Here is a 54,219-nt window from a genome sequence, read left to right as displayed (position 1 = left end):
AGTCCTTCACGCACGGGGCCGAGCAGCGCGCGGCCCACTTCGGCAGCACGGCCTCTTCGGTGACCTTCTTCAGCAGCGCGCGGTCAGCGTCCGAGGGCTGGACCAGGACCATCTTGCCCTTGACCGGGAACGGGCAAGCGGCGGCGCCCGTGTTGCAGTCATAGCCTTCCTGGGTCTGGCGCGCGGCGGCGTCCCAGATGTTGTCGACCAGCGTCTTCACATTGGTCTGCAGGAAAGTGCGCACGTTGGGGTCCAGCTTGTCCCAGGCCTTCTGGTTGACGGCGTGGATCTGCTGGTTCCAGTTGATCGGCAGCGCGACCAGGTGGGTCGACACTTCGTACCACTTGGCCGAATAGCCGGACAGCGAACCCGTGATGGCGCAATCCACCACCTTGTTCTGCAGCGCCGGCACCACTTCGCCGAAGGCCATGGTCACGCTGGAACCGCCCAGCGCTTCGACGAACTCGGCGGTGGTGCGGCTGCTGGTGCGGACTTTCTTGCCCTTGATGTCGGCCAGGCTCTTGATTTCGGCGTTGCAGAACAGCACCTGCGCGGGATACGTGGAAATGCCCAGCAGCTTGACGTTGCTGCCTTCGCCATAGAGCTTGGCGTAGACCGGTTCGAACGCGTCGGTGACGGCGCGCGCGGTCTTGACGTCGGGCGCCAGGCCGGCCAGGTCGATCGCTTCGTTGATGGGGTTGTCGCTGGCGAAGTAGGCGAGCGTGGCGGTGCCGAATTCGACCACGCCCTGAGACATCAGGCGCAGCAATTCGGGGCCCTTCAAGCCCATTTCGTTGAAGCCCTTGATGTCGGCCGTGACCTGGCCCTTGGACAGCTCGGGGATGGTCTTGGTCCAGAACGGCTTTTCGTAATCGTTGTAAGCAGTCAGGTTGCTCAGGCCGCCCACGACTTTCAACTGGGTCTTGGGGAGGTCCTGTGCCTGGACGGCGCCGGCCAACAGGCTGGCGGCGACGGCGGCGAAAACTAGCGACTTCTTCATGGACAAAACTCCTGGCTGGCGGGATGGTATGCCGCGCGCCGGATCCCGTTATCCTGGCGGCGCGCGGTGGCAATCAATGAGTCTGGAGATCAGCCGCGCAGCGGCGCGCATCGCGCCTGCGCGGCATGGCTTGCCGCCCGGTTCCGGGAATGGGACATACGCTGGTTCATGCTTTCCCCCCGCTCTAGGCATCCAGGCGATCGTTATTGATGTGGCGCCATTGCAGCGTCAGGGGCGCGGAGCGTCCAATCGTATGTTGCGATACGGGGGTATAAATTTTTCTTTGGTCTCGTGCGCCACGCCCCCCGCGTTTCGCGCAAACGACGCAATGGCGGGGCTTAGCGGGCAGCCGGGCGCGCCGCAACGCGGCCGCGTCGCAAGGCCGCCACGGCCGGCGGCGCAGCCCCTGCTGGGGTAAACACCTAGAGCGGAGTCCCGTCCGCGGCCTGCTCGGCCACCTTCTGCGCCATCTGCGCGATAACGCGGACCGCGTGGCTATCCGGCCCCTGCACCCAGGTGGCCGTGAAGCTCAGTTCCGGCAAGGGATCGGCCTCCACCCGCAAGATGCGCAATTCGCCGCGCGCCAGCTCCTTGCCCAGGAACACCGGCGCGATGACGCTGGTGCCGATGGCGTCCTGCGTCATCCGCACCACCATCGACATCGACGCGCTGCCGTACATGCGCGGCGAACTCACGCCGGCGCGCGTCAACATATCGCGCACCACGCGGTAAGGCGCGCTATTGGAGGGATAGGTGATGATGGGCAGCTTGCCTATCCGCTCCAGCGTCAGCGGTTCCGGCCCCAGGTCCAGCACCGGGCTCGCCACCCAGGCCAGCGGATAGGTGCATAGCGGCAGGTTCTCGACCCGCGCTTCCAGCACCGGCCCCATCAGGAAGGCCAGATCGATCTGCCGCGACATCAGATGCGAGCGCAGCACGTGGGTCGTGTCGACCTCGATTTCCAGCACCAGCGCCGGATAGTTGGAATGGATCAGTTCGATCAGCGTGGGCAGCCAGGTCTGCACGATGGTCTCGGCCACGCCGATGCGCACCGTGCCGCTCATGACGTTTTGCTCGCGCGCGGCTTCGAACATGTCGCGCCGCACCTGCAACATGCGCTCCGCATGCGACAGCAGTTCATGCCCCTTGGCGGTCAGCTTCACGCCGCGCGCTTCGCGCTCGAACAGGAGCACGCCCAGGTCGGCTTCCAGCGAGGCGATGCGCTGCGATACCGCTGGCTGCGTGGTGTTGAGTTTCTCCGACGCGGCGCGAAAACTGCCCAGCGTGGCCACCCAGAAAAAAGTTTCGATGTTGCGTAGTTCTATCATGAGCCTGTTCCCCCGGCGCGATGAGCGTATCATGGCAGCCGCCCGGTACCTGCAAACCGGCGTTTCAGCCACCAAAGGAGTTTGTCGATGACCCCGGCCGATGACGGTCGCACGCGCCGCGCAGCGCCCGCTTCCAGCGGCCCGATGATGGGGGTGCTGTTGCTGGTGCTGTCGATGTGGACGCTGTCGTGCCTGGATGCCAGCGGCAAGTGGGTGATGAATGCGGGCGTGCCGCTGCTGGTGCTGTCGTGGTTCCGCTATGCCGTGCACCTGGCGCTGGTGCTGGCCCTGGTGCTGCCCGCGCGCGGCCTGGGCGTATTCCGCAGCAAGAAGCCGCGCGAACAGATCCTGCGCGGCGGCTCGATGTTCCTGGCCACGCTGATGTTCTTCACCACGCTGAGCTACATCCCGCAGGCCGAGGCCACCGCCATCAACTTCCTGGCGCCGCTGCTGGTGCTGTCGGCAGCGCCCTGGGTCCTGAAGGAACCCGCCCGCCTGTCTCGATTCGTGGCCGCGGGCATCGCCTTCATCGGCGTCATCATCGTGATCCGGCCGGGCGGCGGCCTGGATCCGGTGGGCACGGTGTTCGGCCTGCTCACGGCCTGTTGCTTCGCCGTGCAGTTCATCGCGACGCGGCGCGTGGCAGGCGACGATCCGTTCACCTCGCTGATCTGGAGCGGCGCGGTCGGCACGATATGCCTGACCCTGGCCCTGCCCTTCATCCTGCCGCCCGCCCTGCCCGTCCTCAAGGCGCTGGCGCCGCTGGATTGGGTCGTGCTGATCTCCACCGGCATCACCGGCGGGCTGGGCCATCTGTTCCAGATCGCCGCCTACCGCCGCGCGCCCGCTTCCACCCTGGCGCCCTTTGTCTACCTGCAGATCATCAGCGCCACCTCGGTCGGCTGGCTGGTCTGGGGCCACTTCCCCGACCCGTTGACCTGGCTGGGCATCGCCATCATCTGCGCCAGCGGCATCGGCATCGGTTTGATCGAATGGCGCCGCAGCCGCGCCCAGGCCGCGCCGCTGGCCCGGGCCGACGCGCGCTGAGCCGGCAGCGCGCCGGCGCCTCCTCCCGTACAATGCGGGTCGCTTTTTGCGCTTTCGCGCATGGGCGATCCAGGCATTTCCCCGAATCGAGGCTCCCATGATCATCAAGCCCCGCGTGCGCGGTTTCATCTGCGTCACCACCCATCCGGCCGGCTGCGCCGCCAACGTCCGCAACCAGATCGCCTACACCCGCGCCCAGGGGCCGATAGCTGGCGGGCCGAAACGCGTGCTGGTGCTGGGCGCATCGACCGGCTATGGCCTCGCGGCGCGGATCAGCGCGGCCTTCGGCTGCGGCGCGCAGACGCTGGGCGTGTTCTTCGAGCGGCCGGGCGACGCGGCCAAGGCCGGCACGCCGGGCTGGTACAACACGGCGGAATTCCACGAGCAGGCCCATGCCGCCGGCCTTTATGCCAAGAGCATCAACGGCGACGCCTTCTCCGACGAGATCAAGCGCAAGACCATAGACCTCATCAAGCAGGACCTGGGCCAGGTCGACCAGGTGATTTACAGCCTGGCCGCCCCGCGCCGCACGCACCCGAAGACCGGGGAAGTGTTCAATTCGACCCTCAAGCCCATCGGCCAGGCGGTCAACCTGCGCGGCCTGGACACCGACCGCGAAGTGGTCAAGGAATCCGTGCTGGAGCCCGCCACCCAGGCCGAGATCGACGCGACTGTCGCCGTCATGGGCGGCGAAGACTGGCAGATGTGGATCGACGCGCTGCTGGAAGCCGGCGTGCTGGCCGAAGGCGCCAGCACCACGGCGTTCACCTATCTGGGCGAGAAGATCACCCACGACATCTACTGGAACGGTTCCATCGGTGCAGCCAAGAAGGATCTGGACCAGAAGGTGCTGGAGATCCGCGCCAAGCTGGCCGCGCGCGGCGGCGACGCCCGCGTGTCGGTGCTGAAGGCGGTGGTGACGCAGGCCAGCTCGGCGATCCCCATGATGCCGCTGTACCTGTCGCTGCTGTTCAAGACCATGAAGGAAGCCGGCACGCACGAAGGCTGCATCGAACAGGTCTACGGCCTGTACCGCGACAGCCTCTGCGGCCAGACGCCCATCCTGGACCAGGACGGCCGCCTGCGCGCCGACTACAAGGAACTGGATCCCGAGGTGCAGGCCCGCGTGCAGGCGCTGTGGGGCCAGGTCACCAACGACAACATCTACCAGCTGACCGATTTCGCGGGCTACAAGCAGGACTTCCTGCGCCTGTTCGGCTTCGAGATCGACGGCGTCGACTATGAAGCCGACACCGATCCGGCCGTGGCAATCCGCGGCCTGGCGTAAGCCCCGGCGCTAGCGCGCCATCAGCTCCAGCAGGCGGTCCAGGCCGCCTGCGTCGATTGCGACATTGACCTCCTCGCGCACGGCCGGCTTGGCGCGGTAGCCCACCGACAGGCCCGCCGCGCGCATCATCGGCAGGTCGTTGGCGCCGTCGCCCACGGCGATGGCGCGTTCCGGCCCCACACCCAGCGCCGCGCACACTTCCAGCAGCTTGCGGCGCTTTTCCTCGCCGTCGCAGATATCGCCCCACGCTTGCGGCAGCAGCCTGCCGGTCAAGCGGCCGTCAACGATTTCCAGCACGTTGGCGCGCACGTCGTCCAGCCCCAGGCGCACCCGCAGCCGGTCGGTGAAGCAGGTGAAGCCGCCGGTCACCAGCAGGCAGGTCAGGCCCGCGTCCTTGCACGCCGCGATCAGCGTTTGCGCGCCTGGATTGATGCGCACACGCTGCTCATAGACCTCGTCCAGCGCCGCTTCCGGCATCCCCGCCAGCAGCGCCACGCGCTCGCGCAGGCTCTGCTTGTAGTCCTTGATCTCGCCGCGCATGGCGGCTTCCGTCAGCGCCGCCACCTCGGCCTTCTTGCCCATCAGGTCCGCCATTTCGTCCAGCGTCTCGATCGAGATCAGCGTGGAATCCATGTCGAAGGCGATGAGCTTGTAGTCCGCGAGCGCAAGGGGAGGCGCAATGCCGCGCCAAAAGAGGCCGGGTATCGTGGAGCTGGAATGCATGAGGAATCCTTGGTCTATGCGGTATGTGAGGGGTCGCGCCTTTGCTCGCGCAACCACTCGATGAACAATAGCGCCGACGCGGCGGCCGGGCCATCCTGGCGGTATAGCGCGTGGATGCCGGCGTTCGGCAGCTGCGGGCCGTCGAACAGCGGGCGCAAGCGATCGGCGCGGATGTCGTCTTCCAGCAGGCACCAGGGCGCCAAGGCGATGCCGAGGTCGTTCATGGCGGCCTGCATGCACAGGAACTGGTGGTCGAACACCGGTCCCGGCAATTGCGCGGGCACGTCCACCTTGGCCAGCGCGAACCAACGCGGCCAGTGGTCCATGCCGCCCGCGATCTTCAGCAGCGGATGCCCCAGGCAATCCGCGGGCGCAGCCAGTCGGTTGCGCTCGATGAAGCGCGGCGACGCCACCGGCACGTGGAAATCGTCCAGGCAGTGCACACAGGCCAGGTCGGAGTGCGCCATGTAGCCATGGCGGATCAGCACGTCGCTGCCGGTGTCGCCGCCGCGGTCCAGGAACGACCGCCCTTGCGTGGTGAGCTGCACGTCCACGCCCGGATGCCGGGCCTGGAACGCCGACAGGCGCGGAATCAGCCACTTCATGGTCAGGGACGGCGTGGCGCAGACGCGCAGCACGCCGCCGTAGGCGGGCGATTTCAGCTTGGCGGTCGCGGCCGCGATGCGCTCCAGGCTGGCCTGGATTTCCGGAAAGTAGGCCTGGGCGCAAGGCAGCAGCGCCACGCCGCGCGCCTCGCGCGCGAACAGAGGCTGCCCCACGTACTCTTCGAGTATGCGGATCTGCTGGCTGACCGCGCTGTGCGTAATGCTCAGTTCGTCGGCGGCCGCGGTGAAGCTGCGCAGACGCGCCGCGGCTTCGAACACGCGCAAGGCCTTGAGCGGCGGCAGGCTCTGCCCCGCCATTTCAGTTGCGGTCCGCCCGCGCGCCGGCCTGGCGCCGCGTAGTGCTGCTCTTTCCCACGGTTTCCCTTGTCGTCTATTTTTCATTGGCGCGGCTTGCGCGCGCCTGTGTCATCCAGCCGCATTCTAGGTGATAGCCCGCGCGCCGACCTCTTAGAAAAACTAACGACTACCCTTAAAAAACACCGCTGGTCGGGCGCGCAGCGCGTTTCTATGATGCCGGCAACCTCAGGCAGGAAGCGAAACATGGCATCAATCACCGTAGACGGCATCGTCAAGACTTTCGGCGGGCAGCAAGTGCTGCACAATCTGTCGCTGCACATCCCCGACGGCGCGTTCTACACGCTGCTGGGACCCAGCGGCTGCGGCAAGACCACGCTGCTGCGCTGCATTGCGGGCTTCTATGCCCCCGACGGCGGCCGCCTGTTGTTTGACCAGGACGACGTGACCCACGTGTCCGCGCACCGCCGCGACATCGGCATGGTGTTCCAGGACTATGCGCTGTTCCCGGACAAGACGGCTTTCGACAATGTGGCTTACGGCCTGCGCGCCCGCGGCGTGGCGCGCGCCGAGATCACGCGGCGCGTCAACGAAGCGCTGGACAAGGTCGGCCTGCTGGCGCTGGCCGACCGCTATCCCGCGCAGATGAGCGGCGGGCAGCGCCAGCGCGTGGCGCTGGCGCGCGCGCTGGTGATCCGGCCGCGCGTGCTGTTGATGGACGAACCGCTGTCCAACCTGGACGCCAAGATGCGCCTGCAGATGCGCGACGTGATCCTGGACCTGGTGCGCGAGGCCGGCATCACCACCGTATTCGTGACGCACGATCAGGAAGAAGCGCTGGCGATGTCCGACCGCATCGCCATCATGGACCGCGGCGACATCGCCCAGCTGGGCACCCCGGAAGAACTCTACGGCACGCCGGTAAACGCCTACGTGGCGGACTTCATCGGTTCGGCCAACGTGATCCCGGTGCCGGCCCGCAACGGCCAGGCCGGCGCCCCCGCCGGCCATGTGCGCTACGAGATCTGCGGGCTGGGCTTTGACGGCGTGCAAGGCAGCGACCAGCTGGACGGCAAAGGCGTGCTCATCGCCCGCCCTGAAGAGCTGGCCTTGATGGCGCCCGCCCCTTACGTGCCCAATACCTTGCCTGGCAAGGTGCTGCGCCGGCAATACCTGGGCTTCAAGACCGCCTACCGCATCGCGCTGGACAACGGCTCCGAGATCCGCGTCGAGCTGCATGCCGGCAACATGGTGGCGCAGTTCCAGCCCGGCGAAGCCGTACAGGTGCTGATTCCCGCCGACAGCCGCGTCGTCAACGCCTGAGGACGCGCCGACCATGAAAATCAAATGGTGGCCCTGGGGCATCCTGACGGCAATCAGCCTGGCTCTGCTGCTGTTCTTCGTGCTCTATCCGCTGGCCGTGCTGTTCAGCAACAGCGTCACCGGGCAGGATGGCGGCTTCACGCTGGAGGGCTTCAAGGCCCTGCTGGCCGACTCTCAATACATCGAGGCCTTCGGCAATACGCTGATCCTGGGCCTGGCGGTCACGGCCTGCACCGTGCTGGTGGGCGTGCCCTTCGCCTACATGGTGGCGCGCTTCGACTTTCCGTTGAAGAACCTGGTGGCGATCCTGCCGGTGCTGACCATCGTGATCCCCGAGATCATCGTGGGCCAGTCCTGGCTGCTGATCCTGGGCAACAACGGCATCCTGACCAACCTGCTGGGCGACGCCGGCATTTCGCTGCCCTCGTTCTACGGCTGGACCGGCATGGTGTTCTCCATGACGCTGGTCTACTACACCTACATCTACCTGGGCGTGCTGGCGGCGCTGCGTGGCTTCGACGGCCAGCTCGAAGAAGCGGGCCTGAGCCTGGGTACGCCGCCGCTCCTGACCAAGCTGCGCGTGCTGGTGCCGGTGCTGCTGCCCGCGGTGCTGGTCAACGCGCTGGTGGTGTTCACGCTGGTGGTGGGCAACTTCGCGCTGGCCATGCTGCTGGGCAGCCGCGTGCCGCTGCTGTCGGTCATGACTTACAACACCTTCGTCAGCGAAATGGGCGGCAGCCCGACGCTGCAGAGCGCGATGTCGGTCGTGTCCATCGCCATCGTCGCCATCGTGCTGTTCTTCCAGAAGCGCGTGGTCGAACGCAAGGTCTACACCATGACGCAGGGACGCGCGCCGGCCGCTACCCGCGTGCGCTCGTGGACCGCCCTGCTCTATACCAGCGGCGTGGGCCTGATCATCTTCATTTCGCTACTGCCGCTGATCGTGGTCTTCATCGCCGCCTTCACCAAGACCAGCGGCCCGGTCATGCAATGGGGCCAATGGTCGTTGGCCAGCATGCAGCGCGCGCTGCATGGCGCGCCGGAGCCCATCCTGAACTCGCTCAAGTTCGCCTCGCTGGCCACGGTGCTGGGCGTGGCCTTCGCGGTGCTGGTCAGCTACCTGACGATCAAGAAGCGCAGCGCGTCCACCCAGGTGCTGGACTACATCGTGGTGCTGCCCCTGACCATTTCGGGCACGGTGCTGGGCATCGCGCTGGTGCAGACCTTCAACACCGGCTGGCTGGTGCTGGCGGGTACGTCGGGAATCATGGTGCTGTGCTACACGGTGCGGCGCCTGCCCTTCGCGGTGCGCAACGCCTCGTCGGTGCTGTTCAACATTCCCGAGTCGATCGAGGAAGCCTCGATCAGCCTGGGCGTGTCGCCGCTCATGACCTTCTTCAAGGTGATCCTGCCCGCCATGAAGGCGTCCATCATCTCGGCTGCCATCCTGATGTGGCTCACCACCATTTCCGAGCTATCGGCTTCCATCGTCGCCTACAGCGGCGGCCTGGAGACCATGCCCATCGCCATCTTCCGCCAGGTCGACGGCGGCAGGCTGGGCATGGCGTCGGCCTACGGCGCGGCGCTGGTCACGGTCATCGTGCTGCCCATCATCGTGTCGGTCAAGGCGTTCCGCATCAAGCTGTTCTCCGGTAAATAACCCACTCGCACAGAGGCTAACCATGCAATTCAAGCACCTACTTCAGTACAGCGTCCTGGCCGCCGCCCTGACCGCCGGCGCCGCCCAGGCCCAGAATGTCGTGCTCTATTCGTCCAACAACACGGAGACGATCGAAACCGCCCTGGACGCGGTGAAGCAGAAGTCGCCGAAATTGAACGTGCAGCCCGTCACCGGCGGCACCGGCACGATGATGAAGCGCATCGAGGCCGAAGCGCAGAACCCGCGCGGCGACCTGTTCTGGAGCGGCGGCTTCGGCACGCTGGGCGCTTACCGCCAGCACCTGCAGCCCTACCGTCCGGCCGACCTGGACAAGATCCCCACCGAATTCCGCGGTCCGGACGATCTGTGGGTGGGCACCAACGTGCACGTCATGGTGATGATGGTCAACGAGCGCCAGCTCAAGGGCCTGCCCGCGCCGGCCACCTGGTCCGACTTGATGCAGCCGCAATGGAAGAACAAGTTCGCCATCACCGACCCGTCCAAGAGCGGTACGGCCTACATGCTGGTGTACGGCCTCTTCAAGCAATTCGGCCAGGAAGGGCTGGACAAGATCGCCGCCAACGCGGTGGTCACCGCATCCTCCGGCACCACCTACAAGGGCGTGGCCGCGGGCGAGTATGCCGTGGGCATGACGCTCGAGTACGCCGCCCAGGAATACGTGGCCGGCGGCCAGAAGGAGATCAAGCTGGTCTACCCGACCGAGGGCAGCTACCTGGCGCCGGAAGGCATGTTCATCATCAAGGGCGCGAAGAACATGGATGCCGCCAAGGCACTGTACGACGGCCTCTTGAGCAAGGAGTCGCAGGAAGCCCAGCTGGTGAAGAACTTCCGCCGCCCGACGCGCACGGACGTGGCCGTGGCCAGCCTGACCACCCTGCCCGACCTGAAGACCATCAAGATCTTCCCGGTCAGTCAGGATGCGGCCGCGAAGGAGTATGAAGCGGTGGTGGCGGCCTGGAACCAGGCCGTAGCCAAGGCGAAATAGATAGGCCCCCATGCCGCGCCCCTTCGGGGCTAGCTGCCCCCCGAGGGGGCTGGCCCACCTTGGGGCGGCCCGGCGGTGGGCCGGCGGCATCAGGCGCCGTTGACCATCCGCCCCGCGGCTAACACCAGCTGACGCCCGCAACGGGCGGCCAGCTGCGGATCGTGGGTCACCAGCACCAGCGTGGTGCCGTGCTCGCGATGCAGGTCGAACATCAGATCGATGACCGTCACGCCAGTGGCAGCGTCCAGACTGCCGGTGGGCTCGTCCGCGAACAGCAGGTCCGGCTGCACCACGAAGGCCCGCGCGAGCGATACGCGCTGCTGCTCGCCGCCCGACAAGGTGCGCGGATAGTGATGCAGGCGCTTGCCCAGCCCCACCCGTTCCAGCATGGCCTGCGCCGCGTCGCGGGCGGATTGCCCGGCCAGTTCCAGCGGCAGCATCACGTTTTCCAGGGCCGTCAGGTTGGGCAGCAGCTGGAATGACTGGAACACGAAACCCACATGATTGGCGCGCAGGCGGGCGCGGCCATCCTCGTCCAGCGAGAACAGGTCCTGCCCGGCCAGGCGCACGCTGCCCGCGCTGGGAACATCCAGGCCCGCCAGCAGTCCCAACAGGGTGGACTTGCCCGACCCCGAACTGCCAGTGATGGCCACGGCGCTGCCCGCCTCGACCGTAAAATCGATACCTTCCAGGATGGAGAGCGTGCCGCCGGCATCGGCCACCTGCTTGCCCAGCCCTTTCACCTCGATCGAATTCTTGTTATCCATGCGCCTATTTTCCCGTCTGCTACTCATGACCGCCATGGCGACCGCCGTCGTGGCGCCCGCCCACGCTCAGACCGCCGCCGCGGCCCAGGGTTCCGCGCCCCGCACGGTGTTGGTCCTGGGCGACAGCCTGTCGGCCGAATACGGCATCAAGCGCGGCACCGGCTGGGTGCCGCTGCTTTCCGCCCGCGTAGCGGAACAATACCCCAAGTACCAGGTCGTCAATGCCAGCATCAGCGGCGACACCACCAGCGGCGGCGTGGCCCGCCTGCCTGCGTTGCTGCGCCAGCACGCGCCGGCCGTGGTGGTGCTGGAGCTGGGTTCGAACGACGCGCTGCGGGGCCTGCCCCTGAACATGACCGAGCAGAACCTGCGCACCATGGCCCAGGCCGCCCGCAAGGCCGACGCGCAGGTCCTGATCGTCGGCATGCAGATCCCGCCGAATTACGGCCGGGACTACACCCAGCGCTTCGCGCAGGTCTTCCCCACGGTCGCCAAAGACGAAAACGCCCGGCTCGTGCCCTTCCTGATGGAAGGTATCGCAACGAACCGGGCGATGTTCCAGGCTGACGGCATCCATCCAAACGAGGATGCCCAACCCTTGCTACTGGACAACGTGTGGCCGACGCTGCGGCCACTGTTGAACTGACGCTGTTGAGCCGAGTCTGGCTGATCAGCCGGCTGCCGGCTGATCGCCGCGGATGACCGCGGCAGCGGCGGGCAGCACCTGCACCTTGTACTCTTCGCGCAGCATGCGCAGCATGGCTTCGTTTTCAGCCTGGCCCCAAGCGCCGGACAACTGCTGCGCCAGGCGCTCCTTGTCGGCCGGATCGACCGTGCCGGCCTCGACCTTTTCCAGGCGCGCCAGCGTGTAGTCCGAACCCGATTGCACACCGGCGTAGGCCGGCAGCGTGGCGGCGGGCAGGCGCATGACGGCGTCCAGCACCGGACGCGGCAGATCCTTGGGATCCTGGCGCGACACGACCACCGGCGCGCCGAAACCTTCCGGCGCGGCCGCGGGGTTGGCGCGGTCGGCGGCCAGCGCGGCTTCGCCCGCCTTCTTGGCGGCTTCGGCCGAACGCTCGTCCAGCAGCTTGGTGCGGATGGTGTCCGAGACCTTGTCCAGCGGCGGCACGTGGGCCGGCTCGACGGCGGCCACGCGCAGGGCCAGCATGGTGTCGGGCGAGAGTTCGATCACGCCGGAGTTCTGCTTTTCACGCAGCACGTCGGGCGAGAACAGCACCTGGCGCACGCGCGGGTTGTCCAGCAGCGCGGCGTCGGGGCCGGCTGCGGCCGAGCCCGGGCCGGCCTTGTCGGCGGGCAGCAGGCCTTCGCGGGTCACGCCGGAAGCGGTGCGCAGCTTCAGGCCGACGGTGTCGGCGGCGGGCTGCAGGCTGTCGCGCTGGTCATAGACCTGCTTGTTCAGCTGGCTGGCCATTTCCGAGAAACGCACGGCGGCGAGCTGCTTGCGGACTTCGGCGGTGATCTGGTCCTTGACCTCGGCCAGCGGCTTGATGGCGGCGGGCTGGATTTCGGTGACCTTGACCACGTGCAGGCCGGACGGGGTTTCGATCACGCCAGACACCTGGTCCTTGGCTTGGCCGAAGATTGCCTTTTCCAGCGGACCGGTCAGCATGCCGGGCGCGAGCCAGCCCAGGTCGCCGCCATTGGAAGCCGAGCCCGCGTCCTGCGAGTTCTTGCGCGCGAGTTCGGCGAACTGCGCCGGATCGGCAGCGGCCTGCTTGGCGAGGTCTTCGGCCTTGGCACGGGCAGCCTTGCGGGCGTCTTCCGACGCGCCGGGAGCCAGGTTGATCATGATGTGGCTGGCGCGGCGGCGTTCAGGCTGGCCGAAGCGGTTCTTGTTCTGCTCGTAGTAGGACGCGAGATCCTCGTCCTTGACCTGCACGCCTTGCGTGGCGGCGGCCTCGTCCAGCACCAGGTACTGGACCTGGACCTGTTCGGGAATCTGCAGCTGCTGCTTGTTGGCGTCGTACCAGGCCTGGATATCGGCCGGGCTGACGGTGACTTGCGAGCGGTAGTCGGCGGCGGCGAAGCGGCGCAGTTGCACCGTGCGCTGCTGCGTCAACGCCGTTTCCAGCGCGGCCACGACCTCGCCGGGCGCGCGGGCCGACTGGCCAACGGGCTCCAGCACGCGCGCGACCGCCAGGTCGCGGCGCAGGCCGGCTTCGAACGAGGTCGGCGACATGCCTTGCGCAGCCAGCACCTGGCGATAGCGCTCGGGCGAGAAGCGGCCGTTGTCCTGGACTTCCGGAATCGCGGCAATGGTGTTGCGCAGCGTTTCGTCGGACACCGAGAAACGGTTGTCGACCGCGACGTTGGCCAGCAGACGCTGATTGATCAGCTGGTTGAGCAGGCCTTCGCGCAGTGCCGGCGTGTCGATGACGGCCGGATCGAACTGGGCGCCCAGGCGCTGGCGGAACTGCTCCAGCTGGTTGCGGTGCGCTTGATCGAACTCGGCCCGCGACACGGGCTGGCCATTGACCGTGGCCAATTCAGGCTCGGCGCGCATGAAGCTGTCATAGCCTTGAATACCGACCAGGAAGAAGGACGGCACAATCAGAAGCAGCAGGATGAACTGCATCCAGCGCCGATGGCTGCGAATAAATTCGAACATGGAATCCCTGTTGCCGCACCCCAGGCGCACGCCCGAAGCCGCAAGAAAACGCATAAAAAAAGGCGAACCAGATTCGCCCTGTTCCCATACCGGTCAATACCGGATCAGCGGGCGGATTTTACCATTTCTCATTCGCCGCGCAGCCTAGGGATCTTTCGAATGCCATCCATGGCTGCCCTCCGGGTTCGGCGGCACGAAACCGGGGACCGAGTCAACCCGGGGAACCACCATTTCCAGCCCCTTGCGTCCCTCGTATCGTGGCCTGTCAGGGTAAGCCCGCATTACCGCTGACGCCGCGTCCCCAAAGGATGTGGCCCCTTCCACGCACGCTCAGAGGTACACACTGATGCCGTACACATCTCCCCGCCTGCAACTCCTGCGCACCTGCATCGCCCTGGCCTTCGTCGGCGCCGCCCCCGCCGCGCTGGCCGCGCCCGTCGCCGCTGTCCACGAAGCCGCCCAAGCCCAGCAGCAAGGCATGCTGGACACCATGCGCGACCTGGTCGGCATCGAGTCGGGCAGCAAGGACGTCGAAGGCGTTGAGCGCATCGCCGTCCTGATCCGCGACCGGCTCAAGGCGCTGGGCGGGACCGTCGAGATCATCCAGCCCGCCGACGTGTTTCGCCTGGACGACACGCCGGAAAAGGTCGGCCCCATGGTCCATGCGGAATTCAAGGGCAAAGGCCAGAAGAAGATCATGCTGATCGCCCACATGGACACCGTCTACCGCAACGGCATGCTCAAGGACCAGCCCTTCCGCATCGACGGCGACAAGGCCTACGGCCTGGGCATCGCCGACGACAAGCATGGCGTGGCCGCCATCATCCATACCCTGACCCTGCTGCAGAAGCTGGGCTTCGAAGACTACGGCACCATTACCGTGCTGATCAACGGCGACGAGGAAATCAGCTCGCCCGGCGCGCGCAGCACCATCACCCGCCTGGGCGCCGACCAGGACGCGGTGTTCTCGTTCGAAGGCGGCGGCGCGGAAGCGCGCCTGACGCTGGCCACCAGCGGCATCGGCGCGGCCTACCTGACCGTACAGGGCAAGACCTCGCATGCGGGCGCGCGCCCCGAAGGCGGCGTCAACGCCCTGTATGAATTGGCCCATCAGCTGCTGCAGCTGGACAAGCTGTCCAAGCCCGAGGAAGGCTTGAAGCTGAACTGGACCGTGGCCCAGGCCGGCACCAACCGCAACGTCATTCCGGGCCAGGCCACCGCCCAGGCCGACGCCCGCGCGCTGCGCGTCTCCGACTTCGACGCGCTGTCGCGCACCCTGGAAGAGCGCATACAGAAGAAGCTGTTGCCCGAATCCAAGGTCAGCGTGAAATTCGAGGTGCGCCGTCCACCCCTGGAAGCCACGCCCGCCTCGCGCGCCCTGGCCCAGCACGGCGTGCAGATCTATAAGGAAATGGACCTGCCCATGAAGGTCGTGGACCGCGCCAGCGGCGGCGGCACCGACGCCGCCTTTGCAGCGCTGAAGGCGCGCGGCCCGGTGATCGAAGGCATGGGCCTGAGCGGCTTCGGCGCGCATTCCAACGACGCCGAGTACATCCAGATCAACAGCATCGTGCCGCGCCTGTACCTCGCGGCGCGGATGATCATGGACGTGTCGCAGGACAAGGCGCCCATGAAATAGGCCTATGGACCCGCCGCGGCGTTCTCGCGCGCCGCGGCATGGCCGAAACCGGCGTGTAGAAGGAGTATCCTTGCAACCCTGACCAAAAGAACCCGAAGCAACACCCAAATGAGCGCAAAACTCCCCTCCTGGCCCTACTCCCGTTACATCGCGCACCGCGGCGGCGGCCGTCTGGCCCCGGAGAACACCCTGGCCGCCATGCGCGTGGGCGCCGAGCACGGCTTCACGATGTTCGAATACGACGTCAAGCTAAGCAGCGACAACGTGCTGGTGCTGATGCACGACGACGACGTCGACCGCACCTCCAACGGCCGGGGCCCCGCTGCCGCCAAGACCTACGCCGAGCTTGCCCAGCTGGATTTCGGCAGTTGGCATTCAGCCGCCTACGCTGGCGAGCCGCTGCCCACCTTCGCCGCCGTCGCCCGCTACACGGTGGCCAACGGCATCGCCAGCAATGTCGAGATCAAGCCCTGCCCGGGCCGCGAAGCCGAGACCGGCCGCGCCGTGGCGCTGGCTGCGCGCCAGCTGTGGCAAGGCGCGGCCGAACCGCCGCTCCTGTCCTCGTTCGCGGAAGAAGCGCTGCAGGCCGCCCTGGAGACCGCGCCCGAATTGCCGCGCGCGCTGCTGGTGGAGAAGGTGCCCGCTGACTGGCGCGAACGCCTGGCCAAGTACGAGTGCGTGGCCCTGAACATCAATCAGAAGGACGCCACCCCTGAGCTGATCGATGCCGTGCATGCCGCCGGCTACCGTATCGCCGCCTGGACCGTCAACGACCCGGAGCGCGCCCGCCTGCTGCTCGACTGGGGCATCGACGGCATTTTCACCGACGAGCTGGCCGCGATCCGGCCCGCCGCCTGAGGCAGAACGCCCGTGTTCAGTTACCGCCACGCCTTTCACGCCGGCAACCACGCCGACGTGCTCAAGCACGCCATCCTGATCCACACCCTGGATTACTTCAATAAAAAGGACGCGCCCTACTGGGTCATCGATACCCACGCCGGCGCCGGGCTCTACAGCCTGGATAGCGATTGGGCCGCCAAGACCTCCGAGTTCGCCGACGGCATCGGCCGCCTCTGGGAAGCCGAAGACCTGCCTCCCATCCTGGCCGAGTACGTCGCCCGGATCCGCGGCTACAACACCAACGGCCGCCTCAGGCGCTATCCCGGCTCGCCCTGGCTGGCGCTGGACGCAATGCGTCCGTCCGATCGCCTGCGCCTGTTCGAGATGCACCCGACCGAGATCGACACGCTGGTCGGCAACCTGGAGCACCAGGGGCGCGCCGCGCAGCGCCAGACCACGATCTACGGCGACGACGGTTTCGAAGGCGTCAAGGCGCTGCTGCCGCCGCCCACGCGCCGCGGCATGGTGCTGATCGATCCTTCGTACGAAGACAAGAACGACTACCGCCGCACGTTCGTCACCATCAAGGAATGCATCAAGCGCTTCGCCACCGGCACCTATGCCGTCTGGTACCCGCTGGTGCAACGCCGTGAGGCCGGCGAAATGGCCCGCCACCTGGAAAACCTCAAGGTCAAGAGCTGGCTGCATGCCACGCTGACCGTCAAGAAGGCGACCATCGACGGCTACGGCCTGCATGGCAGCGGCATGTTCCTGATCAATCCGCCCTGGACGCTGCACGACGCATTGAAGCAGGCCATGCCGTATCTGGCCCGCACGCTGGGGCAGGACGAGCGGGCTGGATTCACGCTGCAGTTCCGCGAGAATCCGTTCCCGGTGCCGAAGAAGCAGTCGGACGACTGATCCGGCGCACAAGCAAAAAGGCCACGATGTTTCGTGGCCTTTTTGTTGGGGTCGCGCAGGATGCCTCGGGCGTTCAGGCGGTCTCGCTCTGCGGCTCTTCGCGCCGCAGCGCTTCCTGCGCTCGGGCCAGCTTGGCCGCCGCATCGCGCAGCGCGGTGCGCAGGCCTTCCTCGATCACGGGATGATAGAACGGCATTTCCAGCATGCGCGCCACGGTCAGCTCCTGCTGCACGGCCCAGGCCAGCAGGTGGCCGATGTGCTCGGCGCTGGGACCGACCATTTCGGCGCCCAGGAAGCGGCCCGTTTCGATGTCGGCATAGACGTGCAGCATGCCGCGGTTCTTCAGCATGACGCGCGAGCGGCCCTGGTCGCTGAAGTCCACTTCGCCGATCACGAAGGTGCCCGGCACCAGCCGTGCGTGGCCCTGCCCGGCCATGGCGATCTGCGGGTCCGAGAACACCACCGCCAGCGGCGCGCGGCGCAGGCCCTTGCGCACTTCGGGGTAGCGGGCCGCGTTTTCGCCGGCGATGCGGCCTTCGTCGGCGGCTTCGTGCAGCAGCGGCGCGTCGGCGTTGGCGTCGCCCGCGATGAAGATGGGCGCATTGCCCGCCTGCATGGTTTCGCGGTCGAATACCGGCACGCCATGCTTATCCAGTTGCAGCGAGGTGTTTTCCAGGCCCAGTCCGTCGACGTTGGCGCGGCGGCCGGTAGCCACCAGCGCGTAGTCGAAGCGTTCGGTGCGTTCGGTATTGTCCAGCGCCACGTAGCGCACTTCCACTTCGTCGCCGACCCGGGTCGTTTCCAGCACGCGGGCGTCCGGATCCAGATAGAACTCGCGCTGGAAGATCTTGCGCGCCGTATTGCGCACCTGCGGATCGCTGATGCCGGCCAGGCTGCCGCTGACACCGAACACGCGCACCTCCACGCCCAGGCGCGCCAGCGCCTGGCCCAGCTCCAGGCCAATCACGCCGGGACCGAACACGGCGACGCGGCCTGGCAGATCATCCCAGGCGAACACGTCGTCGTTCAGCACCAGCCGGTCGCCCAGCGCACGGAACGGCGGCGGCACCGAGGGCCGCGACCCGGTGGCGATCACCACGCGGGATGCATGCACCTCGGTATGCTCGTCCACCTGCAGCACCGTGTCCGACACGAAGCGCGCATAGCCGCGCAGCTTGTCTTCGGCGGGAATGCTCTCCACGCCTTCCAGCACAAAGCCGACAAAGCGGTCGCGCTCGCGCTTGACGCGGTCCATCACTTCGACGCCATCGACCGTGATCTCACCGCCCACGTGCACGCCGAACGGCTCGGTGTGAGCCGCGTTGTGGGCCGCTTCGGCGGCGGCGATCAGCAGCTTGGACGGCATGCAGCCGACGCGGGCGCAGGTCGTGCCGTACGGGCCGCCTTCGATCAGCAGCGCGCGCAGCCCCGCGGCGCGGGCGGCGCGGTAGGCGGCCAGGCCGGCCGTGCCGGCGCCGATGACGGCAATATCGGTATGCAGAGTTTTCATGACTGGGTATCCCCCGATGTGGCGTGGAGCAGGAATTCAAAGGCTGGTTCCGCCTTTTTTCGCACCCTCTGGACGTGGGCAGTCCCGCAGCGCCCGAGGGGCCGCGCGCAAAGGTGCGTAAAAAGGGAAACTTGTGACGGGAGCAGTAGGCGGCGGACCGCCGCTGCGCCCTGCCCGGCCCCAGGGCAGACCCGGGGCCGGTGGCGTTGCAGACGCTTAGGCGAAGTGCGCCTTCAGGTCTTCCAGGCCGCCGATCAGCGCGCCATTGATGAACACCTGCGGGGCGGTGCCCTTGCCCGAGACGGCGCCGATCACGCGGCCACGGACCTTGTTTTCCAGCGGGATCTCGATCGGGGCGTAACCCTTGGCATCCAGCAGCGCCTTGGCTTCCACGCAGAACGGGCAGCCCGGCTTGGAGAACACGACCACCTGGTCGGGCTTCTTGGCCGACGGGGCGAAGTGCGCCAGCATGGTGTCGGCGTCCGACACTTCAAACGGGTCGCCTTCCTTTTCCGGCTCGATGAACATCTTCTGGACCACGCCGTCCTTGACCAGCATGGAGTAGCGCCAGCTGCGCTTGCCGAAGCCCAGGTCGCTCTTGTCGACCAGCATGCCCATGCCTTCGGTGAACTCGCCGTTGCCGTCGGGCAGCAGCGTGATGTTGGCCGATTCCTGATCCTTGGCCCATTCGTTCATGACGAAGGTGTCGTTGACCGACACGCAGACGATGCTGTCCACGCCGGCGGCGAAGAAGGCGGGAGCCAGTTCGTTGTAGCGCGGCAGGTGGGTCGACGAGCAGGTCGGCGTGAAGGCGCCGGGCAGGGAAAAGACCACGACGGTCTTGTTCTTGAACAGGTCGTCGGACGTGACCTTCTTCCAGGTGTTGTCCTCACGGACCGGGAACGTTACGTTCGGAACACGTTGGCCTTCGCGGTTTTGCAGCATTCAAATCTCTCCTTGGGGTAGCGGGGTTGTTTGATTAACCACCATGGAAAGAATGATAAATCCTTACTATCAATTATTCAAATTTAATAAATTCAATGAATCAATAGATTTTGGCAATGAACAAATAGCTGGCGCGAGGTCGAACCTATCATAGCCCGGCCTCGCGCCTGGAGGCATTACACCGGCAGCGGCTGGTAGCCGGCGTCGCGGATCGCGTCCTCGATCTTGCCGGCGTCATCGGCCCCGGTCACGGTCACGCGGTGGGTGGGCAAATCGATTGTGACAGTCGCGCCCGGCGCCGCCTGGTTCACCGCCGCCGTGATGGTCTTGGCGCAATGGCCGCAGGTCATGTCAGCCACTTGGAACTCGATGCTCATAGTTATCTCCATAGGATTCAAGGGTGATGGACTGCGTTTCGTCCACCATGGAAAACAGCTTAAACCTTCCTATGATGGCAAGGTCAAGCGTAGAATCGCACTCAGGCCACACAGGAGCAGAGCAATGAATATCGGAGAGGCATCCAAGAGTTCGGGCATTTCCGCCAAGATGATCCGTTACTACGAAAGCATCGGCCTGATCAGCCCTGCCGGACGCACGGATTCCGGCTACCGCGTGTACAGCGAACACGATCTGCATACGCTGCACTTCGTGCGCCGCGCGCGCGACCTGGGTTTCTCGGTGGAACAGATGAACGAGCTGCTGGCGCTGTGGAAGGACCGCAGCCGCGCCAGCGCCGACGTCAAGCGCATCGCGCTGGAACACGTGCAGGAACTGGAGCGCAAGGCCGAGGCGCTGCGCGACATGGCGGCGACCCTGAAGCATCTGGCCGAGCACTGCCAGGGCAATGATCGGCCGGACTGCCCGATACTGGAAGGCCTGGGCTGCAAGCACTGAAGCGGCCCAGGCCTCGCGGCCATCAGTCCTGGGCTTCGGCCGCGACCTTGGCGTGATAGGCGTCGGTGGCCGCCTGCTTGGCGGCCGCCTTCTCGGCGGCGGCCGCGGCCTTGGCCTCTTCCGCGGCGGCCGCTTCCGCCGCCGCCTGGATGGCGCGCTGGCGGGCCCGTTCCCTCACCACCTGGATGCCCTCGGCGTCCAGCGATTCGAACACCGCGATGGACTCCACATGGCCCGTGTGCGGGAACATGTTGATCACGCCTGCGCTCTTCAACACGTAGCCGCCTTCATGCACCATGATGGCCGCGTCGCGCGCCAGCGTGGCCGGGTTACAGGACACGTAGACGATGCGCACGGGGCGTTCGTGCGCCTCCAGCTGCGACAGGGCCTGCGCCACGGCATGCGCGCCTTCGCGCGGCGGATCGATCAGCATGCGGTCGAAATAGCCCAGGCCGCGCAGCCATTCCACGTCCACCTCGAACAGGTTCAGGGTGGCGAAGCTGGTGCGATCGCCCAGGCCATGGCGCGATGCCGCGTCGAAAGCGCGGTCGGTCAGCGCCTTGCTGCCTTCCACGCCCACGGCTTCCCTGCCCTGCGTCGCCAGCGGCAGCGTGAAGTTGCCCAGCCCGCAGAACAGATCCGCCACGCGGTCGGTCGGCTGCACTTCAAGCAGCTTCAGGGCGCGCGACACCATGGCGCGGTTGATGGCGTGGTTGACCTGAGTGAAATCGGTGGGCCGGTACGGCATGCGCAGGCCGAATTCCGGCATGGTGTAGGCCAGCGTGTCGCCGTGCTCGCGCTCCAGCGGGTGCACGGTTTCCGGACCCTTGGACTGCAGCCACCATTGCACGTTGTGCTTGGCGGCGAAGGCGCGCAGGATGGCGATGTCGCCGTCGGTCAACGGCAGCAAATGGCGCAGGACCAGCGCGGTCACGCCCTCGCCCAGCGACACTTCGATCTGCGGCATGCGGTCCGGCGCGGACATGGAACCGATCATTTCGCGCAGGGGGATCAGCAGGTCGCTCACGTGGCGCGGCAGCACATGGCATTCCCGCATGTCGGCCACGTAGCTGCTCTTGCGCTCATGGAAGCCGACCAGCACGCCGCCCTTCTTGGGCACCACGCGCACCGACAGGCGGGCGCGGTAACGGTAGCCCCAGGTCGGGCCTTGCAGCGGCGCCAGGATGCGCGCCGGACGCAATTTGCCGACGTGCCAGAAAGTATCTTCCAGCGAACGCTGCTTGATCGCCACCTGCGTACTGGGCTCCAGATGCTGCATGGCGCAGCCGCCACAGACGCCGAAATGCGGGCAACGCGGCGTTACCCGCTGCGACGAGGGCCGCAGCACCTCGTCCACGCGCGCGATCTCGTAGGACGGCTTGCGGCGCAGCGTAACCGTGGTGACCCGTTCGCCCGGCAAGGCGCCTTCCACGAAGACGACTTTCCCGTCGCGGCGGGCGATACCCCTGGCTTCCAGGTCCAGGGATTCAATACTCAAAACGTCAGACATCTCACGCAGTCCAGAAGAATTACACGCAACCCGCTATTGTAAAAGGACTGCGGCCATTCCTGGAAATGGCCATGCGGGGCCGGAACGGCCTTCCGATGAAAAAAGGGCTTGCCGCGGACGGCGGACGCCGCCAATCCTTGGCAAGCCCGAAAGCCGGCGCCGCCAGGCGCCGCCACGGATATCGGTCAGAAGGAACGCGCCACCGAGAAAACCGCGCCCAGGCGGCCCGAGGGATGGCCGTACTTGGTCGGCAGCCAGTTGTCCTTGGTCGCGCCCACCGCGGCCAGGCCCAGGATCCAGCCCTTCAGGTCCTTGGTCACGCCGAGCTTGTAGTCGACGTAATGGCCGATGGAGTCGCCGTCCATATTGGTCTGGTTCTTGAGCTTCTGGTAGCCCAGGTGGCCGACCAGGCCCCAACCGTCGCCCAGATCGAAATTGGCCGTGCCGTCCAGGTACCAGGTGCCCTTGCTGTCCGGCGTGCTGAAGAAGTCGCTGGGCGTGTAGGAGTACTTGAGGCTGTAGTTGCCGTAGGACGCGCCCAGATAGAGGTCGGTGTTGTTGTAGTTTCCGCCCTTCGGCGAGCTGGAACCGGGGTAGTAGTAATGCAGCACGCCCGCGTCCAGCGTGAAGCCGCCGCCCACGTCGCCCTTCCAGCCGCCATAGAAATCCATTTCCAGGTTGCCGTCGGTGAAGACGAAATCGGACACGTTCGAGTTCCAGTTGCCCAGATAGAAGCCGGAACTGTGGGTCAGGTCAAAGCCCAGCTGCACGGCAGGCCGGAAGTCGGTCTGCGAGTAGCCGCGGAAACGGTAGTCGCTGACGATGGCGGCGTTGCCGCTGAGCGAGAATCCGCCGCCCAGATCGGTGGGTTCGGCCTGCGCCGTCGCGGCGAAACAAGCGGCGAGCGCAAAGGGCACGGCTAGCAACGTCTTCTTCATGGTGCGGAGTCCTGATCGGTTTTGTCGAGTGGGCGGATGGCCGAGGCGCATCCCAAGGACCGGCGGTGCAGCGTTTGAAACCGGTTCCTACTCCACAAAGCAATGTCCGTGCCAGGTCTGGCGCAGGCCGATACGGCGGCGCATGCGGCGCTGGCGGCACCCGCCCCGCACCAGAACAGTGCGGACGCGAGCGCCGGCGCACGCCCCTATGCGTCAAAACGGGGAACCCGCTGCGGATCGGCTCGCATGGCGGGCCGCCGCTAGCCACCATCCGGGACGCCAAATGAAAAACCCCGGCACGCGGTCGCGTGTCCGGGGTTGCTGGCGTGGGCCGGCCAGGACGGCCGGCCACACGGCTTAGTTGGCGGCAGGCTTGGCCGGCGCGGCGGCGGCAGGCGCTTCAGCCTTGCCCTTGCCGTGGCGTCCTTCCATGCGGGCATGACGCTCCTGCATGCGATCCTGGCGTTCCTTGACGAACTTGGTCACCTGGCCTCGCTGGGTGTCATTCAGGCTGTCCCAGACCGCAAGCCATTGGTCGCGCACCTGCTTGGCCTGGGGACCGAAGGCATCACGCGATTTTTCGGACTGCTCGACCAGCGCGCGGGGATCCAGCTTGCCGCTGTCCAGCTGCGCCTTCAGCAGGTCGTGGCGTTTGTCGCCAGAGGCGCGCATGGCTTCGTGCAGGCTGCGTTGGCCGTCCTGCGCGGTCTTGAACAAGGCCTGCTGCTTGTCGTCCAGCTTCAGCTCGGCGACCTGGGCCTTGGTCACGGGACCCAGGCCGGGAATGAAGAGGCCGTCGCGCATGCCTTTGTGGAAGCCGCCGCGCTGGCCATCGTGCATGGCGGCGGGACCGCCGTCAGCGGGAGGAGGAGGCGCAGCCATGACGGAGCCGGCCACCAGGCCGCCCGTCGCGGCGACAAATGCAAGAGCGGCCAAATTGGAGCGGATAGCGAATCGGGACATGTAGGTCTCCTGAAAGTGAAGAAAGCGAGGCCATTGTGCGATTGGCCCGGTTTCATCCAGGTTTCGCTGGCGCAAGCAATGTTTCAGTCGATTGCGCAGGCGCCAGACGCAAGAACGGGGCCGCACGGGCCCCGTTCGATCCTGTCCGCCGGGAGGACTGATCCCCGGCCAAGACACCGCTCAGTTGGCGTCCCAGGCCGCCATGTATTCCTTCCAGTGCGGCGCATCGCTGGCGCTGAGGGTGTCCCGCACCAAGGCGATTTCCGTTTCGTAGGAAGTGCGGTCGAGCTCGCCGCGCAGGAAGCGGAAACGGCAATACACCAGCCAGGTGTTGACCACGTCGGTTTCGCAATAGGCCCGCACCTCGTCGGCGCGGCCCTGGCTCCAGGCTTCCCACACCTTGCTGCCGTCCATGCCCAGCTTGCCCGGAAAACCGCAAAGCTTGGCGAGTTCGTCCAGCGGCGCGTTGGCGCGGCCGTTGTACTTGGCCAGCAGGTCCATCAGGTCCAGGTGCCGGGAGTGATAGCGCGAGATGTAGTTGTTGAACTTGAAGTCGCGGTCTTCCTCGCCCATGTCCCAGTAACGCGGCGCGGGTACGCCCTGGATCAGGCTGCGGTAATGCAGCACCGGCAGGTCGAAGCCGGAACCGTTCCAGCTCACGAGCTTGGGCGTGTAGCGCTCGATGGTCTTGAAGAAACCCGCCAGCAAGGCTGCCTCGGGATCGTCGGGCTGGCCCAGGGTCTTGACGCGAAAGCCCTGGTCGTCGCGGAACACGCAGCCCACCACCGCCACCTTGTGCAGATGCAGCGGCAGGAAATCATGGCCCACGGCCTCGCGGCGCGCGGTCAGGGCGCGTTCGACCACTTCCAGGTCGGGAACGTCAGCCCCCCAGCCGTTGAGCTTGCGCAGCCCCTCGGCGTCGGGGATGGTTTCCAGGTCGAAGACGAGAGTCGGCGTCATCGCGCGGGCAGATACTGCATGGGATCCACCGGCTGGCCTTGGCGGCGGATTTCGAAGTGCAGGCGCGGCGAGGTGGTATCGCTTTGGCCAAGTTCGGCGATCTTGGCGCCGCGCTTGACGTTCTGGCCCGTCTTCACCAGCACCGCGCGGTTGTGCGCGTAGGCGGTGATGAAACCGTTCTGGTGCTCGACGATGATCAGGTTGCCCAGGCCGCGCACACCGTTGCCGCTGTACTTGACCAGGCCGTCCGCGGCGGCGGTGACCGGATCGCCCAGCGCGCCGGCGATGTCGATGCCCTTGCTGCTGTTGTTGAAGCCCTGCACGATCTGGCCGCTGGCAGGCCAGGCCCAATTGATGACGGCCGCGTCGGCCGCGCGCGTGGCGGGCTTGGTTTCGACCGGCGCCGTGGGTGGCGGCGTGGTGGTTTCAGTGGTGGGCGGCGGCAGGGTTTCCGGCTGATCCAGCGGACGCGGCTGCGGCTTGGTGCCCGCGACCGGCGCGGTCTGGGCACCGCCGCTGGCGCTGCCGGACATCTTCAGGACCTGGCCGACCGAGATCTGGTTGGGATCGCTGAGGTTGTTCCAACGCTTGACGTTCTCGACATCCACATTGTTGGCGCGGGCGATCTTGTAGAGCGTGTCGCCCGGTTTCACCACATAGGTGCCGCCGGTCTGGGTGGCCGGCGCGGGTTGCCCGCCGGTCATGTCGACCACCGGAGCGCGAGTACCTTTGGAAGCGCAGCCAGCCAGGATGGACAGGCTGAGAGCCCCCGCGATGAAGAGCGGGCGGCGCAGGCGCGTCATGGACGCGCCCAGGGTGATATCGGTCAGTTGCAACTGCCCGTTGAGCATACGTTTCTCCTGTTTGCTCAAGATTGTATTCCGGCCCGTAGCGGCACAAAGCGCACGGCCTCTAATTCAGTGCGTTTCCAGCTGGCCGCGCCTGTGCGTTCGATAAGAACCAGGCGCTGGTTGGCGCCCCCTTCCGGAGCGATCAGGCGGCCACCCGGCGCGAGCTGCGAGAGCAGCGCCTGCGGGATGGCAAGGCCAGCGGCAGCCACAACGATAGCATCGAACGGCGCCACGCCGGGCAGACCCAGCATGCCGTCGCCGTAGATCAAGCGGATCCTGGTGGTGAGCCGCAAGGCGCGCAGATGTTCGCGCGCAAGTTCATACAGTCCGCGGATGCGTTCGATGGAGTGAACCTCGCGCACGAACTGCGCGAGTACCGCCGCCTGGTAGCCGCAACCCGCGCCGACTTCCAGCACGCGGGTGGGCGTGCGGTCGTCGCAGGCGGCGGCGATCATGCGCGCCACCACCCAGGGCTGGGAGATGGTTTGCGAATGGCCGATGGGCAGCGCGGCGTCTTCGTAAGCGCGGCTGGCCAGCGCCTCGTCGACGAACAGATGACGCGGCACCGCGCCCATGGCGTTGAGCACGCGTTCGTCGATGATGCCCTGCGCGCGCAGGCGCTCGACCATGGCCTGGCGCAGGCGGTCCGAGTTCAGGCCCAGATTGCTGCCCGACGCGGGCGTGGGCGCCTGGGTCTGGCGTTGCAGCGTGGCTGCAGAAATGCGGGTGTTGCTGTTGGCGGGCGTGACGCCGGGACTGAGCCGGCCCGAGTCGTAGCGCACCGGACCGGTACGCCCGGGCACGGGCTGGGTCACGTCCGGCTGGCTTACGCGTTTACGCATAGCGGCTCCGCCCAGGTCCGGATCTCGTCGAGCTGGCTGTGCTGGGTCAGGTCCAGGCGCAGCGGCGTGACCGACACCGTGCCCTGCTCGACGGCATGAAAGTCCGTACCCGGCGTGGCGTCGGCAGCCAGGCCCACGGGTCCGATCCAATAGACGGTATCGCCATATGGCGTGGTGGTGCGCACCACCGGCTGCGAAGGATGGCGCTTGCCCAGGCGCGTGACCGCGAAGCCGTGCATGTCTTCGAAGCGGCGGCTGGGGATATTGACGTTCAGCAGCACCGGCGCGGCCAGCGGCTGGGCCAGGTGGCGCTCGACCACCAGGCGCGCGGCGCGCGCGGCGGAATCGATGTGCGCCCAGCCCTTCTCGGCCAGCGAGAACGCGATGGCCGGGATGCCGAACAGATAGCCTTCGCTGGCGGCCGCCACGGTGCCCGAATACAGGGTGTCGTCGCCCATGTTGGCGCCGTTGTTGATGCCGGACACGACCAGGTCGGGCCGGGTATCCATCAGGCCGGTGAGCGCCACGTGCACGCAGTCGGACGGGGTGCCGTTGACGGCGATGAAGCCGTTGGAGGCGGTGCGCACCGACAGAGGCCGGTTCAGCGTCAGCGAGTTGGACGCGCCGCTATGGTTGGTCTCGGGCGCGACAACGGTGAGATCGCCCAGGCCTTGCAGCGCGTCAACCAGCGCCTCGAGCCCAGGGGCCGAATAACCATCATCGTTCGAAACCAGAATTCGCATTGTGCATCCGAAAGAAAATAAAACGCGGGTGAACGCGTCGGATTGTACCGTCCGCGGCCGGCATCCGTGCGATCGGCTGGCAGACGGGGGCTGCCGCCCCGCTCGATAACCCGTAGCCGGACCCAGCCCCGGGCGCGGTAGAATCCGCAGCCATTACGGCAACAACACAACAACAACGGACCCTCTCTCCATGGCGATAAACGACCCCTCCCTGGTCTTCAGCGCTGCGCTCATCCTGCTGGCCTACCTGATCGGCTCCGTGCCGTTCGCGGTGGTCGTCAGCAAGCTCATGGGCCTGCAAGACCCCCGCAGCTACGGCTCCAAGAACCCGGGCGCCACCAACGTGCTGCGCACCGGGAACAAGACCGCCGCCGCGCTGACGCTGCTGGGCGACGCCGCCAAGGGATGGTTCGCAATCTGGCTGGCCGAAAAGCTGGCTCCCGGGATCTCCCCCGTCGCGCTGGCGCTGGTCGCGCTGGCCGCCTTCCTGGGCCATCTGTACCCGATATTCCTGCGCTTCAAGGGCGGCAAGGGCGTGGCCACCGCGCTGGGCGTGCTGGTGGCGATCCAGCCCTGGCTGGCGGTCGCCACGGCGGCCACCTGGCTCATCGTCGCGGTATTCTTCCGCTATTCGTCCCTGGCTTCGCTGGTGGCGGCCTTCTTCGCCCCTGTCTACTACGTGTTCGGCTCCGGCCTGGCCTGGTATGCGCAGCCGTCCATGGGCGTGGCGCTGGCGGCCATCGGCGTGCTGTTGTTCTACCGCCACCGCGCCAATATCACGCGCCTGGTCCAGGGCACGGAAAGCCGCATCGGCGGCGGCAAGAAGAAATAAGCGCGAAACGAATGCGCTTCGGGGCGGCCGGCAAGGCCGCCCTTTTCATTTTCAGGCAATGTCGGCCAGATCCCAGCGCGGCTTCACAGTGAAGCTGTGCGCGTCCGGATCCAGGGTCGCCAGGCCCGCCTTGACCCGCTCCGCGGCCGCAAAGGCGATCATGGCGCCGTTGTCGGTGCACAGCTCCAGAGGCGGGAAATAGGCGCGCGCCTTGAGCGGCTTGAGCGCCGCGTCCAGCTTGGCGCGCAGCAGCTGGTTGGCGCCCACGCCCCCGGCCACCACCAGGCGCTTCAGGCCGGTCTGCTTCAGCGCCTTGATGGCCTTGGCCGCCAGCACTTCCACGATCGCGGCCTGCGTGGCCGCGGCCAGGTCGGCGCGGGTCTGTTCGTCCAGACCGCCCGCGGCCTCGGCGGCCTTGACGCGGGTCAGCACCGCCGTCTTCAGGCCACTGAAACTGAAATCCAGGTCGCCGCTGTGCAGCATCGGGCGCGGCAGATCGAAACGCGCGGCATCGCCGCTGGCAGCCAGCCGGGACAGCGCCGGCCCGCCCGGATAGCCCAGGCCCATCAGCTTGGCGGACTTGTCGAAGGCCTCGCCCGCGGCGTCGTCCAGCGTTTCGCCCAGCAATTCATAGCGCCCCACCCCGTCCACGCGCATCAGCTGCGTGTGTCCGCCGGACACCAGCAAGGCCACGAAGGGAAATTCCGGTCGCGGATCCGCCAGCATCGGCGACAGCAGATGGCCTTCCAGGTGATGGATGCCGATGGCGGGCAGATGGCGCGACCAGGCGAATGACTGCGCGACGCTGGCGCCCACCAGCAAGGCGCCGGCCAGGCCGGGGCCGGCCGTATAGGCCACGGCGCCGACATCCGACATTTGCAGGCCCGCGTCTTCGAGGACCTGGCGGGTCAGCGGCACGACGCGGCGGATATGGTCGCGCGAGGCGAGTTCCGGCACCACGCCCCCGTATTCCTGGTGCATGGCGATCTGGGTATGCAGCGCGTGCGCGAGCAGGCCCCGTTCCGTACAGACGGCTGCGACGCCGGTTTCGTCGCAGGAGCTTTCAAAGCCGAGAATAATCATGGCGGCAGAGTTTACAACTGATGCGAAAATACGCCCTTTCATGAAAAACCGGCGGGCAACCCAGCCCGCCCACAACAACCCGCAATCCTGCAAACACATTGGGGACTCGAATGCTCGAGAAGCTATTCAAGCTGCGTGAACACGGCACGACAGCGCGTACGGAACTGGTCGCCGGCCTGACGACCTTCCTGACGATGTCGTACATCATCTTCGTCAATCCGGACATCCTGTCGTCGACGGGCATGGACCGCGATGCCGTGTTCGTCGCCACCTGCCTGGCCGCCGCGCTGGGCTCGCTGGTGATGGCGCTGATCGCCAACTGGCCGATCGGCATGGCGCCGGGCATGGGCCTGAACGCCTTCTTCGCATTCACCGTGGTCAAGACCATGGGCTACACCTGGGAGCAGGCGCTGGGCGCCGTGTTCATCTCGGGCGTGATCTTCCTGTTCCTGACGTTCTCGGGCATCCGGGTCTGGCTGGTCAAGGGCATTCCGCATTCGCTGCGCAGCGCCATCGCCGCCGGCATCGGGCTGTTCCTTGCCATTATCGCGCTATCCAGCGCCAACATCGTGGTCGCGCATCCCGCCACCAAGGTCACGCTGGGCGACCTGACCCAGCCGGGCCCGCTGTTCGCCATCCTGGGCTTTTTCATCATCGCCGCGCTGGATGCGCTGCGCGTGCGCGGCGCGATCCTGATCGGCATCCTGGTGGTCACGGTGCTGTCGATGGCGCTGGGCTACAACGAATTCAAGGGCATCTTCGCCGCCCCGCCCAGCCTGGCTCCCACGCTGATGAAGCTGGACATCCTGGGCGCGCTGCACAGCGGCTTCGTGCACGTGATCCTGGTGTTCGTGCTGGTCGAAGTGTTCGACGCCACCGGCACGCTGGTGGGCGTGGCCAAGCGCGCGGGCCTGATGCCCGAGAACCGCCCCAACCGCCTGGGCCGCGCGCTCTTTGCCGACAGCAGCGCCATCGTGGCCGGTTCGATGCTGGGCACCAGCAGCACCACCGCCTACGTGGAAAGCGCCTCGGGCGTGCAGGCCGGCGGCCGTACCGGCATGACCGCCCTGGTCGTCGCGGTGCTGTTCCTGGCTGCGCTGTTCATTTCGCCGCTGGCCGGCGCCGTGCCGGCCTACGCCACCGCGCCCGCCCTGCTCTACGTGGCCGGCCTGATGATGCGCGAACTGATCGACATCGACTGGAACGACGTCTGCGAAGCCACGCCGGCAGCGCTGACCGCGCTGGTCATGCCGTTCACGTACTCGATCGCCAACGGCATCGCCTTCGGCTTCATCAGCTACGTGGTGCTGAAGACGGCCACCGGCAAGATCCGCGACGTGCATCCCGCGACCTGGCTGGTCGCCGCGCTGTTCGTGATCCGCTACGCCTTCTTCCCAGGCTAGGCCAGGCCGCCAAAGCCGCCCTACAGAGCGGGCCAATCGCAGGAATAGCGGAAATCAATCAACCCGCCGCACCATAAGGTTGCTGGCGGGTCCGCTTGATTTCACCGATACACTCCCCATGTATAACGGCATATGGAGTCCGCCTTGCGCCTTACCCGCTTTGTTTCCGCCCCGCTGTCCTGTTCCACCGTGTACACGGAGGTTTCCGCATGAGCAGCCTGGCACGCATCCCTTTTTCCGTACTGGACCTGGCCCCGATTGTGCAGGGCCGCGACGCGGCTGACGCCTTCCGCAACACGGTTGCGGTCGCGCAGCACGTGGAACGCCTGGGCTACAAACGCTTCTGGCTGGCCGAACACCACAACATCAACGGCGTGGCCAGCAGCGCCACGGCGGTGCTGATCGGCCACGTGGCCTCGCACACCAGCACCCTGCGCGTGGGCTCGGGCGGCGTCATGCTGCCCAACCATGCTCCGCTGATCATCGCCGAGCAGTTCGGCACGCTGGAAACGCTTTACCCTGGCCGCATCGACCTGGGTCTGGGCCGCGCACCCGGCAGCGACGGCGCCACGCAGCACGCCTTGCGCCGCGGTCCGCGCAGCGGCTTGGAATTCCCTGCGCTGGTCGAAGAATTGCGCGGCTTCCTGGCGCCTTCGCGCCCCGGGCAACCGGTGCGCGCGATTCCCGGCGAAGGCCTGGACATTCCGATCTGGCTGCTGGGTTCCAGCGATTTCAGCGCGCGGCTCGCCGCGGAGCTGGGGCTGCCCTTCTCCTTCGCGGGGCATTTCTCGCCTGAAGGCATGGCCGCCATGCGCCTGTACCGCCATTTGTTCAAGCCGTCGGCAACGCTGGCGCGGCCCTACGCCATGATAGGCGTGCCGGTCGTGGCCGCCGAAACCGATGAGGCCGCCAGGCGCCAGGCCACCACCCAGCAGCTGAAATTCCTGTCGCTGGTGCGCGGCAACCGCCTGCAGCTGCAGCCGCCCGTGGACAGCATGGACGGCCTGTGGAACGAATGGGAGCGCGAGGCAGTCCATCAAAGACTGGGCGCCGCGATCGTGGGCGGCCCGGATACCGTCCGGCGCGAACTGGAAGCGCTGGTCGCCGAGACCGAGGCCGACGAAGTCATGATCGTCTCGGATTTCTACGATATCGCCGACCGCCTGCGGTCCTTCGAGATCGTCGCGTCGTTGAAAAACGGCGCCCCGGCAAGCACCGCGGCCTGAGGGCCGCAGCCCGCGCCCCTGGCGCCAACCATTGCGACGCGGCCATTACCCGCTCTACTATCGTTCTAAAGCACCGAACGCCGCCGCAACGCCCCATCGGGTCCGGGACGGGCATACCCCGGGCCTCTGAGACCGCTTTTTACGCCGCTCGCCGGCAAGGATTCAAAATGAGTATTGTTGAACTCACCAAAGACAGCTTCCAGGAAGCCATCACCCCCGACGGTACGCTGATCGTCGATTTCTGGGCGCCGTGGTGCGGCCCCTGCCGCGGTTTCGCGCCGGTCTTCGAGCAGGCCGCCACCGAGCATCCCGACGTCACCTTCGCCAAGGTCAATACCGACGTGGAACAGGAACTGGCCGGCGCACTGGGCATCCGCTCGATCCCGACCCTGATGGTCTTCCGCGAGAAGGTCCTGCTGTTCTCGCAACCGGGCGCCCTGTCGGGCGGCCAGCTCAATGAGCTGCTCGCCAAGATCAAGGAAGTGGACATGGAAAAGGTCCATCAGGAAATCGCGGCTGCCCAGAACGGACAGGACGCCTGAAAACGCTACGCTGGCCCGTGCCCCCTGGGATCAGGACTCGACTTCCCAGGCCGCACGGCCGCGCGTGATGTTGGCGGCGGTCACTTCCAGGTCCGCCACCGCTGCGCGCGGCACCGTGAACCGTAGCGCAACCCCTTCTTCGTTGAAATCTTCTTGCAGGATGGCCGCGCCTGCCTGAGCCAGGCGCGACTTCAGCAACGCCAGTTCGCCAAAGCCGCAAGCGCAGGCGACGGTTGCAAGATCCACGATCTCGGTCCGGTCCCCAAGCCGCAGGCAGTTGGCCGCGCAGCCCCCGTAGGCGCGCACCAGTCCGCCTGCGCCGAGCTTGACGCCCCCGTACCAGCGCACTACCAGCACCGCCACGCGATCCATGTCCTGGCCTTCAATGGCTTGCAGGATGGGACGGCCAGCCGTGCCTCCCGGTTCGCCGTCGTCATTGAAGCGGTATTCCTGGCCGATGCGGTAGGCCCAGCAGTTGTGGGTCGCTTCCGCGTCGCTGTGCTGGGCAAAGAAGCGCATGGCTTCGTCCACGCCGGACACCGGCGCCGCATACGCGACGAAGCGGCTTTTCTTGATGTCTTCCTGGTAGGTGCAAGGGGCGGTCAGCGTGTGCGTCATGACCGGCATTGTATGTGCCGGCAGCCCCTAGCCGTGGCAGTCAGGGACTTCCTGATCGAGGTACACGTCGAAGGCCACATCGCGCGCCCACTTCGCGGTCATGGCCTTCGAGGCGCCCGCGCGATCCCAGGCGCGCATTTCCTGGCTCAGCCAGTCGCGGCTGGCGGAGTCGGCGGCCGGCAGCAGCCACACGCGCTCGCGCCGGGCGCCATCGGCCGCCAGCGTCGAGGAGAATTTCTTCCATTCCGGAAAGCGCACCAGCGGCTCCCAGACCGCGTCGTCGACCAGGCCGATGTCGCAGCTGCCTTCGCGCACGGCAACCAGCGCATCGGACGGCACGCGGTAGGTGCGCACCACGGCGCCCCAGCTTTCGGCCAGGGCGCGGGAAGCGGTTGCGGCCTCGGCCATGCAGACGCTGCGGCCGCGCACGTCGGCGGGCCGGCGCAGGCTGGTATCGCTGCGGATCACGGCCTTGGGACGCGCGGCATAGCCCGTGGCCTGCGTCGCGACGGTGTCCGGTTGGCCCGACTCGCCGTCGGCCAGGACCAGATCGACCTGTCCCGCCGCCAGCGCGGCAGCGGCCTGCTCCTGCGGCAATTGCACCAGGCGCACCGGCAGTCCGAGGCTCTGCCCCACTCTGTCCGTCATTGCCGCGTCCAGGCCGTCCGGCGTGCGGATCTTGGCGCCGGCCGCAGGCGGCGGCGCCAGGTAAGGCACGCCCACCACCAGCTCGCCGCGCGCCCGAGCCGCCGCGAAGGCGTCGGACTGCGCCTGTGCGAAACCCGATGCAACCAGGCAAGCGCCGAGGACCAACAGACGGATGCGGCCGATCATGCGGGACTCCTGTCGCCCTTAAACGTACTGATAGCGCAGCAGGCGGTGCTTGAGGTTTTCAAGCACGAACTGATCGATCAGCGCGGCCAGCACGGCGATGACCAGGATGTTGGTCATGACGCCGGTCATGTCGGCGATTTCGCCAGAATAGGCCAGCGAACGGCCCAGCCCCTTGCCGAAGCCGATCAGCATTTCCGCCGAGATCAGCGCGCGCCAGGCATTGCCGAAGGCGAGCTGCGCGCCGGTGATGAGCTCGGGCATGACGGCCGGCAGGTAGACCCGCTTGACCAGGCCCCAGCGCGTGGCGCCCATGACGCGCGCCGCCGACACGTGCACGCGCTGCACGGATTCGGTGGCGTTCATGACGCTGAGCGCGGCCGGGAAGAAAGCCGACAGCGCCACCACCACGATGATCGGCGTATTGCCGAAGCCCATCACGATCAGGAACAGCGGCACCCAGGCGATCGACGGAATCGACTGCAGGATGACGATGGCGCTGCGCAGCACTTCGCGAAAGAAGAACAGCACCGCCGCCACCAGGCCGAAGCCGATGCCGGCCGCCAGCGCCAGGCCGTAGCCCGCGCCCAGCCGTCCCAGCGTGCCCAAGAGGCTCTGGTGGAAGGACTGCTTGCCCAGGTCTTCGACCAAGCGCTCGACCACGGCGGGCACGCCCGGCATCAGGAAGTCCGGCAGCGCGAACGCCGCCAGTTGCCACAAGGCCAGGATGAACAACACGCCCAGAACGCCCGCGAAGTGTTTGCGGGCGCCGGTGACTCGGGTAGATGCGCTCAAAGCTTGCGAGCCTCTTGCCAGGACAGGTCGACGATGCTGGAGACGTCATACGGCTTGCCGTCGCGGGTCTTCAGCGAACCCTGGGCCTGCAGGATGTCGGCGATTTCCTGCATGCGGCGGGTGTCCTTGTCGGTCAGCTTGGGCGTGAAGACCTGCGTGCCGATGGCCTCGGCGATGACGGTTTCGCGCGGCAGCTCGCCACGGGTCAAGGTCTTCAAGGTGGGCTCGGCGATGAAGTACGACGCGATCAGCTTGGAAGCCTGCGCGGGTTCCTTCTGCAGCAGCTGGATGGCCTGGTTCTGCGCATCCAGCGCCTTCCAGACGTCGTCCTTGCGCTTGGCCAGCGTTTCGCCGGAGGTGATCACCACCATGCACGGGAACGGCCAGGCCTGACCGACTTCATAGATCTGCTTGACCGGCGCCACCAGCTGCGCAATGCGGTCGTAGGGTTCGAACAGGAAGGCCGCGTCCACGCGCTTGCCCACCAGCGACTGGACCGCCACGGCCGGGCTTACGCCCATGACGTTGACGTCGTCCGCGCCCAGGTTGCCCTGCTTGAGCACCACGCCCTTCAGGACCACGTCGGCGGTGCTGCCTTCGGCCTGGGAAGCCAGGGTCTTGCCCTTCAGCCCCGCGATGTCCTTGATGCCGGAGTCTTCGCGCACGATCAGCGAGTGGTAGCCCTGCTGCGCGCCACCCACCACCTTCAGGTCCGCGCCCTTGGAAGCCCAGGCCACCGCGTTGGTGAAGCCCAGCACGCCAATGTCCAGCTGGCCGCCGACAATCGCCTTGATCAGGTCGGTGCCCGACTTGAACTCGATCAGTTCGGAATCCAGGCCGGCCTTTTTGTAATAGCCGCCCTCTTGCGCGACGATGGCTTGCGCATCGTCCATCACGCGCAGATAGCCCACGCGGAATTTCTCGGCCGCCATCGCGGGGGCCGCCGCCAGCAGCGCCGCGGCCAGCGGCAGGGACAGCCATTGCTTCAGTTTCATGGGAAGTGCTCCAAGGTATGCAGAGCCGGCCGGCGCGCACGCGCCGCCAGCAAGAATCCAGAGATCCGGGGGGTCAGGCCGCCAGGGCCAGGTCGGCGTGTTCGCCGGAACCGTCCACCGCGATGCCGAGCAGGCGCAGGATCTCGCGCTTCTCGGCCGCCAGGCCGGACAGGTCATGGGTCTTTTCGCGGTGCGCGAGATTGAACTCGCGCAGCACGCGGGCCGGGCGCGGGCTGAAGACGATGATGCGGTCGGCCAGGAACAAGGCCTCGTCCACGTCGTGGGTCACCAGCAGCACGGTGGGCTTTTCCTGGGCGATGAGCTGGCGCAGCACATCCTGCAGGCTCAGGCGGGTCAGCGCGTCCAGCGCGCCGAAGGGCTCGTCCATCAGCATGGTCTGCGGCTGCGCGATGAAGGCCCGCGCCAGGGCGGCGCGTTGGCGCATGCCGCCGGACACCTGATGGGGGTAATAGTGTTCGAAGCCGGCCAGGCTGACGCGCGCCAACCACTGGCGCGCGGCTTCGCGGGCGCGGGATTTGGACGTGTTCTGGAATTCCAGCGCCAGCGCCACGTTGTCCTCCAGCGTCAGCCAGGGGTACAGCGCGTGCTCCTGGAACACCAGGGTACGGCTGGGATGGGGGCCGGCGACCGCCTTGCCGTCGGCCAGGACGCTGCCTTCGGTGGGCTTTTCCAGGCCGGCCGCCAGATGCAGCAAGGTCGACTTGCCGCAGCCCGACGGGCCTACCAGGGCGACCAGTTCACCGGTCTTGATTTCGCTGGTAAAGCCGTCCACCACCGGCAGTTCGCCGAAGTGCTTGTGGACATGGTCGAAGGTCAGATTCATGGAACGTATCGTGGCGGGCCAAAAACGAGCCTCCAATCTAACAATTCGTTATATGAATCCAAACTATCAATATTGAATGTCTTAACTTCTTTTCGTAATAAAGAACCCATCCACGGCATTCTGCCGCGACTGGCTACAAGCGCTGAACGGCCGCCCTGATTCCGCCGTCGATACTCAATTCGAATCGATAACGCGCAAAACGATATTGGACCCACGCCCCTCCGGTCATTAAGGTGGATCCCAGACATAACGGGGCCCACCCCGATCGGAGCGACATGGAGCGAGACAACACCGCCGCCGCGCAACCGCGCGGCGCGCTATCCCATCTGAAGATCCTGGACCTGACGCGCGTGCTGGCCGGCCCATGGGCGACGCAGACGCTGGCCGACATGGGCGCGGACGTCATCAAGGTGGAGCGCCCCGCGCACGGCGACGACACGCGCGGCTGGGGGCCTCCATTCCTGACCGGCGCCGACGGCGCGGAGACCCGGGACTCGTCCTACTTCCTGAGCGCCAATCGCGGCAAGCGGTCCATTACCGTGGACATCGCCACGCCCGAAGGCCAGGCGCTCATCGCGGAACTGGCGAAGGACTCCGACGTGCTGGTCGAGAACTACAAGGTCGGCACGCTGGCGCGCTATGGACTGGACTACGACAGCCTGCGCGCCATCAATCCGCGCCTGATCTATTGCTCGATCACCGGCTTCGGCCAGGACGGACCCTACGCGCCGCTGCCGGGTTACGACTTCGTGTTCCAGGGCATGGGTGGGCTGATGAGCATCACCGGCGACCCCGCCGGCGAGCCGATGAAATCCGGCATCGCCATCACGGATCTGCTGACCGGCGTCTACGCCAGCACGGCGATTCTTGCCGCGGTCGAGCACCGCCACGTCAGCGGCGTCGGGCAGTACATCGACATGTCGCTGCTGGACTGCGTGATCACGATCTCGTCCTACCAGGCCATCAATTATTTCCTGTCCGGGCGGGTGCCCCAGCGCATGGGCAATGCCCATTCCAACATGGTTCCGTACCAGGTGTTCGCCTGCAAGGAAGGCTCGGTCATCGTCGCGGTCGGCAACGACGGCCAGTACCGCGCCCTCTGTGGCGCCATCGGCCGCGCCGACCTGGCCGCCGACGAACGCTACGCCACGGCCGGCGGGCGCAACCGGAACCGCGACACGCTGATACCCCCGATCGCCGAGGCGATGCTGGCGCGCACCATGCAGGAATGGGTGCAGATCCTGCAGGCGGCGAACGTGCCCTGCGGGCCCATCTACAACATCGAACAGGTATTCCAGGATCCGCACGTGCGCCATCGCGGCATGCAGCTGTCGCTGCCCCATGCCGCCGGCGTGGACACCCCGGCCGTGGCCAATCCCATCCGCATGCGCGACACGCCCATCCGCTACGGCCGCGCCGCCCCCACCCTGGGCCAGCACACCGACGACGTGCTAAGCGAACGGCTAGGCCTGGACCAGACCCGCATCGCGGAGCTGAAAGGCCGCGGAATCATCTGACCCAGCCGCCGGGCAGGCGGCCACGACAACAACCCAGGAGACACCACCATGCGCATCACCACCGCCGCAGTCTGCGGCGCCTTGACCCTGGCTGCCCTTGTGGCCGCCCCCGCATCGGCCCAGGATGCGCCCGTCCGCTTCATCGTGCCTTACCCTCCGGGCGGCGCCGCCGACCAGATCGCGCGCCTGGTGGCGCAGGAAATGAGCAAGGGCGGCGGCGCGACCATCATCGTGGAGAACAAGCCCGGCGCGGCCGGCATGATCGCCGCCGATTACGTCGCCCGCGCCAAGCCCGACGGCAAGACCTTCTTCGTCGGCTCCAACGCCCCGCTGGTGGTGAACCAGGCGCTCTACGCGAAGATGACCTACGACCCGGCCAAGGACTTCGTCCCGGTCTCGGGCATGGCCAAATCGCCGCTCTTGCTGGTGGTCCGCCATGACCTGCCGGCGCGCGACGTCAAGGCCTTGATAGCCCTGGGCAAGCAATCCCCCGGAAAGCTGACCATGGGCTCCGCCGGCACCGGCAATATCACCTATCTTGCCGGCGAATACGCCGTCAGCAAGTTGGGCTTCCAGGTCACGCACGTACCGTACCAGGGCAGCGCGCCCGCCATCGTCGGCCTGATGGGCAGCAGCACCGACATGATGTTCGACGCCCTGCCCTCCAGCATGACGCAGGCGCAGGCTGGCAAGATCCGCCCCTTCGCCGTGCTTGACGACAAGCGCTTCGCCGGCCTGCCCGACGTGCCCACCGCCAGCGAACTGGGCTATCCCGGCATCGATGCCAGCGCCTGGTTCGGCCTGGTTGCGCCCGCCGGCACGCAGGCCGCCGTGGTCGACCAGATGAACCGCGGCGTCAACCAGGCGCTCGCGCAGCCGGAACTGCAGCGCAAGCTCACCAGTATTGGAGCGGTGGCCATGCCGGGCAACGCCCAGGTGTTCGCCGCCTTCGTCCAGGCCGAGCGCGACCGCTGGCTGCCGGTCGCCCGCGACCTGGGCCTGAAGGCCCAGTAAAGAGGCCGCCATGATCACCTTGGACTCCATCGAGGCGCTGCGCGCCTTCTCCGGACAGCCTCCCGCGCTGACTCCCTGGCAGACGGTCGACCAGGACACCATCAACCGCTTCGGCCTGGCCACCGGCGACACGCAGTGGATCCATATGGACCCGCAGCGCGCGCAGGCCGAATCGCCCTACGGCGCGGCCATCGCCCACGGCTTGCTGACGCTCTCGCTGCTGCCCAGCCTGTATGCGTCGGCGATGCGCTTTCCGAACCGCAGGCTGGCGGTGAACTACGGTTTTGACCGCGTGCGCTTCACCCAGGCGGTCAAGGCCGGCGCTCGCGTGCGCGGCGCGTTTGCGCTGACTTCCGTCGACGAACTGCCGGACGGCCAGGCCCGGCTGGCGTGGGACGTGCGCATCGATATCGACGGCGAGCAAAGGCCCGCGCTGGTCGCGCGCTGGCTCACGCAGATCGCCTATCACACAGGCAAGGAGCAGGCATGACACTGAAGATCACCCGCCACGGCGCCACCGCCGTGCTGGCCATGGACCGCCCCGACCAGCGCAACGCGCTCAGCCTGGAAATGCGCGAGGCGTTCGCGCGCGCCCTCCCGGAACTGCGCGAGGATGACGGCATCAAGGCCGTCGTCCTGACGGGATCGGGCGGGCATTTCTGCGCCGGCGGCGACATCAAGTCCATCGCGCAGGCGCACGCCCAGGGCCTGGACGCCTTCGAGGGGCGCGCTCGCATCCGCAAGATCCACCAGTGGTACGACGCGTTGGTGGACCTGGAAAAACCCGTCATCAGCGCGGTGGAGGGCGTGGCTTTCGGCGCCGGCCTGTCGCTGGCGCTGTGCGCAGACTACGCCATCGCGCGGCGCGGCGCCACTTTCTGCGCGGTGTTCGCCCGCCTCGGTTATGTGCCCGACATGCTGGGCATGTATCTGTTGCCGCGCGCCGTCGGCCTGGCGCGCGCCAAGGAGCTGGTGTTCACGGCCCGGGTCTGCGACGCCGAGGAAGCGCTGGAACTGGGACTGGTACAAGCGCTTTGCGACGGCGATCCGCTGGAACAGGCGCTGGCCATGGCCGAACGCTTTCACAACGCTCCGACGCAGGCGCTGGGCCTGGCCAAGACCATCATGAACCGGACCTTCGAGTCCAGCCGCGAAGACATCTACACGCAGGAAGCCATGGCCCAGGCCATCTGCCGTGACAGCGCCTTCCACCGCGAAGCCGCCCGGCGTTTCGTGGAAAAACTGCCCCCCGCCTACAAATGGGACTGAACGACATGCCCACGCCGACCCAAACCGCCGAACCGGGCCCGCAGGCCCGCTACGAGGCCTACCTGAATGAAGGCCGTTTCATGCTGCAGCGCGACCGCGCCAGCGGCGAATTTTTCTTCTATCCGCGCGTGGCCGCGCCGCGCAGCGGCTCGCGCGATCTGGAATGGGCCGCCCCGAGCGGCCTGGGGCGCATCTACGCCGCCACCGTCATCCATCCCCGGCCGCCCGAGGCGCCCTACGGCGTGGTGCTGGTAGACCTGGACGAAGGGCCGCGGCTGATGTCACGGGTGGACGGCATTCCCGCGCAGGAGGTGCGCGTCGGCGCCCGGGTGCGCGCCCGCGTCGTCCAGGAGGCCGGATGCGGCGTGCTGGTGTTCGAACCCGTGGCGGAGCAAGCATGACCCAAGACCGTTTCCCGCGCGGCAAGTCCGCCATCGTCGCCGCCGCCACCTATGGCATCGGCCAGACCCCGGGCATGAGTTCGATGGACCTTGCGGTCCAGGCCAGTCTTGCGGCCCTGGACCAGGCGGGGCTGCGCCCGGACCAGGTCGATGGCCTCTTCATTGGCCTGCCCGATGACTTCATGTCCGGCCTGGGCTTTGCCGAGTACCTGGGCATCTCGCCTCGCCTGACCGAGAACAACCGCACCGGCGGATCGTCTTTCCTGACGCACGCCATGTGGGCCGCGCTGGCCCTGGAAGCGGGGCAATGCGACGTGGCGCTGATCGCCTACGGCAGCAATCAGCGCAGCGGCGCGGGCAAGCTGGTGAGCTCCATGCGCCCTGCCCCCAACGAAGCGCCCTACCGGCTGGCGCGTCCGGTGGGTGCGTATGCGCTGGCGGCTTCGCGCTACGCCCACCAATACGGCCTGAAGCGCGAACAGCTGGGCGCGGTGGCCATCGCCGCCCGCCAATGGGCCATGCTCAATCCCGAAGCCTACATGCGCGAACCCCTGGACATGGCGCAGTACCTGTCGGCCCGCATGGTGGCCGAACCCTTGAGCGTGCGCGACTGCTGCCTGGTCACCGACGGCGCCGCCGCCGTGGTGATGACCCGCGCCGACCGGGCCCGCGACCACTGCGCCCGGCCCGCCTACCTGCTGGGCGCGGCCGCGGCCACCGACCACCGCGAGATCACCAACATGCCCGACCTGACGGTAACGGCCGCCACGCGCAGCGGCGCGCGCGCCTTCGCCCAGGCCGGCGTGCGTCCGCAGGACATCGATGTACTGGAGCTGTACGACGCCTTCACCATCAACCCCATCCTGTTCCTCGAGGACCTGGGCTTCTGCGCCAAGGGCGAAGGCGCGGCCTTCGTCGAAGGCGGCCGCATCGCGCCGGGCGGCGAGCTACCCGTCAATACCAACGGCGGCGGCCTGTCCTGCGTGCATCCCGGCATGTACGGCCTGTTCACCATGGTCGAAGCCTACGTGCAGCTGGCCGGCCTGGGCGGCGCGCGCCAGGTGCCGGGAGCCAGCCTGGCGCTGGCGCACGGCAACGGCGGCGAACTCTCCAGCCAGGCCACGCTGATCCTGGGCACGGCCGAAACGCTTTGAACTCCACAAGGAAAACCATGAACCACACTGCTTTTCTGCTGGACCAGCGCAGCATCATCGTAACGGGCGCCGCCCAGGGCATAGGGCGCGCCATCAGCGAACTGGCCATGCAATTGGGCGCGCGCGTGACCGCCGTCGACATGAACGCCGACGCGCTCGCCGCGTTTGAGCGCGAGGCGCCGCAAGGCCAGCTGCTGACCCTGGCCGGCGACGTGTCGGACCCGGCATTCGCGGCCTTGGCGGTCGAGCGCGCGGCGCAGCATTACGGCGCGGTCGACGGCCTGGTAAACAACGCGGGCGTCACCCGCACTGCAATGATAGAAAAAATGACCCAGGAAGCCTGGCAAAAGGTGATCGACGTGCACCTGACCGGATCCTTCCAGTTCCTGCAGGCCGTCGGCCGCCACATGCTGGCGGCGGCGCGCGAAACGGGCAAGCCGGGCGGCTCCATCGTCAACATCACCTCGGACGCGGGCCGCCGCGGCACCATAGGCCAGATCAACTACGCCGCGGCCAAGTCGGGCGTGCTGGGCCTGACGATGAGCGCGGCGCGCGAATGGGGCAAGTATGGGATACGCGTCAACACCATCGGCTTCGGCGTGGTGGAAACGCCCATGACGGAGACCATACGGGGGGACAAGTTCCGCGACACCTATCTGTCGCAGATCCCGCTGGGCCGCTTTGGCCAGCCTGGGGAGGTGGCGTGGCCGGTGTGCTTCCTGCTGTCGGATGCCGCCTCGTACATGACGGGACAGCACCTCTATGCCAATGGCGGCATGACCATAGGCATGTAAGGCGGATGCGGAACCGCGGCCAGGGTCTTCCGGCCGCGGTCTGCGCCAGCCTCAGCCGTCGATGCCGCGCGAGCTCAGGTAGTCGTCGTAGCCGCCGCGGTAGTCGACGATCTCGCCCGAGGGCAGGATCTCGATCACGCGCGTGGCCAGGCCGGACACGAACTCGCGGTCGTGCGACACGAACACCAGCGTGCCTTCGTACTTTTCCAGCGCGAACTGCAGCGACTCGATCGATTCCATGTCCAGGTGGTTGGTGGGTTCGTCGAGCAGCATGACGTTGTGCCGGCCCAGCATCAGGCGGCCGAAGGTCATGCGGTTCTTTTCGCCGCCGGACAGCACCTTGGGCGCCTTGGGCAGGTCATCCGCCGAGAACAGCAGGCGGCCCAGCACGGAGCGGATCGACTGGTCGTCGTCGCCCGGCTGGCGATGGTCGCCCATCCAGTCCAGCAGGTTGATGTCGGTCTGCAGGAACTGGTCGGAGACGTCCTGCGCCATGTAGCCCAGGTCGGCGTTTTCGGACCACTTCACTTCGCCCGAATCCGGCTGCAGATCGGTTGCCAGCAGGCGCAGCAGGGTCGTCTTACCCACGCCGTTGGCGCCGATGATGGCGATCTTTTCGCCCGCGTCGACCATGGCCGAGAACTTGCGGATGACGGGCGCGTCGTAGGCCTTGGACAGGTTTTCGACGGTGACCGCCAGGCGGTGCATGACCTTGTTCTGCTCGAAGCGGATGTACGGATTCTGGCGCGACGAGGGCTTGACCACGACCTGGTCGGCCTTGATGCGGTCGATCTGCTTCAGGCGCGAGGTGGCCTGGCGCGACTTGGACTTGTTGGCGGCGAAGCGGCGCACGAAGTCCTGCAATTCGGCGACGCGTTCCTTGGCCTTGGCGTTGTTGGCCACCAGGCGCTCGCGGGCCTGGGTCGAGGCCAGCATGTAGTCGTCGTAGTTGCCCGGATAAATGCGGATCTCGCCGTAATCCACGTCGGCCATGTGCGTGCACACCTGGTTCAGGAAGTGGCGGTCGTGGCTGATGATGATCATCGTGCTCTGGTAGCTGTTGAGCACGTTCTCCAGCCAACGGATGGTATTGATGTCCAGGTTGTTGGTCGGTTCGTCCAGCAGCAGCACGTCCGGGTTCGAGAACAGGGCCTGCGCCAGCAGCACGCGCAGCTTCCAGCCCGGCGCCACTTCGCGCATGGGCAGGTTGTGCTGGTCGACGGCGATTTCCAGGCCCAGCAGCAGTTCGCCGGCGCGGGCTTCGGCGGTGTAGCCGTCGTACTCGGCGAACTTGGCCTCCAGGTCGGCCGCGCGCATGTAGTCGTCTTCGGTCGCTTCCGGATTGGCGTAGATGGCGTCGCGCTCGGACATGGCGGCCCACATCTCGGTGTGGCCCATCATGACCACGTCCAGCACGCGCAGGTCTTCAAACGCGAACTGATCCTGGCGCAGCTTGCCCAGGCGCACGCCCGGCTCCAGCGACACGTTGCCCGCCGAGGGTTCCAGGTCGCCGCCGATGATCTTCATGAAGGTCGACTTGCCGGAACCATTGGCCCCGATCAACCCGTAGCGGTTGCCTTCCCCGAACTTGACGCTGACGTTCTCGAAAAGGGGTTTGGGACCGAACTGGATGGTGAGATTGGCGGTGGAGATCACGGTATGTTTGAGTCTTTTGGCGTCCGGGGACGCATGCGGAGAAACCCGATAGTGTACCAAGCATCCGTGAATCGCATCCAGGCGAGGCAGAGCGCCGCCTGAAGCATCTGGAAATGCAGCATGCCATTTAATGTCATAACGTAAATATTTGTATTAATTGGGGTACTATTGCGTGTGACTCAGCGCCTACGGCCGCCAGGCCCGTCAGGCGGTTGCAACCCAGCTCCCCCGCTACGTGGCAGACGCCAACCACTCCTCCGAGAAAGTCGAACTTTCCTATGGCCGGTCGCTGATCGTGGCGGCCATCGTGGCGATCGTGATGCTGTGGGCGACGCCCCGGCTCACCCCCAGTTCCGACCTGCTCACCTATGCGGCGGCCCGGCTCCAGGCCCGGCTGGTCGGGGGCCATTACGACATTGCGCGCCGCAACGACACCACGGTCGTCCTGATCGACGACGATTCCCTGGACCAGCAGAAAGGCGCCTGGCCCGTGCCTTACCGGACCCATGCGCGCTGGCTGCGCAACATCGGCCTGATCCACAAGCCCAAGGCCATCTTCCTGGACATCACCTTCGGGCGCGAGCGCGACGACCCGACCCTGCCCGAGCTGGCCGCCGCCCTGTGCGAACTGCGCGACGCCAACATCCCGGTGTTTCTGGCCGCGCTGCCCGATGCGCAGGGCGACCTGCGCCTGCGTTCGGGCCTGGAGGCGCCCGCGGGCGAGAAGCCGTGCTTCACCATGGTCGACGTGCGCTACACCCCCAGCAAGGTGGACCGGCTGGTATGGAGCTACCCGCTCTGGTCGGGCGAACATGCGCGCAGCGCGGCGTTGGCCATCGCCCAGGACGCGGCCGGCGTATCCATCACGCCCACCCGCGACGCCATGGCCTTGACCTGGGGCGTCGACAACCTGGACCAGCGCCGCTTCAGCATGGAATGCCGGCAGGCTCGCGGCGGTTATGTGGAAATGCTGCCGTCCTATGTGCGCAGCCTGCTGGGCGACCCGAACGCCGCCCAGCCCATCTGCCCGTACACGCGCGCGCTGACCCTGTCCGAATTGCGTGCGCCGGATGCCGACGGCGCCCGCCTGGCCGACATGCTCACGGGCCGCTACGTCATGATCGGCGCCGCGCTCAGCGGCTTCAACGACACCGTGCTGTCGCCGGTGCATGACGCCATTCCCGGCGTATTCATGCACGCCATGGCCCTCGACAATCTGCTGACCTATCAGGACGACTACAAGCGCGCCCTCGAATGGGAGATCTGGCCGCCCAATGTCCTGTGGTTGCTGGGCATCCCCGTCGTCATGCTGGCCCATTTCCTGCATTGGCTGGCGCAATGGCTGCGCGGCAATACGCGGCTGGGCGGCCGGCTGCTGGCCCCGCCCGCCGAATGGCGGCTGTTTGCCGACGCGCCCGCCCTGCCGCTGCCGCCCGCCGCGCACGCGGGCGGCGGCTGGAAGGCCAAGGCCGGGCGCCTGTCCGCCCTGCTGCGCGACCGCGCCGCGCGCCTGTGGCTGGCGCGCTGGCTGGCATCCAAGCTCTGCGTCGCGACGTTGCTGCTGCTGCGCAAGGCTGCCGCCATCGTCCTGTCCTCGCTCATCGTGCTGTACATCGTGCTGCTTGCGCAGCGCTGGCTGAACGTGGGCACCCTGCCCATCGTCGACCTGGCGATCATGGCCCTGGCCGCGCACTGGCTCGGCTGGACCAATCGCGCCACCGCCTTTCTTTTTGGCAAACCGGATGCCGCTTCCGCGCCGGCGTCCCCGACACCCGCGCGGGAGCCATCGGCTACCCGCCCGCAACAGGAGTAGAAACGCATGCCCAAGCCCTCCTCCCTGATCACCGCGCTGGCCGCGGCCGCCCTGGCGCTGACTGGCGCAAGCGCGGCGGCGGCCGACGCCATCGTCGGCCTGAACCTCAAGCCCGTGCCGCTGTACGCCAAGTCGGACGGCGGCGCGCCCGCGGCCAAGTCCGACGGCCAGGGCATGCCCTGGCCCGTGCTCGAAGAAGCCAATGAGTTCTACCACGTCAAGATCGATGGCAAGGACTACTGGGTGGACAGCATGCACGTGCGCATCGCGCGCGGTTCCGCCGCGCAATGCGGGCCGGTGATCAAGGGCGTGCCGCCGCCCACCGGCTCGACCGCGGGTGCGGGCGAGAACGTCTGCCGCTGAGCCGCCCATGCGATCCTCCCACATCCTGCGCATGGCCGCCGTCTCTGGCGCGCTGCTGCTGAGCGCCTGCTCCACGCTTCCCGGAGGCAAGGGTTTTTCGGTCACGGCCGGCCAACTGCCCCCGCCCCCCGCCGACCGGCAATGGCCCGACGCCAGCCTGGACGCGCGCAACCAGCGCGCCCAGGGCATGGGCCTGGTCGCCATGCCGGAGATGGAAACCTACCTGAACGGCCTGCTTGGCCGGATCAAGAACGCCGCGGGCGTGCCCGGCTGGCCGGGCGCGGTCCACGTGACCTCGTCATCGGCGCTGGAAGCCTACAGCACCGGCGCGGGCAACATCTACCTGTCCATGGGCTGGCTGGCCTCGGCGGAATCCGAGGACGAGATCGTCGCCATCCTGTCCCATGAATTCGGCCACATCTACCTCGACTACCACCAGATGGAATCGGTCAATGCCGCGGGCGACCAGGTCGCGACGCTGGCGGCCGTGGGCGTGGCGCTGGCTCGCAAGGCCGGCAGCGCCACTGGCTGGAGCCCCGTGGACAGCGTGATCGCTTCGTATACGCTGGGCAAGAACATGCTGGTGCCGGCCTGGGGCCGGCAGCAGGAGGAAAACGCCGACCGCTTCGGCGCCACCGTCAGCCTGGAACTGGGCTACTCGTATACCCAAGGCTTCAAGGCGTTCCTGGAACGCCAGGCCACCTGGGAAGCCGAGAACGCCAAGGTCCAGGCCGAAGCGCGCCAGCGCATGCTCGAGCAGATCAAACAGGCGGCGGCCGACAACACCCGCAAGCAAGAGGCGGCCAAGGGCAACAACATCGCCCCCCTGACCGAGATGCAGGCCTCGCTGAATTCCGGGGTGGCCGGGGCCAGCGAAGGTTTGCGCACCGGCCTGGACGACATCTGGAAGAAGCTGACCGTCAGCCATCCCGATACCGGCGCGCGCCTGGCTGCGTTGACCGAACAGGTCATGCCCTTGATGGCGGGCAAGCCTCGGCCCCCGGCGGCAGCGGCGCCTTGGAACAAGGCCCGCGCGCAACGCCGCACGGCCGCGCTGCTGAAGAACTACCAGACCGCGGCCGAGGCGCAGCAGGCCTTGCAGGCCCAGGACTACCCGCGCGCCCGCAAGCTCGCGGCCCAGGCAGCATCCGGCCCCAGCGCCACGCACGCCCTGCCCTTGCTGACCTTGAGCATGGCGCAGGCGGAATCCGGCGCGCGCGGGTCCGCCCTGCTGGACCGCAATCTGGCGTCGGAACAGGACCGCGCCTGGCAGGTGTATGTGTTGCGCGCCAACAATCTGCTGGGCGCGGGCCAATCCGGGCCGGCCGCCAGGATCATGGGCCAGGGCTTCGAGTACTTCCGCGGTTCGGCGCTGGCATGGCCTGAAGCCATCCGCTTCTATGGCCAGACCCAGGGCTGGGACCAGGCGCGTAAGCTGGCGCAGGAATGCGCGTCGCGCTTCGCAAGCTATGCCGGGGAATGCAGCAAGGCGGCCCAGTCGCCCGCCGAGCAGGCCGAGGCCAAGCGACGCAGCGAGCAGAAAGCGCAATCGCTGGTCGACAGGCTGTTCAAGTAGCAATGAGAAAGGGGCGCTCGGCGCCCCTTTTCTTTTTTAGTGCGTGTGTTCGTCCAGCACCAGGTGCGCCATGCCCTTTTCGGTGGCCAGGCCCACCTTCTGCCCGATGGGCAGCGTCGCCTTGGTGGCGACATGGCCATACGGCAGCCCCGTCACCACCGGCACCTTGACCGTCTTGCGCAGCCAGGCCACCACTTCGTGCAGGTCGTAGCCGTTGTCGTGCGGCGCCAGCTTGTAGTCCGTGAAGCGGCCCAGCACGATGGCTTTTTGCTTGCCCAGGATGCCGGCCTGCGCCAGCTGGATCAGCATGCGTTCGACGCGGTAAGGATGCTCGGCCACGTCTTCCAGGAACAGGATGCCGCCGCGCACCTTGGGCATGTAGGGCGTGCCCAGCAAGGACGTCAGCATGGCCAGGTTGCCGCCCCACAGGATGCCGCGGCAATCCACCGCATCGGCGTCCTGGGTTTCGAAGCTGAGGATTTCCAGTTCGCCGCGCATGATCTCGCCGAACAGGGCTTCGGTCAGGTCGTCGACCTTCTTGCCGCCGAAGTCGTAGACCGCCGATGCGCCGGTATAGCTGACCGCGCCGGTCTGCGCCAGCAGGCCCAGGTTGAAGGCGGTGAAGTCGCTCATGCCGACGAAACGCTTGCCGCTGTCGGCCATGGCCTTCCAGTCGATGGCAGGCAGCAGCCGGCCCATGCCGTAGCCGCCGCGCGTCACCATGACGATGGGCAACTTCTGCTTGGCGGCGCGCGTCAGGCTGGCCAGGCGCTGCGCGTCGGTGCCGGCAAAGCGCTGGTGCTGCGCGTAGGCGGTACGGTCCACGGCGGTCTTGAAGCCCTGCTGCTGCAGCCTTTCGCGCGCCAGCTCGACGGCGGCCGGATCGCGCACCGCGGAAGACGGCGAGATCAGGTAGATGCCGCGGGCGTCGGGCAGCGCGTGGGCGTGGCTGTGGTCATGGCCGCAGTCTTCATCACATTCGTGGCCTGCATGACCATGATCGTGGTTATGGTCATGGTCGTGCGCGGCGGCCGCTTTCGCGCCGCGCGCCTTGGCGCCTTGGGATTTGCTCATGCTGCGGATTCCTTGCTGCGGCGTTCGCGGAAGAACCGGCGCAGCAGATCGCCGCAAGGTTCCGCCAGCACGCCGCCGGTGACTGAGGTGTGATGATTGAGTTTGGGGACCGAGCCCACGTCCAGCACGCTGCCGCAGGCGCCGGTCTTGGGGTCGTAGGCGCCGAACACGACGCGCGCGAGCCGCGCATGCAGCATGGCGCCGATGCACATGACGCAAGGCTCCAGCGTGACGTACACGGTGATGCCCGGCAGACGGTAGTTTTCCAGCGCGCGCGCGGCGCCGCGCAAGGCGACGATCTCGGCGTGGGCGGTGGGATCGTGGTCGATGATGGTGCGGTTGTAGCCGCGTCCCAGGATGTCGCCCTGTGCCGACACCACCAGCGCGCCCACCGGCACCTCGCCGATGTCATAGGCGGCCTGGGCCTCTTGCAGCGCCAGTTCCATGAAGCTGGCGTCCTGCGCGGTCCAGGGTTGGACCGCCGCCATCGGGATAGCCTCAACCACGGTACACCCGGGACTTCAGTGCGATGCGGCCGGCCAGGCTGGTCACGGCCTCTTCCAGCCATTGGTAGAGTTCGGCGTGCTCGTCGTAGCGGGCCTGGTTCAGGTTGGACACCCGGCCCTCTTCGATGAAGCCCCAGGCCCGGCTGCGCTTGTCGCGATGCTTGGGGTCCCACACGCCGAAGGCGAAGCCGCCGGCGCGGCGGATCAGCGAAAAGCACGGGATGTCGGTGTAGCCGTCGCCGACGAACACCATCTGGTCGAACGGCACCCGCAAGCGGTCCTCGGGCACCTTGCGGTTGACCTCGAAGGGCTTGTTGCGGAAATCGCGGCCGATGATGCCTTTCTGGATGTGGAACAGATAGCGGGTCTTGTCGGTAAAGCTGACGATGCGGCGCGGAAACGCGATGCCGCCATCCGCGCCGTAAATGAATTCGGACGCCCAGATCTCGGTGAACTCGTGCGCGATGGGGGTGGACCGGACCACGTCACCGATGCCGCTGGAAATCAGGTAGAACTCCAGCTGCACTTGCGGCTGTTCGGCCCGCACCGCGGCGCGCAGCCGCTGGAACAGCGTGGGCACGCCGTCGTGCAGTTCCAGCCGGGCGCCCCAATCCTTCAGGCGCTGCTGCGTAATGAGGCCGTGCTTGCCCGATTGCGACAGCTGGATCATCTGGTACAGGTAGGCGGGCACGGGGTCCCAGTCCTGCTGCGAGAGCAGCGGATCGACCTCATCCTTCCAGAAGGATGCCGTGTCCACGCCCATGCTTTCCAGGAAGCCGGACGTGCTGTCCGAGGCCAGCGTGTCGTCGAAGTCGAAAATCAGGGCGATGACGTCGGACATGTATATGCGTGAAAAAGGGGCGACAGCCGCCATTTTGCCTGAATGTGGCGGCGGCTGCGCCCCTGGAGGTCCGAGCAGGGCCGCCCTGGCGGCCCTTGTTCCGGCTGTCGCTTACTGGCGTACCGGCGAGGTCATGGGCGCCCCGGGCGCCGGCGCCATGCCCGGCGCGCCGGCCGCGGGCGGCACGGTGTCGGCCGGCACCTGGATCACGGTTTCACGCAGCACGCCCCCGCCCTGCACGCTGCCGCGCACATTGGTGGGCGAGGTCATCTGCGTCACGCAGTCCTGGCGCGAGGCGGCCGGCAGGCGGTTGCAGCGGTCCAGCATATTCTGCTGCAACTGGTCGTTGCTGCCGTCCTTGAGGTTGTTGCGGCCGCTTTCCTGGCGCGCCGCGCCGGCTTCGCGCATGCAGGCGGCCTGGTCCTGGCCGGTGGCGCCGCTCTTGCATGCCGCCACATCCTGCTGATACTGGGACTGAGCTGAGCCGCGGCCGGTCGCATCAGCCGCGTGGACCGCTCCCGCGGCCAACATCAGGCCAGCGGCACAAAGCGTCGCCGCGAGGCGTTTGACATGCATGGGTCGTGTAGTCATGGTCAGCTCCTTGAAGTTGATTGAACCGTTACCCACTATCCCACGATGACGCTTCCGCTACATGTCCAGCGACGTGAAATCGTAAGACTACGTTTCAATTGCCGCGACGCAACATACCCTGCCTGTCGCCTTAGCTAGCGTCGCGCTCGGCGTCGGCCTTGCTGAGGCGATTGCGGTAGGTTGCGGCGCGCATGAGCAGCATGGCGGTCACGGGCGAAGACACGATCAGCAGCAGCGTGATGATGACTTCATGAAACACAGGCCGCGACGACAGCGCCGAAAACACCAGGATCGACGCCGCCAGCACGCAACCGCAACCCATGGTGTTGCCCAAGGTAGGCGCATGGATGCGGGCATAAAAGGTACGGAAGCGCAGCAGGCCGGCCGAACCGGTCAGGGCAAGCAGGCCGCCGAACACCAGCAGGACACTGGCCGGTATGGCGGCCCACAGCGGGATCTGGGCGTCGATCATGGCTCGATCACCTCGCCGCGCAGCAGGAAGCGCGCCATGGCGGTGGAGCCCACGAAGCCGAACAAGGCGATCAGCAGCGCAATGTCGAAATACACGGAGGTGCCGGAGCGGATGCCGAACACCAGCATGGTCAGCATGCCGTTGATGTACAGCGTGTCCAGGGCCAGCACGCGGTCCTGCGCGGTGGGACCGCGCAGCAGCCGGATGGCGGCGAAGACCATGCCCAGCGCAAAGCAGAGCAAGGCGAAGGACGCCGCCCAATAAAGTATGTTGTTCATTCGAAAATCTCCTTCAGCGGGCGCTCGTAGCGTTCCTGGACCAGCTTGATCCAGTCGCCCTCGTTCTGCAGGTCCAGCACGTGCAGCTTCAGGCAATGGTCGTCGGTCAGGTCCACCCAGACGGTGCCCGGCGTGTACGTGACGATGCAGGCCAGCATCGCCAGGCCGTGCGGGTCGCGCATGGTCAGCGGGATCATGATGAACCCGGGCGAAAAGTCATTGCGGCGCGGATTCAGGATCAGCCGCGCCACGGCGATATTGGATTTGATGATGTCCGCGGTCACATGCAGGAACAGCGGGACCGCCTTCCACAGGCGGCGCGGCTTGGCCTTCAGCGGCCGCAGGCGGGAGGCGGCCCAGGTGAACCAGAGCGCCAGCGCGATGCCCAGCGCGATCTGGCCCGCGGACGCGCTCTGGTTGAGCACCAGCCACAGGACGAACAGGTAGACGGGCAGGAACAGGAAGTAGAGACGGCGCATCAGCTTCCTCCCTTGAGGCCGCGCACGGTCTGCGCGGACATGACGGCGTCGATGTAGGACTTGGGCTGGTCCAGCGACCGCGCCGCATCGTCCAGATAGGCCGACACGGGGCCGGCGCCGGCCGCCAGGCCCACGCACAGCAGCAACAGCACCGCCACGGGCCCGGCTTCGATCAAGCGCAGGCGCGGCGTGCTGCGGTCATCGCTGGCCCAGAACACCCGGATGCCGGTGCGGCCCAGGCCGATGAGGCCGGCCAGCCCCGACAGCAGCACCGCGGCCACCAATATCCATGCGTCCATGGGCACGGCCGACTCGTTGGCGGCCGACACCGCCGCTGACAGCAGCGACAGCTTGGCGACGAAGCCCGACAGCGGCGGCAGGCCGGTCACCAGCAAGGCGCAGGAAATGAAGGCCAGGCCCAGGAAGGCCATGGCCGCGGGAATGGCCACGCCCACCACGTCGTCGGAACGGTTGAGCGAGGCCGGATCGTCCAGGTCGAACGCGTCCAGGGTCACCGCCAGCACGTTGGCGCCGAAGCTGCGGGTGCGCTCGATGAGTTCGGCCAAAAGGAAGAACGCGCCCGTGGTCAGCACGGAGCTGAGCAGGTAGAACAGCGCCGGTCCCGTCAGCGTCACGCCCGGCATGCCCAGCGCGGTCAGCAGCGTGCCAGCCGATACGATCACGCAGTAACCGACCATTTTTTCCAACTGCTGGGTCGCCAGGAGTCCCAGGGCGCCGAACAGCAGCGTGGCCAGCCCCGCCGCGAACATCCAGTCCAGGCTGAAGGCCGCCGGCGCGCCGGTGGGCAGCAGCAAGGAGCCGATGCGCAGCAGCGCGTAGATGCCGACCTTGGTCATGATGGAGAACATGGCCGCGACCGGTGCGCCGGCCGAGCCGTAGCCCTTGACCAGCCAGAAGTTCAGCGGCCAGGCGCCCGCCTTGACCAGGAAGGCCACGCCCAGGATGGCTGCGCCCGCCTCGAACAGCATGCGGTCCGCGCCCGCCAGGTTGCCGGCGCGCACCGCCAGGTCCGCCATGTTCAGCGTGCCGGTCACGCCGTAGATCAGCGCGATGCTGATCAGCAGCAGGAACGAGGCCACCAGGTTGACCGCGATGTACTGCAGGCCGGCGCTGACGCGCGCCACGCCCGAGCCGTGCAGCAACAGGCCATAGGACGCGGCCAGCAGCACCTCGAAGAATACGAAGAGGTTGAACAGGTCGCCCGTGAGGAACGCGCCGTTCAGGCCCATCAGTAGGAACTGGAACAACGAATGGAAATGCACACCGGCGCGGTCCCAGCGCGCCAGCGCATAGACCAAGGTAGCCAGTCCCAGCACCGCGGTCAGGGTCAGCATCACCGCGGCCAGGCGGTCGACCACCAGCACGATGCCGAAAGGCGCGGGCCAGTCGCCCACCAGATAGACCCCTACCCCGTCGGGCCAGACGCCGGGTACGCCGCCGCCCGCCACCACCAGCAGCGCGATGGCGGCGGCCAGCTGGCCCAGGGTCGAAACCAGCGCAATGGCGCCGCGGGTATAGCGGCGGGTATCCGCCAGCAGAAGCATCGCCGCGCCCGCCGCGAGCGGCGTGATGATGGGCAATACGGGCAGGTGTTGCAGCCAAAAATTCAAGATTGGGACTCCCGTCCATCAACGTGGTCGGTACCCGTGAGGCCACGCGAGGCCAGCAGCACAACCAGGAACAGCGCGGTGGTGGCGAAGCCGATCACGATGGCCGTCAGCACCAGCGCCTGCGGCAGCGGATCCGCATACCAGGAAGGATCATGGGCCACCGCCGGATCGACCACGGGCGGACGGCCCGAGGTCAGCCGGCCCATGCCGAAGATGAACAGGTTCACCGCATAGGAAACCAGCGACAGGCCCATGATGAACTGGAAGGTCCGCGGCCGCAGCAGCAGCCAGACGCCCGAACCAGCCAAGACACCAATAGCGATGGCGTATATCAATTCCATCAGGCTTCCCCTGTTTGTGCGGCGGCCGCC

The 54,219-nt window shown here is 66.9% G+C and carries 57 protein-coding genes (1 of these 57 running past the window's edge); 24 read left to right on the top strand and 33 right to left on the bottom strand.

Annotation, left to right across the window (positions count from 1 at the left end):
- On the bottom strand, positions 1–1,000 hold a 1,000-nt coding region (locus N5C88_RS22830), incomplete at its 3' end, for a TRAP transporter substrate-binding protein (RefSeq protein WP_280016306.1).
- 422 nt (positions 1,001–1,422) lie between these two features.
- Positions 1,423–2,328 (bottom strand): LysR family transcriptional regulator, encoded by a 906-nt coding sequence (locus tag N5C88_RS22825; protein WP_059375727.1) that lies wholly within the window; start codon positions 2,326–2,328, stop codon positions 1,423–1,425.
- 87 nt (positions 2,329–2,415) lie between these two features.
- Here N5C88_RS22825 and N5C88_RS22820 point away from each other — a divergent pair, with 87 nt between their 5' ends.
- Together N5C88_RS22820 and fabV are read left to right on the top strand one after the other, a co-directional pair.
- Positions 2,416–3,375, top strand: coding sequence for a DMT family transporter (locus N5C88_RS22820; protein ID WP_059375724.1), 960 nt, complete (start codon positions 2,416–2,418; stop codon positions 3,373–3,375).
- Positions 3,376–3,472: 97 nt separating this feature from the next.
- Positions 3,473–4,663 (top strand): enoyl-ACP reductase FabV, encoded by a 1,191-nt coding sequence (fabV, locus tag N5C88_RS22815; RefSeq protein ID WP_280016305.1) that lies wholly within the window; start codon positions 3,473–3,475, stop codon positions 4,661–4,663.
- 9 nt (positions 4,664–4,672) lie between these two features.
- Here the strand turns inward: fabV and serB are convergent, their stop codons facing one another.
- On the bottom strand, positions 4,673–5,386 hold the full coding sequence (serB, locus tag N5C88_RS22810; protein ID WP_251879959.1) for a phosphoserine phosphatase SerB: 714 nt from the start codon (positions 5,384–5,386) through the stop codon (positions 4,673–4,675).
- 14 nt (positions 5,387–5,400) lie between these two features.
- Positions 5,401–6,309 (bottom strand): LysR substrate-binding domain-containing protein, encoded by a 909-nt coding sequence (locus N5C88_RS22805; protein WP_059375717.1) that lies wholly within the window; start codon positions 6,307–6,309, stop codon positions 5,401–5,403.
- A 243-nt stretch (positions 6,310–6,552) separates the two neighbouring features.
- On the opposite strand from N5C88_RS22805, the gene N5C88_RS22800 reads away from it, so the two are divergent.
- The 3 genes from N5C88_RS22800 to N5C88_RS22790 are packed head-to-tail and all read left to right on the top strand — an operon-like array spanning position 6,553 to position 10,295.
- Complete coding sequence (locus tag N5C88_RS22800) at positions 6,553–7,629, top strand: ABC transporter ATP-binding protein (RefSeq protein ID WP_280016304.1); 1,077 nt, start codon at positions 6,553–6,555, stop codon at positions 7,627–7,629.
- Between the two features lie 13 nt (positions 7,630–7,642).
- A complete protein-coding gene (locus tag N5C88_RS22795; RefSeq protein ID WP_059375712.1) occupies positions 7,643–9,289 on the top strand; it encodes an iron ABC transporter permease in 1,647 nt (548 codons plus the stop codon).
- A gap of 22 nt (positions 9,290–9,311) precedes the next feature.
- Positions 9,312–10,295, top strand: a complete 984-nt coding sequence (locus tag N5C88_RS22790; protein WP_059375707.1) for an ABC transporter substrate-binding protein — start codon at positions 9,312–9,314, stop codon at positions 10,293–10,295.
- Positions 10,296–10,384: 89 nt separating this feature from the next.
- On the opposite strand, the gene N5C88_RS22785 is transcribed toward N5C88_RS22790, so the two are convergent.
- Complete coding sequence (locus tag N5C88_RS22785) at positions 10,385–11,062, bottom strand: ABC transporter ATP-binding protein (RefSeq protein ID WP_054454006.1); 678 nt, start codon at positions 11,060–11,062, stop codon at positions 10,385–10,387.
- Here N5C88_RS22785 and N5C88_RS22780 point away from each other — a divergent pair.
- Positions 11,061–11,708, top strand: a complete 648-nt coding sequence (locus N5C88_RS22780; protein ID WP_059375705.1) for an arylesterase — start codon at positions 11,061–11,063, stop codon at positions 11,706–11,708. The genes N5C88_RS22785 and N5C88_RS22780 overlap by 2 nt on opposite strands.
- A 24-nt stretch (positions 11,709–11,732) precedes the next feature.
- Here N5C88_RS22780 and N5C88_RS22775 read toward each other — a convergent pair whose 3' ends face one another.
- Entirely contained in the window at positions 11,733–13,694 is a 1,962-nt protein-coding gene (locus N5C88_RS22775) for a SurA N-terminal domain-containing protein (RefSeq protein WP_280016302.1), read from the bottom strand.
- A 346-nt stretch (positions 13,695–14,040) separates the two neighbouring features.
- On the opposite strand from N5C88_RS22775, the gene N5C88_RS22770 reads away from it, so the two are divergent.
- From N5C88_RS22770 to rlmJ, 3 genes are all read left to right on the top strand, one after another.
- A complete protein-coding gene (locus N5C88_RS22770) occupies positions 14,041–15,333 on the top strand; it encodes a M20/M25/M40 family metallo-hydrolase (protein WP_280016301.1) in 1,293 nt (430 codons plus the stop codon).
- Between the two features lie 108 nt (positions 15,334–15,441).
- A complete protein-coding gene (gene ugpQ / locus N5C88_RS22765; RefSeq protein WP_059375697.1) occupies positions 15,442–16,191 on the top strand; it encodes a glycerophosphodiester phosphodiesterase in 750 nt (249 codons plus the stop codon).
- A gap of 12 nt (positions 16,192–16,203) precedes the next feature.
- Entirely contained in the window at positions 16,204–17,094 is an 891-nt protein-coding gene (gene rlmJ, locus N5C88_RS22760; RefSeq protein WP_059375695.1) for a 23S rRNA (adenine(2030)-N(6))-methyltransferase RlmJ, read from the top strand.
- A gap of 73 nt (positions 17,095–17,167) precedes the next feature.
- Here rlmJ and N5C88_RS22755 read toward each other — a convergent pair whose 3' ends face one another.
- From N5C88_RS22755 to N5C88_RS22745, 3 genes are all read right to left on the bottom strand, one after another.
- Positions 17,168–18,604, bottom strand: coding sequence for a dihydrolipoyl dehydrogenase (locus tag N5C88_RS22755; protein ID WP_280016300.1), 1,437 nt, complete (start codon positions 18,602–18,604; stop codon positions 17,168–17,170).
- A gap of 216 nt (positions 18,605–18,820) precedes the next feature.
- Complete coding sequence (locus N5C88_RS22750) at positions 18,821–19,549, bottom strand: glutathione peroxidase (protein WP_054453993.1); 729 nt, start codon at positions 19,547–19,549, stop codon at positions 18,821–18,823.
- 176 nt (positions 19,550–19,725) lie between these two features.
- The gene (locus tag N5C88_RS22745; RefSeq protein WP_059375690.1) at positions 19,726–19,926 is read right to left on the bottom strand and encodes a heavy-metal-associated domain-containing protein; all 201 of its coding nucleotides are present in this window, start codon (positions 19,924–19,926) and stop codon (positions 19,726–19,728) included.
- Positions 19,927–20,050: 124 nt separating this feature from the next.
- Between N5C88_RS22745 and cueR the strand changes: the two genes are divergently transcribed.
- Positions 20,051–20,443, top strand: coding sequence for a Cu(I)-responsive transcriptional regulator (gene cueR, locus N5C88_RS22740; protein WP_059375687.1), 393 nt, complete (start codon positions 20,051–20,053; stop codon positions 20,441–20,443).
- Between the two features lie 22 nt (positions 20,444–20,465).
- On the opposite strand, the gene rlmD is transcribed toward cueR, so the two are convergent.
- The 7 genes from rlmD to surE all read right to left on the bottom strand — a co-directional run bounded on the left by rlmD (position 20,466) and on the right by surE (position 27,250).
- Positions 20,466–21,953: a 23S rRNA (uracil(1939)-C(5))-methyltransferase RlmD gene (gene rlmD, locus N5C88_RS22735; RefSeq protein ID WP_251879954.1), complete on the bottom strand. Its 1,488-nt coding sequence runs from the start codon at positions 21,951–21,953 to the stop codon at positions 20,466–20,468.
- Positions 21,954–22,138: 185 nt separating this feature from the next.
- Positions 22,139–22,891, bottom strand: coding sequence for a TorF family putative porin (locus N5C88_RS22730; protein ID WP_059375682.1), 753 nt, complete (start codon positions 22,889–22,891; stop codon positions 22,139–22,141).
- A gap of 357 nt (positions 22,892–23,248) precedes the next feature.
- Positions 23,249–23,854 (bottom strand): hypothetical protein, encoded by a 606-nt coding sequence (locus N5C88_RS22725; RefSeq protein ID WP_059380094.1) that lies wholly within the window; start codon positions 23,852–23,854, stop codon positions 23,249–23,251.
- A gap of 180 nt (positions 23,855–24,034) precedes the next feature.
- Positions 24,035–24,814, bottom strand: a complete 780-nt coding sequence (locus N5C88_RS22720; protein ID WP_280016299.1) for a 3'-5' exonuclease — start codon at positions 24,812–24,814, stop codon at positions 24,035–24,037.
- Positions 24,811–25,665 carry a peptidoglycan DD-metalloendopeptidase family protein gene (locus N5C88_RS22715; RefSeq protein ID WP_118932051.1) on the bottom strand — a complete coding sequence of 285 codons (855 nt, stop codon included), beginning with the start codon at positions 25,663–25,665 and terminating at the stop codon, positions 24,811–24,813. Before N5C88_RS22715 ends, N5C88_RS22720 begins: the two co-directional genes overlap by 4 nt.
- 17 nt (positions 25,666–25,682) lie before the next feature.
- The gene (locus N5C88_RS22710; protein WP_280016298.1) at positions 25,683–26,507 is read right to left on the bottom strand and encodes a protein-L-isoaspartate(D-aspartate) O-methyltransferase; all 825 of its coding nucleotides are present in this window, start codon (positions 26,505–26,507) and stop codon (positions 25,683–25,685) included.
- Positions 26,492–27,250 (bottom strand): 5'/3'-nucleotidase SurE, encoded by a 759-nt coding sequence (surE, locus tag N5C88_RS22705; protein ID WP_059380090.1) that lies wholly within the window; start codon positions 27,248–27,250, stop codon positions 26,492–26,494. The genes N5C88_RS22710 and surE overlap by 16 nt, the downstream gene beginning before the upstream one ends.
- A gap of 190 nt (positions 27,251–27,440) precedes the next feature.
- On the opposite strand from surE, the gene plsY reads away from it, so the two are divergent.
- Positions 27,441–28,082, top strand: a complete 642-nt coding sequence (gene plsY, locus N5C88_RS22700; RefSeq protein WP_059380089.1) for a glycerol-3-phosphate 1-O-acyltransferase PlsY — start codon at positions 27,441–27,443, stop codon at positions 28,080–28,082.
- Between the two features lie 51 nt (positions 28,083–28,133).
- On the opposite strand, the gene tsaD is transcribed toward plsY, so the two are convergent.
- Positions 28,134–29,165 carry a tRNA (adenosine(37)-N6)-threonylcarbamoyltransferase complex transferase subunit TsaD gene (gene tsaD, locus N5C88_RS22695; protein WP_118932052.1) on the bottom strand — a complete coding sequence of 344 codons (1,032 nt, stop codon included), beginning with the start codon at positions 29,163–29,165 and terminating at the stop codon, positions 28,134–28,136.
- 110 nt (positions 29,166–29,275) lie between these two features.
- Here tsaD and N5C88_RS22690 point away from each other — a divergent pair, with 110 nt between their 5' ends.
- The 3 genes from N5C88_RS22690 to N5C88_RS22680 all read left to right on the top strand — a co-directional run bounded on the left by N5C88_RS22690 (position 29,276) and on the right by N5C88_RS22680 (position 32,336).
- Complete coding sequence (locus tag N5C88_RS22690; protein ID WP_059380087.1) at positions 29,276–30,568, top strand: NCS2 family permease; 1,293 nt, start codon at positions 29,276–29,278, stop codon at positions 30,566–30,568.
- Positions 30,569–30,777: 209 nt separating this feature from the next.
- Positions 30,778–31,794, top strand: coding sequence for an LLM class flavin-dependent oxidoreductase (locus tag N5C88_RS22685; protein WP_054453967.1), 1,017 nt, complete (start codon positions 30,778–30,780; stop codon positions 31,792–31,794).
- A 167-nt stretch (positions 31,795–31,961) separates the two neighbouring features.
- Positions 31,962–32,336: a thioredoxin family protein gene (locus N5C88_RS22680; RefSeq protein ID WP_013394055.1), complete on the top strand. Its 375-nt coding sequence runs from the start codon at positions 31,962–31,964 to the stop codon at positions 32,334–32,336.
- A gap of 30 nt (positions 32,337–32,366) precedes the next feature.
- On the opposite strand, the gene N5C88_RS22675 is transcribed toward N5C88_RS22680, so the two are convergent.
- The 5 genes from N5C88_RS22675 to N5C88_RS22655 form a co-directional block, all read right to left on the bottom strand.
- The gene (locus N5C88_RS22675; protein ID WP_280016297.1) at positions 32,367–32,954 is read right to left on the bottom strand and encodes an IMPACT family protein; all 588 of its coding nucleotides are present in this window, start codon (positions 32,952–32,954) and stop codon (positions 32,367–32,369) included.
- Between the two features lie 27 nt (positions 32,955–32,981).
- Positions 32,982–33,788, bottom strand: coding sequence for a transporter substrate-binding domain-containing protein (locus tag N5C88_RS22670; RefSeq protein ID WP_280016296.1), 807 nt, complete (start codon positions 33,786–33,788; stop codon positions 32,982–32,984).
- 18 nt (positions 33,789–33,806) lie between these two features.
- Positions 33,807–34,580 carry an ABC transporter permease gene (locus N5C88_RS22665; RefSeq protein WP_054453964.1) on the bottom strand — a complete coding sequence of 258 codons (774 nt, stop codon included), beginning with the start codon at positions 34,578–34,580 and terminating at the stop codon, positions 33,807–33,809.
- Positions 34,577–35,575, bottom strand: coding sequence for an ABC transporter substrate-binding protein (locus N5C88_RS22660; protein ID WP_059380084.1), 999 nt, complete (start codon positions 35,573–35,575; stop codon positions 34,577–34,579). The genes N5C88_RS22665 and N5C88_RS22660 overlap by 4 nt, the downstream gene beginning before the upstream one ends.
- A gap of 73 nt (positions 35,576–35,648) precedes the next feature.
- Positions 35,649–36,419, bottom strand: coding sequence for an ABC transporter ATP-binding protein (locus N5C88_RS22655; RefSeq protein WP_280016295.1), 771 nt, complete (start codon positions 36,417–36,419; stop codon positions 35,649–35,651).
- Between the two features lie 275 nt (positions 36,420–36,694).
- On the opposite strand from N5C88_RS22655, the gene N5C88_RS22650 reads away from it, so the two are divergent.
- The 7 genes from N5C88_RS22650 to N5C88_RS22620 are packed head-to-tail and all read left to right on the top strand — an operon-like array spanning position 36,695 to position 42,568.
- A complete protein-coding gene (locus N5C88_RS22650) occupies positions 36,695–37,936 on the top strand; it encodes a CaiB/BaiF CoA-transferase family protein (protein WP_280016294.1) in 1,242 nt (413 codons plus the stop codon).
- Positions 37,937–37,984: 48 nt separating this feature from the next.
- Positions 37,985–38,950: a tripartite tricarboxylate transporter substrate binding protein gene (locus N5C88_RS22645; RefSeq protein ID WP_251879948.1), complete on the top strand. Its 966-nt coding sequence runs from the start codon at positions 37,985–37,987 to the stop codon at positions 38,948–38,950.
- 10 nt (positions 38,951–38,960) lie between these two features.
- A complete protein-coding gene (locus tag N5C88_RS22640; RefSeq protein ID WP_059380080.1) occupies positions 38,961–39,440 on the top strand; it encodes a MaoC family dehydratase in 480 nt (159 codons plus the stop codon).
- On the top strand, positions 39,437–40,219 hold the full coding sequence (locus N5C88_RS22635) for an enoyl-CoA hydratase/isomerase family protein (RefSeq protein ID WP_280016293.1): 783 nt from the start codon (positions 39,437–39,439) through the stop codon (positions 40,217–40,219). The genes N5C88_RS22640 and N5C88_RS22635 overlap by 4 nt, the downstream gene beginning before the upstream one ends.
- A gap of 5 nt (positions 40,220–40,224) precedes the next feature.
- Positions 40,225–40,620: an OB-fold domain-containing protein gene (locus tag N5C88_RS22630; protein WP_280016292.1), complete on the top strand. Its 396-nt coding sequence runs from the start codon at positions 40,225–40,227 to the stop codon at positions 40,618–40,620.
- Entirely contained in the window at positions 40,617–41,774 is a 1,158-nt protein-coding gene (locus N5C88_RS22625; protein ID WP_059380078.1) for a thiolase, read from the top strand. The genes N5C88_RS22630 and N5C88_RS22625 overlap by 4 nt, the downstream gene beginning before the upstream one ends.
- 17 nt (positions 41,775–41,791) lie before the next feature.
- Complete coding sequence (locus N5C88_RS22620; protein ID WP_059380077.1) at positions 41,792–42,568, top strand: SDR family oxidoreductase; 777 nt, start codon at positions 41,792–41,794, stop codon at positions 42,566–42,568.
- A 51-nt stretch (positions 42,569–42,619) separates the two neighbouring features.
- On the opposite strand, the gene N5C88_RS22615 is transcribed toward N5C88_RS22620, so the two are convergent.
- Positions 42,620–44,224: an ABC-F family ATPase gene (locus N5C88_RS22615; RefSeq protein ID WP_059380076.1), complete on the bottom strand. Its 1,605-nt coding sequence runs from the start codon at positions 44,222–44,224 to the stop codon at positions 42,620–42,622.
- A 235-nt stretch (positions 44,225–44,459) separates the two neighbouring features.
- On the opposite strand from N5C88_RS22615, the gene N5C88_RS22610 reads away from it, so the two are divergent.
- From N5C88_RS22610 to N5C88_RS22600, 3 genes are read left to right on the top strand one after another with little or no spacing between them, the layout of a single operon-like run.
- Positions 44,460–46,037: a CHASE2 domain-containing protein gene (locus tag N5C88_RS22610; protein ID WP_280016291.1), complete on the top strand. Its 1,578-nt coding sequence runs from the start codon at positions 44,460–44,462 to the stop codon at positions 46,035–46,037.
- 6 nt (positions 46,038–46,043) lie between these two features.
- The gene (locus tag N5C88_RS22605; protein WP_059380074.1) at positions 46,044–46,400 is read left to right on the top strand and encodes a hypothetical protein; all 357 of its coding nucleotides are present in this window, start codon (positions 46,044–46,046) and stop codon (positions 46,398–46,400) included.
- A 7-nt stretch (positions 46,401–46,407) separates the two neighbouring features.
- Positions 46,408–47,976 carry a M48 family metalloprotease gene (locus tag N5C88_RS22600; protein WP_059380073.1) on the top strand — a complete coding sequence of 523 codons (1,569 nt, stop codon included), beginning with the start codon at positions 46,408–46,410 and terminating at the stop codon, positions 47,974–47,976.
- A 36-nt stretch (positions 47,977–48,012) separates the two neighbouring features.
- On the opposite strand, the gene N5C88_RS22595 is transcribed toward N5C88_RS22600, so the two are convergent.
- The 10 genes from N5C88_RS22595 to N5C88_RS22550 all read right to left on the bottom strand — a co-directional run.
- Complete coding sequence (locus tag N5C88_RS22595; RefSeq protein ID WP_059380072.1) at positions 48,013–49,050, bottom strand: LD-carboxypeptidase; 1,038 nt, start codon at positions 49,048–49,050, stop codon at positions 48,013–48,015.
- Positions 49,047–49,538: a tRNA adenosine(34) deaminase TadA gene (tadA, locus tag N5C88_RS22590; protein WP_059380071.1), complete on the bottom strand. Its 492-nt coding sequence runs from the start codon at positions 49,536–49,538 to the stop codon at positions 49,047–49,049. The genes N5C88_RS22595 and tadA overlap by 4 nt, the downstream gene beginning before the upstream one ends.
- Before the next feature lie 10 nt (positions 49,539–49,548).
- Complete coding sequence (locus N5C88_RS22585; protein ID WP_059380070.1) at positions 49,549–50,397, bottom strand: HAD family hydrolase; 849 nt, start codon at positions 50,395–50,397, stop codon at positions 49,549–49,551.
- Positions 50,398–50,508: 111 nt separating this feature from the next.
- Positions 50,509–50,988 (bottom strand): hypothetical protein, encoded by a 480-nt coding sequence (locus N5C88_RS22580; RefSeq protein ID WP_118932060.1) that lies wholly within the window; start codon positions 50,986–50,988, stop codon positions 50,509–50,511.
- 130 nt (positions 50,989–51,118) lie between these two features.
- Positions 51,119–51,460, bottom strand: coding sequence for a monovalent cation/H(+) antiporter subunit G (mnhG, locus tag N5C88_RS22575; protein WP_059380068.1), 342 nt, complete (start codon positions 51,458–51,460; stop codon positions 51,119–51,121).
- A complete protein-coding gene (locus N5C88_RS22570; RefSeq protein ID WP_013394078.1) occupies positions 51,457–51,738 on the bottom strand; it encodes a K+/H+ antiporter subunit F in 282 nt (93 codons plus the stop codon). The genes mnhG and N5C88_RS22570 overlap by 4 nt, the downstream gene beginning before the upstream one ends.
- On the bottom strand, positions 51,735–52,217 hold the full coding sequence (locus tag N5C88_RS22565) for a Na+/H+ antiporter subunit E (RefSeq protein WP_059380067.1): 483 nt from the start codon (positions 52,215–52,217) through the stop codon (positions 51,735–51,737). Before N5C88_RS22565 ends, N5C88_RS22570 begins: the two co-directional genes overlap by 4 nt.
- Positions 52,217–53,848: a monovalent cation/H+ antiporter subunit D gene (locus tag N5C88_RS22560; protein WP_059380066.1), complete on the bottom strand. Its 1,632-nt coding sequence runs from the start codon at positions 53,846–53,848 to the stop codon at positions 52,217–52,219. Before N5C88_RS22560 ends, N5C88_RS22565 begins: the two co-directional genes overlap by 1 nt.
- Positions 53,845–54,189 carry a Na+/H+ antiporter subunit C gene (locus tag N5C88_RS22555; RefSeq protein WP_013394081.1) on the bottom strand — a complete coding sequence of 115 codons (345 nt, stop codon included), beginning with the start codon at positions 54,187–54,189 and terminating at the stop codon, positions 53,845–53,847. Before N5C88_RS22555 ends, N5C88_RS22560 begins: the two co-directional genes overlap by 4 nt.
- Positions 54,189–54,219 carry the final stretch of a monovalent cation/H+ antiporter subunit A gene (locus N5C88_RS22550; protein ID WP_251879934.1) on the bottom strand. The gene runs 2,885 nt beyond the window's last position, so 31 of the gene's 2,916 nt are visible here — the last part of the coding sequence; the start codon falls outside the window, past its right edge — the gene reads right to left on this strand; its stop codon occupies positions 54,189–54,191. Before N5C88_RS22550 ends, N5C88_RS22555 begins: the two co-directional genes overlap by 1 nt.

The organism is Achromobacter sp. GD03932, from assembly GCF_029839485.1.
GTDB lineage: Bacteria > Pseudomonadota > Gammaproteobacteria > Burkholderiales > Burkholderiaceae_B > Achromobacter > Achromobacter bronchisepticus_A.
The sequence above is the reverse complement of the archived record's forward strand: the minus strand, read 5'-3'. Positions and strand labels throughout refer to the sequence as shown.

Coding starts and splice junctions, on each gene's coding strand:
- N5C88_RS22825 (WP_059375727.1), bottom strand. CDS start 2,328: ATGATAGAACTACGCAACATCGAAACTTTTTTCTGGGTGGCCACGCTG.
- N5C88_RS22820 (WP_059375724.1), top strand. CDS start 2,416: ATGACCCCGGCCGATGACGGTCGCACGCGCCGCGCAGCGCCCGCTTCC.
- fabV (WP_280016305.1), top strand. CDS start 3,473: ATGATCATCAAGCCCCGCGTGCGCGGTTTCATCTGCGTCACCACCCAT.
- serB (WP_251879959.1), bottom strand. CDS start 5,386: ATGCATTCCAGCTCCACGATACCCGGCCTCTTTTGGCGCGGCATTGCG.
- N5C88_RS22805 (WP_059375717.1), bottom strand. CDS start 6,309: ATGGCGGGGCAGAGCCTGCCGCCGCTCAAGGCCTTGCGCGTGTTCGAA.
- N5C88_RS22800 (WP_280016304.1), top strand. CDS start 6,553: ATGGCATCAATCACCGTAGACGGCATCGTCAAGACTTTCGGCGGGCAG.
- N5C88_RS22795 (WP_059375712.1), top strand. CDS start 7,643: ATGAAAATCAAATGGTGGCCCTGGGGCATCCTGACGGCAATCAGCCTG.
- N5C88_RS22790 (WP_059375707.1), top strand. CDS start 9,312: ATGCAATTCAAGCACCTACTTCAGTACAGCGTCCTGGCCGCCGCCCTG.
- N5C88_RS22780 (WP_059375705.1), top strand. CDS start 11,061: ATGCGCCTATTTTCCCGTCTGCTACTCATGACCGCCATGGCGACCGCC.
- N5C88_RS22785 (WP_054454006.1), bottom strand. CDS start 11,062: ATGGATAACAAGAATTCGATCGAGGTGAAAGGGCTGGGCAAGCAGGTG.
- N5C88_RS22775 (WP_280016302.1), bottom strand. CDS start 13,694: ATGTTCGAATTTATTCGCAGCCATCGGCGCTGGATGCAGTTCATCCTG.
- N5C88_RS22770 (WP_280016301.1), top strand. CDS start 14,041: ATGCCGTACACATCTCCCCGCCTGCAACTCCTGCGCACCTGCATCGCC.
- ugpQ (WP_059375697.1), top strand. CDS start 15,442: ATGAGCGCAAAACTCCCCTCCTGGCCCTACTCCCGTTACATCGCGCAC.
- N5C88_RS22755 (WP_280016300.1), bottom strand. CDS start 18,604: ATGAAAACTCTGCATACCGATATTGCCGTCATCGGCGCCGGCACGGCC.
- N5C88_RS22750 (WP_054453993.1), bottom strand. CDS start 19,549: ATGCTGCAAAACCGCGAAGGCCAACGTGTTCCGAACGTAACGTTCCCG.
- N5C88_RS22745 (WP_059375690.1), bottom strand. CDS start 19,926: ATGAGCATCGAGTTCCAAGTGGCTGACATGACCTGCGGCCATTGCGCC.
- cueR (WP_059375687.1), top strand. CDS start 20,051: ATGAATATCGGAGAGGCATCCAAGAGTTCGGGCATTTCCGCCAAGATG.
- rlmD (WP_251879954.1), bottom strand. CDS start 21,953: ATGTCTGACGTTTTGAGTATTGAATCCCTGGACCTGGAAGCCAGGGGT.
- N5C88_RS22730 (WP_059375682.1), bottom strand. CDS start 22,891: ATGAAGAAGACGTTGCTAGCCGTGCCCTTTGCGCTCGCCGCTTGTTTC.
- N5C88_RS22725 (WP_059380094.1), bottom strand. CDS start 23,854: ATGTCCCGATTCGCTATCCGCTCCAATTTGGCCGCTCTTGCATTTGTC.
- N5C88_RS22720 (WP_280016299.1), bottom strand. CDS start 24,814: ATGACGCCGACTCTCGTCTTCGACCTGGAAACCATCCCCGACGCCGAG.
- N5C88_RS22715 (WP_118932051.1), bottom strand. CDS start 25,665: ATGCTCAACGGGCAGTTGCAACTGACCGATATCACCCTGGGCGCGTCC.
- N5C88_RS22710 (WP_280016298.1), bottom strand. CDS start 26,507: ATGCGTAAACGCGTAAGCCAGCCGGACGTGACCCAGCCCGTGCCCGGG.
- surE (WP_059380090.1), bottom strand. CDS start 27,250: ATGCGAATTCTGGTTTCGAACGATGATGGTTATTCGGCCCCTGGGCTC.
- plsY (WP_059380089.1), top strand. CDS start 27,441: ATGGCGATAAACGACCCCTCCCTGGTCTTCAGCGCTGCGCTCATCCTG.
- tsaD (WP_118932052.1), bottom strand. CDS start 29,165: ATGATTATTCTCGGCTTTGAAAGCTCCTGCGACGAAACCGGCGTCGCA.
- N5C88_RS22690 (WP_059380087.1), top strand. CDS start 29,276: ATGCTCGAGAAGCTATTCAAGCTGCGTGAACACGGCACGACAGCGCGT.
- N5C88_RS22685 (WP_054453967.1), top strand. CDS start 30,778: ATGAGCAGCCTGGCACGCATCCCTTTTTCCGTACTGGACCTGGCCCCG.
- N5C88_RS22680 (WP_013394055.1), top strand. CDS start 31,962: ATGAGTATTGTTGAACTCACCAAAGACAGCTTCCAGGAAGCCATCACC.
- N5C88_RS22675 (WP_280016297.1), bottom strand. CDS start 32,954: ATGACGCACACGCTGACCGCCCCTTGCACCTACCAGGAAGACATCAAG.
- N5C88_RS22670 (WP_280016296.1), bottom strand. CDS start 33,788: ATGATCGGCCGCATCCGTCTGTTGGTCCTCGGCGCTTGCCTGGTTGCA.
- N5C88_RS22660 (WP_059380084.1), bottom strand. CDS start 35,575: ATGAAACTGAAGCAATGGCTGTCCCTGCCGCTGGCCGCGGCGCTGCTG.
- N5C88_RS22655 (WP_280016295.1), bottom strand. CDS start 36,419: ATGAATCTGACCTTCGACCATGTCCACAAGCACTTCGGCGAACTGCCG.
- N5C88_RS22650 (WP_280016294.1), top strand. CDS start 36,695: ATGGAGCGAGACAACACCGCCGCCGCGCAACCGCGCGGCGCGCTATCC.
- N5C88_RS22645 (WP_251879948.1), top strand. CDS start 37,985: ATGCGCATCACCACCGCCGCAGTCTGCGGCGCCTTGACCCTGGCTGCC.
- N5C88_RS22640 (WP_059380080.1), top strand. CDS start 38,961: ATGATCACCTTGGACTCCATCGAGGCGCTGCGCGCCTTCTCCGGACAG.
- N5C88_RS22635 (WP_280016293.1), top strand. CDS start 39,437: ATGACACTGAAGATCACCCGCCACGGCGCCACCGCCGTGCTGGCCATG.
- N5C88_RS22630 (WP_280016292.1), top strand. CDS start 40,225: ATGCCCACGCCGACCCAAACCGCCGAACCGGGCCCGCAGGCCCGCTAC.
- N5C88_RS22625 (WP_059380078.1), top strand. CDS start 40,617: ATGACCCAAGACCGTTTCCCGCGCGGCAAGTCCGCCATCGTCGCCGCC.
- N5C88_RS22620 (WP_059380077.1), top strand. CDS start 41,792: ATGAACCACACTGCTTTTCTGCTGGACCAGCGCAGCATCATCGTAACG.
- N5C88_RS22605 (WP_059380074.1), top strand. CDS start 46,044: ATGCCCAAGCCCTCCTCCCTGATCACCGCGCTGGCCGCGGCCGCCCTG.
- N5C88_RS22600 (WP_059380073.1), top strand. CDS start 46,408: ATGCGATCCTCCCACATCCTGCGCATGGCCGCCGTCTCTGGCGCGCTG.
- N5C88_RS22595 (WP_059380072.1), bottom strand. CDS start 49,050: ATGAGCAAATCCCAAGGCGCCAAGGCGCGCGGCGCGAAAGCGGCCGCC.
- tadA (WP_059380071.1), bottom strand. CDS start 49,538: ATGGCGGCGGTCCAACCCTGGACCGCGCAGGACGCCAGCTTCATGGAA.
- N5C88_RS22585 (WP_059380070.1), bottom strand. CDS start 50,397: ATGTCCGACGTCATCGCCCTGATTTTCGACTTCGACGACACGCTGGCC.
- N5C88_RS22580 (WP_118932060.1), bottom strand. CDS start 50,988: ATGACTACACGACCCATGCATGTCAAACGCCTCGCGGCGACGCTTTGT.
- mnhG (WP_059380068.1), bottom strand. CDS start 51,460: ATGATCGACGCCCAGATCCCGCTGTGGGCCGCCATACCGGCCAGTGTC.
- N5C88_RS22570 (WP_013394078.1), bottom strand. CDS start 51,738: ATGAACAACATACTTTATTGGGCGGCGTCCTTCGCCTTGCTCTGCTTT.
- N5C88_RS22565 (WP_059380067.1), bottom strand. CDS start 52,217: ATGCGCCGTCTCTACTTCCTGTTCCTGCCCGTCTACCTGTTCGTCCTG.
- N5C88_RS22555 (WP_013394081.1), bottom strand. CDS start 54,189: ATGGAATTGATATACGCCATCGCTATTGGTGTCTTGGCTGGTTCGGGC.